The sequence below is a fragment of the Burkholderia sp. NFPP32 genome (genome assembly GCF_900119325.1).
GTDB classification, from domain to species: Bacteria; Pseudomonadota; Gammaproteobacteria; order Burkholderiales; family Burkholderiaceae; genus Burkholderia; species Burkholderia pyrrocinia_C.
The window spans coordinates 168347-225353 of record NZ_FPJP01000010.1; the positions used below are offsets into that span (position 1 = coordinate 168347).

General features: G+C 67.4%; 54 protein-coding genes (2 of these 54 cut by a window edge). 17 read left to right on the forward strand and 37 right to left on the reverse strand.

What is annotated here, in order from left to right:
- A protein-coding gene (gene hpnH, locus BT264_RS20175; RefSeq protein WP_034181593.1) for an adenosyl-hopene transferase HpnH crosses the window boundary here: on the forward strand, positions 1-157 show its 3' end. It extends 1004 nt beyond the left edge of the window; only the last 157 of its 1161 coding nucleotides appear in the window; its start codon lies beyond the left edge, outside the window; its stop codon occupies positions 155-157.
- 225 nt (positions 158-382) lie between these two features.
- On the opposite strand, the gene BT264_RS20180 is transcribed toward hpnH, so the two are convergent.
- Positions 383-871: a hypothetical protein gene (locus tag BT264_RS20180; protein WP_072440021.1), complete on the reverse strand. Its 489-nt coding sequence runs from the start codon at positions 869-871 to the stop codon at positions 383-385.
- A gap of 223 nt (positions 872-1094) precedes the next feature.
- Positions 1095-1472: a hypothetical protein gene (locus BT264_RS20190; RefSeq protein WP_072440285.1), complete on the reverse strand. Its 378-nt coding sequence runs from the start codon at positions 1470-1472 to the stop codon at positions 1095-1097.
- Positions 1473-1961: 489 nt separating this feature from the next.
- Between BT264_RS20190 and BT264_RS20195 the strand changes: the two genes are divergently transcribed.
- Positions 1962-2315, forward strand: coding sequence for a DOPA 4,5-dioxygenase family protein (locus BT264_RS20195; RefSeq protein WP_072440019.1), 354 nt, complete (start codon positions 1962-1964; stop codon positions 2313-2315).
- Positions 2316-2434: 119 nt separating this feature from the next.
- Entirely contained in the window at positions 2435-2866 is a 432-nt protein-coding gene (locus tag BT264_RS20200; protein WP_072440017.1) for a nuclear transport factor 2 family protein, read from the forward strand.
- 57 nt (positions 2867-2923) lie between these two features.
- On the opposite strand, the gene BT264_RS20205 is transcribed toward BT264_RS20200, so the two are convergent.
- The 6 genes from BT264_RS20205 to BT264_RS20230 all read right to left on the reverse strand — a co-directional run bounded on the left by BT264_RS20205 (position 2924) and on the right by BT264_RS20230 (position 8660).
- A complete protein-coding gene (locus BT264_RS20205) occupies positions 2924-3544 on the reverse strand; it encodes a PAQR family membrane homeostasis protein TrhA (protein WP_047902192.1) in 621 nt (206 codons plus the stop codon).
- A gap of 196 nt (positions 3545-3740) precedes the next feature.
- Positions 3741-3947, reverse strand: coding sequence for a YbdD/YjiX family protein (locus tag BT264_RS20210; RefSeq protein ID WP_006480280.1), 207 nt, complete (start codon positions 3945-3947; stop codon positions 3741-3743).
- A gap of 12 nt (positions 3948-3959) precedes the next feature.
- Positions 3960-6038: a carbon starvation CstA family protein gene (locus tag BT264_RS20215; RefSeq protein WP_072440015.1), complete on the reverse strand. Its 2079-nt coding sequence runs from the start codon at positions 6036-6038 to the stop codon at positions 3960-3962.
- A gap of 373 nt (positions 6039-6411) precedes the next feature.
- The gene (locus tag BT264_RS20220; protein ID WP_072440013.1) at positions 6412-6810 is read right to left on the reverse strand and encodes a PIN domain-containing protein; all 399 of its coding nucleotides are present in this window, start codon (positions 6808-6810) and stop codon (positions 6412-6414) included.
- A complete protein-coding gene (locus BT264_RS20225; protein ID WP_072440283.1) occupies positions 6807-7052 on the reverse strand; it encodes an AbrB/MazE/SpoVT family DNA-binding domain-containing protein in 246 nt (81 codons plus the stop codon). The genes BT264_RS20220 and BT264_RS20225 overlap by 4 nt, the downstream gene beginning before the upstream one ends.
- 117 nt (positions 7053-7169) lie before the next feature.
- Positions 7170-8660 (reverse strand): alanine/glycine:cation symporter family protein, encoded by a 1491-nt coding sequence (locus BT264_RS20230; RefSeq protein ID WP_072440011.1) that lies wholly within the window; start codon positions 8658-8660, stop codon positions 7170-7172.
- 237 nt (positions 8661-8897) lie between these two features.
- Here BT264_RS20230 and dapF point away from each other — a divergent pair, with 237 nt between their 5' ends.
- Positions 8898-9728, forward strand: a complete 831-nt coding sequence (dapF, locus tag BT264_RS20235; RefSeq protein ID WP_072440009.1) for a diaminopimelate epimerase — start codon at positions 8898-8900, stop codon at positions 9726-9728.
- Positions 9729-9945: 217 nt separating this feature from the next.
- Here the strand turns inward: dapF and BT264_RS20240 are convergent, their stop codons facing one another.
- From BT264_RS20240 to BT264_RS20250, 3 genes are all read right to left on the reverse strand, one after another.
- A complete protein-coding gene (locus BT264_RS20240; protein ID WP_072440007.1) occupies positions 9946-10374 on the reverse strand; it encodes a PRC-barrel domain-containing protein in 429 nt (142 codons plus the stop codon).
- A 154-nt stretch (positions 10375-10528) separates the two neighbouring features.
- Positions 10529-11659, reverse strand: coding sequence for a 3-deoxy-7-phosphoheptulonate synthase (locus tag BT264_RS20245; protein WP_072440005.1), 1131 nt, complete (start codon positions 11657-11659; stop codon positions 10529-10531).
- A gap of 190 nt (positions 11660-11849) precedes the next feature.
- Positions 11850-13166, reverse strand: coding sequence for a lipase family protein (locus BT264_RS20250; protein ID WP_072440003.1), 1317 nt, complete (start codon positions 13164-13166; stop codon positions 11850-11852).
- A 410-nt stretch (positions 13167-13576) separates the two neighbouring features.
- On the opposite strand from BT264_RS20250, the gene BT264_RS20255 reads away from it, so the two are divergent.
- Together BT264_RS20255 and BT264_RS20260 are read left to right on the forward strand one after the other, a co-directional pair.
- Positions 13577-14131: a hypothetical protein gene (locus BT264_RS20255; protein WP_072440001.1), complete on the forward strand. Its 555-nt coding sequence runs from the start codon at positions 13577-13579 to the stop codon at positions 14129-14131.
- 16 nt (positions 14132-14147) lie between these two features.
- Positions 14148-14585: a hypothetical protein gene (locus BT264_RS20260; RefSeq protein ID WP_256260685.1), complete on the forward strand. Its 438-nt coding sequence runs from the start codon at positions 14148-14150 to the stop codon at positions 14583-14585.
- A gap of 77 nt (positions 14586-14662) precedes the next feature.
- Here the strand turns inward: BT264_RS20260 and BT264_RS20265 are convergent, their stop codons facing one another.
- Positions 14663-15370 (reverse strand): YceH family protein, encoded by a 708-nt coding sequence (locus tag BT264_RS20265; RefSeq protein ID WP_072439997.1) that lies wholly within the window; start codon positions 15368-15370, stop codon positions 14663-14665.
- Between the two features lie 431 nt (positions 15371-15801).
- Between BT264_RS20265 and BT264_RS20270 the strand changes: the two genes are divergently transcribed.
- A complete protein-coding gene (locus BT264_RS20270; protein WP_072439995.1) occupies positions 15802-16557 on the forward strand; it encodes an SDR family oxidoreductase in 756 nt (251 codons plus the stop codon).
- A 122-nt stretch (positions 16558-16679) separates the two neighbouring features.
- On the opposite strand, the gene BT264_RS20275 is transcribed toward BT264_RS20270, so the two are convergent.
- Positions 16680-17126: a hypothetical protein gene (locus BT264_RS20275; protein WP_072439993.1), complete on the reverse strand. Its 447-nt coding sequence runs from the start codon at positions 17124-17126 to the stop codon at positions 16680-16682.
- A gap of 145 nt (positions 17127-17271) precedes the next feature.
- On the opposite strand from BT264_RS20275, the gene hutC reads away from it, so the two are divergent.
- Positions 17272-18009, forward strand: a complete 738-nt coding sequence (hutC, locus tag BT264_RS20280) for a histidine utilization repressor (RefSeq protein ID WP_072439991.1) — start codon at positions 17272-17274, stop codon at positions 18007-18009.
- 92 nt (positions 18010-18101) lie between these two features.
- Here the strand turns inward: hutC and BT264_RS20285 are convergent, their stop codons facing one another.
- Together BT264_RS20285 and BT264_RS20290 are read right to left on the reverse strand one after the other, a co-directional pair.
- On the reverse strand, positions 18102-18950 hold the full coding sequence (locus BT264_RS20285; protein ID WP_072439990.1) for a phytanoyl-CoA dioxygenase family protein: 849 nt from the start codon (positions 18948-18950) through the stop codon (positions 18102-18104).
- A 45-nt stretch (positions 18951-18995) separates the two neighbouring features.
- Positions 18996-19781, reverse strand: coding sequence for an ABC transporter substrate-binding protein (locus BT264_RS20290; RefSeq protein ID WP_072439988.1), 786 nt, complete (start codon positions 19779-19781; stop codon positions 18996-18998).
- A gap of 482 nt (positions 19782-20263) precedes the next feature.
- On the opposite strand from BT264_RS20290, the gene BT264_RS20295 reads away from it, so the two are divergent.
- A complete protein-coding gene (locus BT264_RS20295) occupies positions 20264-20743 on the forward strand; it encodes a helix-turn-helix domain-containing protein (RefSeq protein WP_072440281.1) in 480 nt (159 codons plus the stop codon).
- A gap of 228 nt (positions 20744-20971) precedes the next feature.
- Positions 20972-21832 carry a LysR family transcriptional regulator gene (locus BT264_RS20300; RefSeq protein WP_072439986.1) on the forward strand — a complete coding sequence of 287 codons (861 nt, stop codon included), beginning with the start codon at positions 20972-20974 and terminating at the stop codon, positions 21830-21832.
- A gap of 55 nt (positions 21833-21887) precedes the next feature.
- Here BT264_RS20300 and BT264_RS20305 read toward each other — a convergent pair whose 3' ends face one another.
- From BT264_RS20305 to BT264_RS20315, 3 genes are all read right to left on the reverse strand, one after another.
- Positions 21888-22361 (reverse strand): nuclear transport factor 2 family protein, encoded by a 474-nt coding sequence (locus BT264_RS20305; RefSeq protein ID WP_072439983.1) that lies wholly within the window; start codon positions 22359-22361, stop codon positions 21888-21890.
- A 56-nt stretch (positions 22362-22417) separates the two neighbouring features.
- A complete protein-coding gene (locus BT264_RS20310) occupies positions 22418-23602 on the reverse strand; it encodes an amidohydrolase family protein (RefSeq protein ID WP_072439982.1) in 1185 nt (394 codons plus the stop codon).
- Between the two features lie 80 nt (positions 23603-23682).
- The gene (locus BT264_RS20315; RefSeq protein WP_072439980.1) at positions 23683-24882 is read right to left on the reverse strand and encodes an amidohydrolase family protein; all 1200 of its coding nucleotides are present in this window, start codon (positions 24880-24882) and stop codon (positions 23683-23685) included.
- A 540-nt stretch (positions 24883-25422) separates the two neighbouring features.
- On the opposite strand from BT264_RS20315, the gene BT264_RS20325 reads away from it, so the two are divergent.
- Entirely contained in the window at positions 25423-26037 is a 615-nt protein-coding gene (locus BT264_RS20325) for an outer membrane lipoprotein (RefSeq protein ID WP_072439977.1), read from the forward strand.
- A 424-nt stretch (positions 26038-26461) separates the two neighbouring features.
- Positions 26462-26971: a GNAT family N-acetyltransferase gene (locus tag BT264_RS20330; RefSeq protein WP_072439975.1), complete on the forward strand. Its 510-nt coding sequence runs from the start codon at positions 26462-26464 to the stop codon at positions 26969-26971.
- 69 nt (positions 26972-27040) lie between these two features.
- Here BT264_RS20330 and BT264_RS20335 read toward each other — a convergent pair whose 3' ends face one another.
- Together BT264_RS20335 and BT264_RS20340 are read right to left on the reverse strand one after the other, a co-directional pair.
- Positions 27041-29041: a glycoside hydrolase family 28 protein gene (locus BT264_RS20335; RefSeq protein ID WP_072439973.1), complete on the reverse strand. Its 2001-nt coding sequence runs from the start codon at positions 29039-29041 to the stop codon at positions 27041-27043.
- Between the two features lie 262 nt (positions 29042-29303).
- Positions 29304-29867, reverse strand: coding sequence for a CS1 type fimbrial major subunit (locus BT264_RS20340; protein ID WP_072439971.1), 564 nt, complete (start codon positions 29865-29867; stop codon positions 29304-29306).
- A 512-nt stretch (positions 29868-30379) separates the two neighbouring features.
- On the opposite strand from BT264_RS20340, the gene BT264_RS20345 reads away from it, so the two are divergent.
- On the forward strand, positions 30380-31738 hold the full coding sequence (locus BT264_RS20345) for an aspartate aminotransferase family protein (protein WP_072439969.1): 1359 nt from the start codon (positions 30380-30382) through the stop codon (positions 31736-31738).
- Positions 31739-31796: 58 nt separating this feature from the next.
- Here the strand turns inward: BT264_RS20345 and BT264_RS20350 are convergent, their stop codons facing one another.
- Together BT264_RS20350 and BT264_RS20355 are read right to left on the reverse strand one after the other, a co-directional pair.
- Positions 31797-32981, reverse strand: a complete 1185-nt coding sequence (locus tag BT264_RS20350) for a M20 aminoacylase family protein (RefSeq protein WP_072439967.1) — start codon at positions 32979-32981, stop codon at positions 31797-31799.
- 37 nt (positions 32982-33018) lie between these two features.
- The gene (locus BT264_RS20355; protein WP_072439965.1) at positions 33019-34251 is read right to left on the reverse strand and encodes a diaminopropionate ammonia-lyase; all 1233 of its coding nucleotides are present in this window, start codon (positions 34249-34251) and stop codon (positions 33019-33021) included.
- 180 nt (positions 34252-34431) lie between these two features.
- Here BT264_RS20355 and BT264_RS20360 point away from each other — a divergent pair, with 180 nt between their 5' ends.
- Complete coding sequence (locus tag BT264_RS20360) at positions 34432-34908, forward strand: Lrp/AsnC family transcriptional regulator (protein ID WP_072439963.1); 477 nt, start codon at positions 34432-34434, stop codon at positions 34906-34908.
- Positions 34909-34984: 76 nt separating this feature from the next.
- Here BT264_RS20360 and BT264_RS20365 read toward each other — a convergent pair whose 3' ends face one another.
- The 7 genes from BT264_RS20365 to BT264_RS20395 form a co-directional block, all read right to left on the reverse strand.
- On the reverse strand, positions 34985-36706 hold the full coding sequence (locus BT264_RS20365) for a tannase/feruloyl esterase family alpha/beta hydrolase (RefSeq protein WP_072439961.1): 1722 nt from the start codon (positions 36704-36706) through the stop codon (positions 34985-34987).
- 28 nt (positions 36707-36734) lie between these two features.
- A complete protein-coding gene (locus BT264_RS20370) occupies positions 36735-37874 on the reverse strand; it encodes a porin (RefSeq protein WP_072439959.1) in 1140 nt (379 codons plus the stop codon).
- Between the two features lie 67 nt (positions 37875-37941).
- The gene (gene mhpT, locus BT264_RS20375; RefSeq protein ID WP_072439957.1) at positions 37942-39147 is read right to left on the reverse strand and encodes a 3-(3-hydroxy-phenyl)propionate transporter MhpT; all 1206 of its coding nucleotides are present in this window, start codon (positions 39145-39147) and stop codon (positions 37942-37944) included.
- 286 nt (positions 39148-39433) lie between these two features.
- The gene (locus BT264_RS20380; RefSeq protein ID WP_072439955.1) at positions 39434-39928 is read right to left on the reverse strand and encodes a MarR family winged helix-turn-helix transcriptional regulator; all 495 of its coding nucleotides are present in this window, start codon (positions 39926-39928) and stop codon (positions 39434-39436) included.
- A 221-nt stretch (positions 39929-40149) separates the two neighbouring features.
- Positions 40150-42048, reverse strand: coding sequence for a feruloyl-CoA synthase (locus BT264_RS20385; protein ID WP_072439953.1), 1899 nt, complete (start codon positions 42046-42048; stop codon positions 40150-40152).
- Between the two features lie 91 nt (positions 42049-42139).
- On the reverse strand, positions 42140-43591 hold the full coding sequence (locus BT264_RS20390; RefSeq protein WP_072439951.1) for an aldehyde dehydrogenase: 1452 nt from the start codon (positions 43589-43591) through the stop codon (positions 42140-42142).
- Positions 43592-43633: 42 nt separating this feature from the next.
- Complete coding sequence (locus BT264_RS20395; protein ID WP_072439949.1) at positions 43634-44461, reverse strand: p-hydroxycinnamoyl CoA hydratase/lyase; 828 nt, start codon at positions 44459-44461, stop codon at positions 43634-43636.
- Positions 44462-44631: 170 nt separating this feature from the next.
- Between BT264_RS20395 and BT264_RS20400 the strand changes: the two genes are divergently transcribed.
- Entirely contained in the window at positions 44632-45531 is a 900-nt protein-coding gene (locus BT264_RS20400; protein ID WP_072439947.1) for an amidohydrolase family protein, read from the forward strand.
- 87 nt (positions 45532-45618) lie between these two features.
- Here the strand turns inward: BT264_RS20400 and BT264_RS20405 are convergent, their stop codons facing one another.
- The 8 genes from BT264_RS20405 to BT264_RS20440 all read right to left on the reverse strand — a co-directional run bounded on the left by BT264_RS20405 (position 45619) and on the right by BT264_RS20440 (position 55407).
- Positions 45619-46521, reverse strand: a complete 903-nt coding sequence (locus tag BT264_RS20405) for an SMP-30/gluconolactonase/LRE family protein (RefSeq protein WP_072439945.1) — start codon at positions 46519-46521, stop codon at positions 45619-45621.
- A gap of 58 nt (positions 46522-46579) precedes the next feature.
- Entirely contained in the window at positions 46580-47593 is a 1014-nt protein-coding gene (araH, locus tag BT264_RS20410; RefSeq protein ID WP_072439943.1) for an L-arabinose ABC transporter permease AraH, read from the reverse strand.
- Positions 47594-47624: 31 nt separating this feature from the next.
- Positions 47625-49172 carry an L-arabinose ABC transporter ATP-binding protein AraG gene (gene araG / locus BT264_RS20415; RefSeq protein ID WP_072439942.1) on the reverse strand — a complete coding sequence of 516 codons (1548 nt, stop codon included), beginning with the start codon at positions 49170-49172 and terminating at the stop codon, positions 47625-47627.
- 20 nt (positions 49173-49192) lie between these two features.
- Entirely contained in the window at positions 49193-50206 is a 1014-nt protein-coding gene (locus BT264_RS20420; RefSeq protein WP_072439941.1) for an arabinose ABC transporter substrate-binding protein, read from the reverse strand.
- A gap of 73 nt (positions 50207-50279) precedes the next feature.
- A complete protein-coding gene (locus tag BT264_RS20425) occupies positions 50280-51209 on the reverse strand; it encodes a Gfo/Idh/MocA family protein (protein ID WP_072439940.1) in 930 nt (309 codons plus the stop codon).
- 25 nt (positions 51210-51234) lie between these two features.
- On the reverse strand, positions 51235-52164 hold the full coding sequence (locus BT264_RS20430) for a dihydrodipicolinate synthase family protein (RefSeq protein ID WP_072439938.1): 930 nt from the start codon (positions 52162-52164) through the stop codon (positions 51235-51237).
- Positions 52165-52214: 50 nt separating this feature from the next.
- Positions 52215-53576 carry an MFS transporter gene (locus BT264_RS20435; protein WP_072440279.1) on the reverse strand — a complete coding sequence of 454 codons (1362 nt, stop codon included), beginning with the start codon at positions 53574-53576 and terminating at the stop codon, positions 52215-52217.
- A 79-nt stretch (positions 53577-53655) separates the two neighbouring features.
- Positions 53656-55407, reverse strand: coding sequence for an IlvD/Edd family dehydratase (locus BT264_RS20440; protein WP_072439936.1), 1752 nt, complete (start codon positions 55405-55407; stop codon positions 53656-53658).
- 114 nt (positions 55408-55521) lie between these two features.
- Between BT264_RS20440 and BT264_RS20445 the strand changes: the two genes are divergently transcribed.
- The gene (locus BT264_RS20445; RefSeq protein WP_072439934.1) at positions 55522-56472 is read left to right on the forward strand and encodes a LysR substrate-binding domain-containing protein; all 951 of its coding nucleotides are present in this window, start codon (positions 55522-55524) and stop codon (positions 56470-56472) included.
- A gap of 276 nt (positions 56473-56748) precedes the next feature.
- Positions 56749-57007: the start of an ABC-three component system protein gene (locus BT264_RS38445; protein WP_072467048.1), read on the forward strand. Its footprint extends 992 nt past the window's final position; only the first 259 of its 1251 coding nucleotides appear in the window; its start codon is at positions 56749-56751; the stop codon falls past the right edge of the window.

Sequence of the window (57007 nt, forward strand, 5' to 3'; positions counted from 1 at the left end):
CAAGACCGACGGCCCGTTCGCACCGGACATCTCGATCGCGAAGCAGCGCCCGGCCGAGTACGTGTTCTCGCGCCACGTCGAGATCAAGCTCGAGGAAATCCAGCGCGCCGGCAAGGGCAAGCTGCAGAAGCCGGCGAAGCCGGCAACGGCGGCTTAAGCTTAAGCGCATTTCGCCGCGCGGCGGCCGTGCCTCCGCGCCGGCGGGCATGAATGAAGCGCCACGGAGTTCGCTCCGTGGCGCTTTTGTTTTGGGCCGCTGGATTGTGCCCGCACCACGTTGTCGCGGCGACCGCGCAATCGCCGACGTCGCGCGATTGCATCGGCCGCGCCGGTGCGGCCGGCCCTGTCTCCTCCATCCTCCCTGCAAAACCGGCGCGCGGCACTACGCAACCAGCGATGCGGCCGCGTTCATACGCATCTTCTCCGCCGCGCTCGCGACGAGCGCCGGCTGGCCGCTCGTCGCGAACACGCAGACATGACGCCACAGCTCGGCAAGCCGATGCCGCGTAAGCGTCGCAACGCAGGTATCGTGCGCCGCAAGCACGCGCTCGAGCACTGCGCATTCGTCGTCGCGCAGCGCCCATGCGCCGCTTTGCGCCGCGCGCGCCACGCCCGCATCGAGCGCACGCTCCGCGTCGACGCACAGGTCGATGTCCGCGCCCCCGCACACCGCATCGTCGATCGCCAGGAACACCAGATAGACGCTCGTGCGCAACCGCATCAGCAGCGCCTCGTTGCCATGCTCGCCGCGCAGCGCGACGAGCGCCATGTGGCATTTCAGCGAGATGTCGCGTGCATGCGCGGGCGGCAGCGGCAGCAGCCATTCGCGGGTCAGCGGCACGCGGCGACGGTTCTTCCGGCCGGCCTTCATGATTCGCGCTCGCCCTCGGCAGCATCGCTCGACGCGAAATCCGGCCACGCGGCGCGACACGCGGTCGTGCCGCGCCCCGCAGTGCGGTTGTCCTTCGCACGGCGCCGCGCGCCGTGCCCGTCGTTGCGTCGCGGCGTCGCTCGCGCATCCGGCAACCGGCTCGGTGCCGACGCGCGCGCGACGTTGGCGGATCGAAGCTGGCAAGCCATGCTCGTCTGCCGCATCAGAACGTGTTCTCGCCTTTCAGGTAGTACGCGGTCTTCACGAAGAACGCCTTGACCGGATGGCCGCCCTGCACGTCGCGCGCGGCGCGCGCTTCCATCGCGGCCCGCTCTTCGCGCGACCGGTCGGGCACCGGATTGCGGACACGTTCGAGCGCACGCTGCATCGCGAGCGGATAGTTCTGGTTGCCGGCCGTCGTCGCGCGATAGCCGGCACGGGTCATCTGCATCAGTTGCGCGTCGGTTTCGGCGCGCGCCGCCGACCAGCTCAGCCGCGCGGCATTCGACTGCCAGTCGGAGCCGGCCGACTGCGCAAAACTGACGGCGGGCAGCGCAACGAGTGCGCAGGAAAGAACAGCAACGGGAACGAGGGATCGCATGGTGGCCTCCAGATGGTTGTCCCCGCATCGATCGCGATCGTCGATGCGTTGAAACCATCGTATGTCGCGCCGCATTCCGCTTGAATAGCCGATTTCGCAATTGATATTTTCAGCCTTGCATTCGGCGTGCGATCTGCGTCATTCCCCCATCCCGCCGAAACGGAATTTCTTTATTTCATTCAACTGCCTGATTGCATTTTTCCGGTTGCCTCAAAGCACGCTCGCACCGCTTTTTCAATTTCCGAAATGACGTGTTGCCGGTGCCACCCCGGCCAGCGCACGTGCCGGCGCGGCTTCCGGCGTGATATCGCGCATGCCGATACCACAAGCCCGGTTTCGTCGGATCAAACGGTTCTTCTGATACAGGACAAATCATCGGCTTCGGATTGCCGGACCGTGACACGACGCATACGGCAAGGACGCGCGATAATCACGCATCGGCCGTTTCGCACGGCGCTTCATGCATTCCCATTTTTATCGAGTCCTTCCATGGCTGCCCTCGACACCACCGCCATCGACAGTTGGCACGCGCACGTCTATTTCGATGCGGCCAGCCGCGACGCGGCCTGGGCGTTTCGCCAGGTCGTCGACGAACGGTTCGGCGCGGTCATCGAACTCGGCCGCTTTCACGAACGCCTCGTCGGCCCGCATCCGGCATGGTCGTACCAGATCGCGTTCGACGCCGCGCGATTCGACGACATCGTGCCGTGGCTCGTGCTGAACCACGGCGCGCTCGATATCTTCCTGCATCCGAATACCGGCGACGACCTGCGCGACCATCGCGATTGCGCGGTGTGGATCGGCAAATCCTATGTGCTGAATCTCGACGCGCTGGCCGGATAAGGTCTGACGCGCGGCCGCCTTCAACCAGGGCCGCATCCACGTTTCGGGCCGACGTGAAACGTCTCGCGGCGTCGCGCCCATACAGTGGGTTCCGTTATCGACACTTCAGGGAACCCGCCATGACACACGCCGACGCCGATGCCCGGCGCATCCATGCAGGCTGGCACGCCGCCGTCGTCGCTCGCGATCTCGATGCGCTGATGTCGCTGTACGCGGACGACGCGGTGCTCGAAACACCGCTCGCCGTCGTCACGCTGCCCGACCACGGCTCGGGCGTGCTGCACGGCAAGGCCGCGATCGGCGAGTTCTTCGCGGCCGGCCTGCGCAATCCGGGCAACAGGCTCGGACGCTGGTACCGGACCGGGTCGTTCTTCTCGAACGGCCGCCAGCTCACATGGGAATATCCGCGCGAAACGCCGGAAGGCGACCAGGTCGATCTCGTCGAGGTGATGGATCTGCGCGACGGGCTGATCGCGCATCATCGCGTGTACTGGGGATGGGTCGGCTTTCTCGCGCTGCAAGCCGCGATGCTGGCGCCCGACCGCGCCTGACGGCCACCGGCGAGCGGGCCGCGGCCATGACCGCCGCGCGCCGACAGCGCATTCCGCTCACGCCACATACATCGCGACACTGACGAACTGGCACAGGCTGCCGGCCAGCACGAACAGGTGCCAGATACCGTGCCCGTGACGGATGCGTTCGTCGTTGATGAAGAAGTAAATCCCGGCGCTGTAGATCACGCCGCCGGCCACGAGCCACGCGGTGCCCACCGGCGGCAGCGCATGGATCAGCGGGCGCACCGCGACGAGCGCGAGCCAGCCCATCAGCACGTACAGGATCATCGACAGCATGCGCGTGCGCCGCCCGAGCGTCAGTTCCTGCACGATGCCCAGCACGGCGAGCCCCCAGCTCACACCGAACAGCGACCAGCCCCACGGGCCGCGCAACGTGACCAGCGTAAACGGCGTGTAGCTGCCGGCGATCAGCAGGTAGATCGCCGAATGGTCGCATTTCTGCAGGATCGCTTTCAGGCGCGGGTTGCGCACGCTGTGGTACAGCGTCGAGATCGCATAGAGCAGGATCAGCATCGCGCCGTACACGCTGAAGCTCACCACCTTGTACGGGTCGCCTTCGAGCGCGCCCATCGTCACGAGCGCCACGAGGCCCGCCACCGACAGCACCGCGCCGACGAGATGGGAAATGCTGTTGAAACGCTCACCGACATGCACGACGTGTTCTCCTGCGGGTTCACCGGGGAAAAATGAGTTCTATGATACCGGCCGCCGGACGTTGCCGTGCTGCGCGCCGGCAAACGACGCGGCGATATCCGCGACAGGCGCGCCGTCTGCCCCGCCAAAGAAAAAGCGCCGCGAAATCCATCGCGGCGCTTCCTTGTAAATCACAGAACCCTTTCACCGGCCCGGTTCAGCAGCACTTCCCTGCTCCCGACCCGTACCGCGCATTCTGACGCTCGCGGAAAAATTCCTCGTACGTCATCGGCTCGCGGTCCGGATGGGTTTCGCGCATGTGCGCGACATAGGTGTCGTAGTCGGGCAGGCCGACCATCAGCCGCAACGCCTGCCCGAGGTAACGCCCCGCGCTGCGCAGGTCGCTGCCAAGATCGCTGAACATCGCGGCCTCCCCTTAACGTCCGCTGCCGAGCGCCTGCGCGGCCGGCATCGCTTCGTACGGCGTCTCGCGCACGGTCGGCTTCGACTCGCGGCGCGCGCGCAGCACGGCGATCACGCCGTACACCGCGATGCAGATGACGACGAAGATGAACAGCCCGGCCAGCGCCGCATCGATATAGTCGTTGAAGATGATCCGCTTCATCTGCGCGATCGACTTGGCCGGCGCGAGCACCTTGCCTTCGTCCACCGCGGCCTGCAGCTTCGCGGCGTGCGCGAGGAAGCTGACCTTCGGGTTCGCGTCGAAAATCTTCTGCCAGCCGGCCGTCAGCGTGCAGATCAGCAGCCATGCCGTCGGCACGATCGTCACCCATGCATAGCGCTCGCGCTTCATCTTGAACAGCACGACGGTGCCGAGCACCAGCGCGATCGCGGCGAGCATCTGGTTCGAGATGCCGAACAGCGGCCACAGCGTGTTGATGCCGCCGAGCGGATCGACCACGCCCTGGTACAGGAAGTAGCCCCATGCGGCCACGCACAGCCCGGTGGCGACCAGGTTCGCGGGCAGCGACTCGGTGCGCTTGAGCGCCGGGTGGAACGTGCCGAGCAGATCCTGCAGCATGAAACGGCCCGCGCGCGTGCCGGCGTCGACGGCCGTCAGGATGAACAGCGCCTCGAACAGGATCGCGAAGTGATACCAGAACGCCATCATCGCTTCGCCGCCGATCACCTGGTGCAGGATGTGCGCCATGCCGACAGCCAGCGTCGGCGCACCGCCCGCGCGCGCGATGATCGTCGTTTCGCCGACGGCCTTCGCGGTCTGCGTGAGCATGTCGGGCGTCAGCACGAAGCCCCACTGCGTGACGGTGTTCGCGACGGCTTCCGGCGTCGAGCCGAGCACGGCGGCCGGCGCGTTCATCGCGAAATAGATGCCCGGCTCGATCACGCACGCGGCGACCAGCGCCATGATCGCGACGAACGATTCCATCAGCATCGCGCCGTAACCGATGAAGCGCGCGTTGGTTTCGTTGTCGATCAGCTTCGGCGTCGTGCCTGACGAGATCAGCGCGTGGAAGCCCGACACCGCGCCGCACGCGATCGTGATGAACAGGAACGGGAACAGGTTGCCCGACCACACCGGGCCCGTGCCGTCGACGAACTTCGTCAGCGCGGGCATCTTCAGTTCCGGCGCGACGACCAGGATGCCGATCGCGAGGCCCAGGATCGTGCCGATCTTCAGGAACGTCGACAGGTAGTCGCGCGGCGCGAGCAGCAGCCACACCGGCAGCACCGATGCGACGAAGCCATAGCCGATCAGGATCCACGTGAGCTGCGTGCCGCTGAACGTGAACCACGCAGCGAGCGCGGGCGAATCGTGCACGGTCTGGCCGAACGCGATCGACGCCATCAGCAGCACGAAGCCGATGATCGACACTTCGCCGATGCGGCCCGGACGGATGTAGCGCGTATAGACGCCCATGAACAGCGCGATCGGAATCGTCGCGGCGACGGTGAACGTGCCCCACGGCGAATTGGTCAGCGCCTTCACAACGATCAGCGCGAGCACCGCGAGGATGATCACCATGATCAGGAACGCGCCGAACAGCGCGATCACGCCGGGCACGGTGCCGAGCTCCATCTTGACGAGATCGCCGAGCGAGCGGCCGTCGCGGCGCGTCGAGATGAACAGCACGATGAAGTCCTGCACCGCGCCGGCGAACACGACGCCGGCCAGGATCCACAGCATGCCGGGTGTGTAGCCCATCTGCGCGGCGAGCACGGGCCCGACGAGCGGCCCCGCGCCGGCGATCGCGGCGAAGTGATGGCCGAACAGCACGTACTTGTTGGTCGGCACGTAGTCGAGGCCGTCGTTGTACTTGACCGCCGGCGTCATCCGCAGCCCGTCGAGCTGCATGACCTTGCTGGCGATGAAACGGCTGTAGAAGCGATACGCGATCAGATACACGCAGACAGCGGCGATCACGATCCAGAGGGCACTCACGCGCTCGCCGTGCGCGAGTGCGATCGTTCCGAACGAGAACGCGCCGAGCAGCGCGACCGCGATCCAGAGCAGGGTACTGGAAGCCCGATTCATGGCGTCTCCTGGTCTCCAATGTGGTTTTGATGGCATGCGGCCAAGTGGCCGCACACGCGTGACGTCGATGCGTCGTGCCGCAGTCTTGCAAAGGCCGCGACAATGGGCCGTAGTATTCCGTGCGACAGGGGCGGCTTACAAGCGGATAACTACGTATGCGGGGCTACGTAGAATTACGTAGATGCGCTTTTGCCATTCGAAGGGAAGGAAAAAGGGAAATCCGTATTTTGCGGTGGATGAATGGTGCAGTACCACATCCGCCCTCCGCTCTGTGTTTTCCTATGGCTACTCAGCGGTTTTGCGCGCCTGCGCTCGCTTTGTCCGAAATCCTCTAGCAACCCAGTTGCCACACTGATATCGGCTCGCGCCGCGATTATTTGATCAACTGCATACCAGCGACCTTCGAAGCCGTCACGTCGAAAGTAGCTGTGTACTCGCACTCGGCCACGTGCCCCGACCGCTCGATCAGGCAATCCGCGAAATCCGCCTTCGCAGACGCCACGAAAACGCGAAGTGCCTTTCGCACCGTGTCAGCACCTTCAACGACCAGCTCTTTGGTGCCGATCATGGAGTCGATGATGTCGTTCATCTGTTCGCGCTCGACGCCATAGCAGCGCGCGAGCACCCATACGACCTCGACCAGGGCAACCTGCGAAACGTACCCCGGCCGTTCGGCCGACAGGGACTCCATCAGCGCCGTCGCCTTCTTCGACTGTACGGCGTCGTCCTGTGCGAAGTAACGGACCAGCACGTTCGTATCCAGTCCGATCATTGCGCGGATGCCCCCTGCTCCGCGATAGCCCGGTTCATGTCCTCGATCGACACGGGTTTCGCGGGCTTCTTCACGATGCCCTTGAGGGACGCCAGCGGGCGCGTGGCCGGGTAAACCTCATACCGGCCGGTTGTCTCGTTGAGGCTGAATTCGATCCGGTCGCCAGCCTGAAGACCAAGCTGATTGCGCACGTCCACGGGGATCGTGACCTGGCCCTTTGAAGTGATGGTTGCTGCTGTCATGATGGCACCTCCAATATTCCTTACTTTATGGTAAGGGATATTGCCGTTGAAGGCAATTTCGGCGCGCACAGCTGACTCGACGCGCACAGCCGGCCCCGCGTCCGCGCCGTGCAGGCGCTACGATTGCCGTTCCGCAGTCACGACCGACGCGGTTCGACCGTCCGGTTCGCCATTTGCCGCCTCCCGCTTTTCCCAGAACGTCGCGTTCGCGATCCCGAGCGCGGCCGGATCGAACGACGGCTCGCGCCCCGCGCGCTTCTGCGCCTCGTAGTCGCGCAGCGCCTTGAGCGCCGGCTTCTGCAGCAGCAGGATCGCGACGAGGTTCAGCCACGCCATCAGCCCGACGCCGATGTCGCCGAGCGCCCACGCGACGCTCGCGCTCTTCACGGCGCCGTACAGCGTCGCGAGCAGGATCACCGCGCGCAGCACGAACGTGCCGGCGGCGCTGCTGCGCGTGCGGCTCAGGTACGCGACGTTGGTTTCCGCGATGTAGTAGTACGCGAGGATGGTCGTGAACGCGAAGAAGAACAGCGCCATCGCGACAAATGCCGCGCCGAAGCCGGGCAGCACCGATTCGACGGCCATCTGCGTATAGCCGGGGCCAGCCTCGATGCCGGCCGCGCCCGAGAACAGCGCGCGGCCGCTCGGCGCGACCACGTTGTAGGCGCCGGTGATGAGGATCATGAAGCCTGTCGCCGAACACACGAATAGCGTATCGACATAGACGGAGAACGCCTGCACGAGCCCCTGCTGCGCCGGGTGCTTTACTTCGGCGGCGGCCGACGCGTGCGGGCCCGTGCCCTGCCCCGCTTCGTTCGAATAGACGCCGCGCTTCACGCCCCACTGGATCGCCATGCCGAGCATCGCGCCGAAGCCGGCCTGGAAGCCGAACGCGCTCTCGAACACCAGCGCGACGACGCCCGGCAGGCGTTCGATGTCGAGCGCGATCACCACGCACGCGATCAGGATGTAGCCGAGCGCCATGAACGGCACGACGATTTCCGCGACGCGCGCGATCCGCTTCACGCCGCCGAAGATGATGAGGCCGAGCAGCAGCACGAGCACCGAGCCGGTGACGGGCTTCGCGATGCCGAACGAATTCTCGACCGCGGACGAGATCCCGTTCGCCTGCACGCCCGGCAGCAGCAGCCCGCACGCGAGCACGGTCGCGATCGCGAACGCCACCGCGTACCAGCGGATGCCGAGCCCCGTCTCGATGTAATACGCGGGGCCGCCGCGATACTGCCCTTCGCGCCGCACCTTGTAGATCTGCGACAGCGTCGATTCGACGAACGCGGTGCTCGCGCCGAGGAACGCGACGAGCCACATCCAGAACATCGCGCCGGGGCCGCCGAACGTGATGGCCGTGGCGACGCCCGCGATGTTGCCCGTGCCGACGCGCCCCGACAGCGACAGCGCCAGCGCCTGGAACGACGACACGCCTTCCGCCGACGCCTTGCTGCCGCGCATCAGGCGCAGCATCTCGATGAAGTGGCGGACCTGCGCGAAACGCGTGCGCAGCGAGAAGTACAGCCCCGCGGCGAGGCAGAGGAAGATGAGCGCGGGGCTCCAGATAACACCGTTGATCGAATCGACGAGTTGTTCCATAGGGCGTTTCTGTTGAGAACCGGGTGACACGTGGCGGTGGGTCGGATCCGCTGCGCGAATGCACGCGATAACGGACTAGGACAGATCCGAATAAGATCTTTCATTTATATTACATACCTTACGATTAACTTCGGAATCCGGGTGAGCCCCAAGTGGTGCGTCGCACCCCGACCGCGTCGATTGATCCGCTCCGGCAAGCCACGTACAGTGTTCGCGTGCCTCGATTCCGGAACCGCCATGCCGATCCGATTTCAGAAGATGAACGCGAATGGCGACGACTTCGTCGTCGTCGACCTGCGCGGCCAGGATCAGGCTCAAGCACACGCGATCGACCGCGACCTCGTCCGGCGCATGGGCGACCGGCATCGCGGCATCGGCTTCAACCAGCTCGCGGTGATGTCGGACTGCGACGACGCGGCCGCCCGCGTCGCGTTCTGGAACCCCGACGGCTCGGTGCTCGATACCTGCGGCAGCGCGACGCGCGGCGTTGCGTGGAAGGTGATGCGGGAAACGGGAGCGGCGTCGGTCGTGCTGCGCACCAACCGCGGGCGCCTGCTCTGTTCGCACGATGCGCACGGGCTGATCACGGTGGAGATGGGCACACCGCGCATCGGCTGGCAGGACGTGCCCGTCGCCGAAGCCGTCGACACGCTCGCTCTTCCGCTGCCCGGCGCACCGGCCGCGTGCAGCATGGGCAATCCGCACTGCACGTTCTTCGTCGACGATCTCGGTACGGTCGATGTCGAAGCGCTCGGCCCGGCAATCGAAACGCACCCGCTGTTTCCGCTGAAGACCAACGTGCACTTCGTTCAGGTCGTCAGCCGCTCGCATATCCGCCTGCGCATCTGGGAGCGCGGCGGCGGCGTGCCGCTTGGTTCAGGCTCGTGTTCGTGCGGCGCGGCGGTCAACGGCATCCGGCGCGGGCTGCTCGACCACACGGTGCGGGTGGAATGCGACGGCGGCGACGTCGCCGTTCAATGGGACGGTACCGGCAGCGTGTTCCTGAGCGGGCCGGTCGCGTTCGGTTTCGACGGGGTGTGGGTGGGCGGGAAGATGCCGGCAAGCTGAGCACCGGCATTGGCGATATTCGCGGCGTGGTGCGAATCACGATACCGATTCGCGCCGGATGCACGGCGGCAACGCAGCCGCATCGTCATCGATCGTTGACGCGATCCGTTCGCCGCCATGATGTGGTGCCCGGCCTCCGACGATCGCGCCGACGCGCGGATCCATTCACGGCCCGCGGTCGGCCGGGCCCGGCGCAGCGCGCGCCGGGCCGCATCGATCAGTGCTTGTCGTCGAGCTTCTTCGGCTTCGGCGGCGACGGCACCTTCGCGTACTGGAACGCCGGCGTCGCCTTCAGCGCATCCTTCGTTGCGCCCGGCAGGTAGATGTTGCCGTTGCGCACGTCGAGCGACGCGATCGGCACCGCGACGTCGTGCGCGGCCACGCCGAGGAAGCCGCCGGCCGACACGATCGCCGCCGACACCGAACCGTCCGGCGCGACGATCAGGTCGCGCACGGTGCCGACCTTCTGGTTCGCGTCGTTGTAAACGGTCTTGCCGAGTACGCTCTTCTTCACGCTCCAGCCTTCGAGCAGTGCCTGCGATTGCTCGACGGTCACGCTGAGCGGCTGCGCGCCGGCGATCTGCGCGTGTGCGCTGACGCTCGATGCGAGGACGGTTGCTGCGATGAGGGTTTTGTAGAACGCCATGTTTTTATGCACTCCGGTGAATTGTTGTCGATATCGGCGGCCGGCCTCGCCGCCTCCGTGCGCGCGACACATCGCACCGGCGCCATGTTAGCGCCACTCGCGAGATGCTGCATCGAACGCGATGACGCAGCACGCATATCGGCGCCGCCCCCCGTCACGCATTCCGCGAATACACCCTGCGATGCCGCACCGCCTCCGCCAGCACATCGAGCACCGGCTCCGTCTGCGTCCAGCTCAAGCACGCATCGGTAATCGACACGCCGTACTGCAACGGCACACCCGGCTTCAGATCCTGCCGCCCGGCCTCGAGATGGCTCTCGACCATCACGCCGACGATCCGGTGCTCGCCCTGCGACAGTTGCCGCGCGAGATCCTGCGCGACGTCGATCTGCCGCTCGTGCGACTTGTTCGAGTTCGCATGCGAGCAGTCGACCATCACCTGCTCGCGCAGCCCGGCCTTGCGCAGCACCGCGCAGCACGCCTCGACATGCGCGGCGTCGTAGTTCGGGCCGCTCTTGCCGCCGCGCAGGATCACGTGCGCATCGTCGTTGCCGCGCGTCTCGAAGATCGCGGCCATCCCCATCTTCGTCATCCCCATGAACGCATGGCTCGCGGCCGCGGCGACGATCGCGTCCGACGCGACCTGCACGCCGCCGTCGGTGCCGTTCTTGAAGCCGATCGGGCAGCTCAGCCCCGACGCGAGCTGGCGGTGGCTCTGGCTCTCGGTCGTGCGCGCGCCGATCGCGCCCCACGCGATCAGGTCGGCGATGTACTGCGGGCTCAGCAGGTCGAGGAATTCGGTCGCGGCCGGCAGGCCGAGCGCATTGACGTCGAGCAGCAGTTGCCGCGCGGCGCGCAGCCCTTCGTTGATGCGGAAGCTGCCGTCCAGGCGCGGATCGTTGATGTAGCCCTTCCAGCCGACCGTCGTGCGCGGCTTCTCGAAGTAGACGCGCATCGTGATCAGCAGGTCGTCCTTCAGCGCATCGGCCGCAACTTTCAGGCGGCGCGCGTAGTCGAGCGCCTGGTCGTGATCGTGGATCGAGCACGGGCCGACGACGAGCAGCAGCCGGTCGTCGCGGCCGTGCAGGATGTCGCCGATCGCGCGGCGCGTATCCTCGACGAGCGTCTGCGTGGCGGCCGGCACCGGCAATTCGTCGAGCAGCAGCGCCGGCGAAATCAGCGGGCGCACGGCGCCGATGCGGACATCGTCGATGCGCGTGGTGTCCTGCGTCGCGTCGGCGCTGCCTACCTCGCGATCGTGGGAAGGATTGTCGAGGTTCTGCATGGTGATTCTCCGGGGGACGTCTGGAATGATGTGCAGGCTCGATTATGGCACCCGGGAGAGGCGGCAGCCGGTCGCGGCGGGGCAATGCGGGTGACTGCGGTCAGGCAAATGCGACAGACGGCCAAACGCGGGACAAAAAAGGGCGATCCGCGGCGGATCGCCCTGCCCTTCACCGCGTCGCCCGGCGCGTCTAGTGCGGCGTCTCGGGCGCCAGCGAATTGCTCGGCAGCAGCGCCGTCAGCCAGCAATTGCTCGGCGCGGCTTTCCCGTTGAAGCGGTCGTAGAGCCACGGCAGCATGCCGGCCACCCAGGGCACGATCGCGCCCACATGTTCGAGCGGATACTCGGTGTACGTGACCGGCGTGCCGCTGGCGCAGAACTTCTGCGCCAGCGCGCGCACGTCGTACGCAAGCATCACGCCGTCGCCCACCTGGCTGCCGAACGTGCCGTCGAGCGCGCCCGCCGTGCCCTGGCCGATAAACATTGGAATGGTCGGCGACGCGGCCAGCCCCGCATTCACCTTGTTCGCGTACGTCACATACACCGGAATGCTGTTGATGTCGTTCGCGTATTGCGGCTTGAACAGCGTCGCCCAATGCAGGCCCGTGTACTTCGGCAGGATGTATCCGAGCGACTGGCTCTGGATGTCCTTGAACACGGCAACGCCGGTGTCGCTGAGATAGGGCGTCAGGTCGAAGCCGTAGCCGCGCGACAGCCCGGCGAGCGCGGCCGCGGCGACGCCGCCCCAGACGATGCTGCCGTCCACGTAGCGCAGATTGTGCGCGGGGTCGACCAGCACGCCGCCTTCCGCCGCGCCGACGAGCTGCCTGTTGATGTCGGGCGCATAGCTCGGCGCGAGTTGCGCGGCCCAGTTCGTCGCGATCGCGCCGCCGGAATAACCGATCATCGCGACCTTGCTCGAAGGATTCAGGCCGGTCGACGGCGTGTTGAGCGCCGCGCGGATCGAATCGAGCGTCGTCATCCCGTATTCGGGGCCGGCGGCGAAGTCCGCCGTCTGGCCTTCCGTATCGGGCACGATGATGTTGTAGCCCAGCAGCAGCAGTGTCGACAGCGGAACCGATTCCGCGCTGTAGAACAACGTGCCCACGTTGATGACCTTGGTAACGTCGCGGTCGCCGGCGATCACCTGCGACGGTTCATCGTACGGGTTCAGCGAATCGTAGGCCGACTGGTACGAGATGGCCTGGCCGTTGCTGACCTGACTCCGGATCACGGACGTCACGTTGACGACCGGCTGGTTCCGCGCGTTGCTGGTGCGATACAGCAGCTGCTGCGCGGTCAGCGCGGTCGGAATGCCGGCCACGTGATAGGTGACGTTGCGCGTCTTCAGCACCGTGCCCGGTTGAATCGATGCCAATGGCGTGGTGCCGGCGTACGTATAGAACGGATCGGACACGGTCGGCGCACCGGCGCTGGCCGGCGGTGCGGCGAAGGCCAGTGCAGTGGACACGGCGGCCGCGGCAATCATCAAACGTCTGGAGGACATGGGTGGAGGCCCCTTGGATAACCTGCTTTCATCGAAGGAAGTTCGGCGGTGTTGCAGACCATCGCGATTGCCGATTCACAACCGTTTCCGTGCCATCGACTGTCTCCTGTTCCTGTAGATGAATGATCCGGTTTGTTCGGAATCTGCAATTTTAGTAGGAGTACAAACCGGATGAATTGAAGCACAACGAGAACGCGTTCGATGTGCGTTTTCCATTGTTTGAAGGTAAACGTCTAAATCCGCCGCAATGCGATGCGGGCACCCCGGCCGTTCGGCCGACTGTCCGCACCCGGACGAAGTGCCGTACGATCACGGCTGTCCGTTACCGAAGCGGCCCGTCGTGCGATGCGGGCCGCGCGGCGCACCGCCTGCCTGTGACCGATCGTTTCCTGCCCAACCGACACGCCACGATGACCGTATCCGAACTGCTCCGTGCCATCCGCCAACCCTATATCGACCTGCTCGCGAAAGCGGCAGCGCAACCGGCGGTGATCGTCGAACCGGCCTACCGGCAGGCCGACGGCGCGCTGGCCACCGAAGGGCCGCTCGCGCTGCCGTGCCGGGCCGACACGATCCCGGCCGAAGGCGACGCGGCCGGCCAGCCGTCGATGATCGATTCGACCTCGCAACTGGATTTCGAACCATTCGCGTTCGATCTCGAAACGGCGGCCGTATCGATCCGCCCGTTCGTGTGGGACTGGGCCGCGATCGAGGCCGACGGTCTCGACGAAAGCGCGGCGGTCGACGCGTTCAAGACATGGTTCTTCGCGTGGTTCGATGTGGACGACGAGAACGCACCGGCCGAAGACGGGCTGCATGGCATCGTTCACTACCTGTCGGAACCGGTTCGCACGGAACAGGGGTGGCGCGTCAATGCGGATCTCGGTTCCGCGCCCGAGACGGCCGTCGAGGATCTGCTGTTCCGGCTCGTCGATGCGGGGGCTACGCGGATCAGTGTCGGTTGAAAGGCCGCTTAATCTCTTGCACACCACCATCATGAAAAAAGCTCTTGCCGCGGTACTGCTCTGTATTTCGTTGCCGGCGCTCGCCAAGGTTTCCACCGAAGTGTTCTGCTTCACATCGGATGGCGACAAACCCGTGCGCTTCGAGATGCGCACCTACTACGACGATGCGGTCAATTGGACGGGCGGCATGGTCCGGTACGCGAAATCGAAAACGGCCCTCCCGCTGGTGATCGAATACGAAGAGGACGAAGTGCTCGCCGAGGACCGTCCGCACCAGTTCACGACGACCTGGGTCGAAATGGTCGACGGCAAGATCAACGGGAGATACGAAATGATGTCCCAGGGCGCCAACATCTATTCGATGACCTACACCAATGCGCGCACCGGCAGGAAAACCGCGTTCGGCAGGGCGCTGGATGTCGACGTTTCGCCGCAATCGGGGTGCCGCTGGTAGCGATGGCGTCGCGGCGACTGATGCCCGCTGCACGGCGCGGATGCACGCGCCGGCACCGCGTCGCATCGCGCCGTGGATCAGCCCGCGCCGCCCTGCACGTCGACGTCGATCCCCAGTTCGCCGGCCATCCGCTGAACCAGTGCACTCAGTCGCGCCACTTCATCCGAGAGGCGCTTCTGTTCGGCCTTCAGCGCCTCGAATTCGGAAGGCGGCACGGAATCCGCGCCGCCGGCATCCGCACTCGCGAAGTCGGCCACGTTCACCTCGCCGCACATCAGGTGCATCCAGCGGTTCTCGCGCGCGCCCGGCGCACGCGGTAGCCGGACGACGAGCGCCTGCGCACGCGCCGCGAGTTCGTCGAGAAACGCCTCGACCGACGAGATATCCGCGAAGCCGTGCAGGCGCGCGCTGTTCAGGCGCAGCTCGGCCGCCGTCTGCGGACCGCGCAGCAGCAGAATGGTCAGCAGCGCGATCGCCTGGCTCGGGATGCCGAGCACGCGGTTCATGTTGTGCTCGAAACGCGGCACGCGGCTGCTGCTGCCTTCCATCACGAGGCTCAGGTGCTTCAGCCCGTCGAGCGCGGTCGTGACTTCGTCCTCGCTGACGTTCATCACCGGCGAGCGCGCGGTTTTCTGGTTGCAGCCCGCGGTCAGCGCATTCAGCGACAGCGGGTAGGTGTCCGGCACCGTGTGCTGTTTCTCGACGAGCACACCGAGAATGCGGGCCTCGAGAGGCGTGAGTTCGCGAAGGGCGCGTGGCGTGGGCGTATCCGGCGTGGTGTTCATGGTGGCTTCGCAGCGTGCAGCAGGTGAGGGGAAACGATCGCGGCCCGTCCGGCATCGCGCACGGGCGAGCCATATGATAGCTCGCGACGCATGGCCCGGCGCCGCTCGCCGCGCCGGCGCGCGCACTTGCCGCAGCCGCTTTCGTCCAACGTATCGGCCTCGCGATGCCGCGCGACGATGCATGCGCGCGGCACTTGTGAACTCGCGCTTCACACACGCCGCAGCGTGCGGTGTATGCCCGCGTTTGCGCGACACGCATGCCGACGCTACGATATGCGTTCATGCGGACATCCGCGGCGCCGCGCGCAACCGCCTCTGCACACCTCTGCATATCAATACCACGCATCACCGGCCCAACACGCACTGCCGCCGCGCATGCGCGCCGCTCGTCGACACCGTTCACCTTTTCACCCAATCACCCGTTCGCCACCATGACTGCATCCTCAACCTCGCCGCACGTGCGCGCCATCGTCACCGGACACACGCGCGGTCTCGGCGCATCGCTCGCCGAACAACTGCTGCAGGAAGGCATCGCCGTGCTCGGCGTGTCGCGCAGCCGCCATCCATCGCTCGCGTCGCAAGCCGGCGACCGCTTCGCCGAAGTCGAACTCGACCTGTCGGACACGTCGGCCGTCGCGACCTGGCTGGCCGGCGACACGCTGCACAGCTTCGTCGACGGCGCGTCGATCGTGCTGCTGTTCAACAACGCGGGGATCGTCGATCCGATCGGCCCGCTCGCCGCGCAGGACCCGGCGATCGTCGCGCGCGCGGTCGGCCTGAACGTCGCGGCGCCGCTGATGCTGTCGGCCGCGCTCGCGCAGGCGGCATCCTCCACAACCGAATGCCGGATCCTGCACCTGTCGAGCGGCGCGGCGCGCAATGCGTACGCGGGCTGGAGCATCTATTGCGCGACCAAGGCCGCACTCGATCACCATGCGCGCGCGGTCGCGCTCGATGCGAACCGAGCGCTGCGGATCTGCAGCGTCGCGCCGGGTGTCGTCGATACGGGCATGCAGGCGACGATCCGCTCGACCAGCGATGACAACTTCCCGATGCGCGAGAAGTTCGACCGGTTGAAGTCGAGCGGCGCGCTCGCGACCCCCGAGGCGGCCGCACGTCAACTGATCGGCTATGCGCTGAGCGATGCGTTCGGCTCCACGCCGACGGCCGACGTGCGGGAATTGTGATCCGCATCACCGCGATCCGGCCGGCCACGCATGCCGCACGCGACGCCGCGCCCCGGAACGGGCTGGCGTTGCGTACGGCGTGCCCGGGCAGGGCGCGGCTCAGGCCCCCCGCTCGGGCGCGCTCAGTTTGCCGGTGCCCGATTCGCGGACAGCTTCTGTTCCAGCCGCGCAATCTGGCGATCGAGGGCGTCGAGCGTCCGCTCGAATTTCGCAAGCCGGTTAATCTTGCCGAGCCGCCAGATCGCGATCATATAGACGGCAAATCCGCCCACCGTATCCACCAGCGCGATATGAGTCGCGCTATCGGGACTCGGCATCCCGTGGAACATCATGGATACGCCGATGATCGACATCGCGATGAGCACGCCTTTGACGAGATAAATTGCAACGTCGTTCGGCGACGCATTCAGACGGACAAAGAATGCCCTTTCTTCGCGCAGCTTGTTGAGCTTTCGCGAACTATTCGAAGTCAGCGCACCGACGAAGTAACCCTTGAATACGGGAATGGCGCCAACTGCCCCGATCAGCCCCAGCAGAAGGCCAAGGTTTTCTTTGGTGAAAATGTCCATGCGAACGACGAAATAGTTGCCCGAACTGCTATATCGACATGCTGCCCGGCATCTTTAGACCGACGCGGCAAATATGGGCTTGGCCATGTTTGCCGGTGGAAAGGCGATAAAATCGCTCCCGTATTTCACCCTCAAGGATCCCCCGATGGTCACCCGGACCACCGCACCGTTCCAGCAGATCAAGACGCTCGTTCGCCAGAACGTCGAGTCGGGCGACTGGCGCCCCGGGGACCGCATTCCGTCCGAGCTCGATCTCGCCGCGCAGTTCGGCGTCGCGCGCATGACGGTCAACCGCGCGCTGCGCGAACTGACCGAGGAAGGCGTGCTGAAGCGCATCGCGGGCGTCGGCACCTTCGTCGCCGAGGCGAAGCCGCAGTCGAACCTGTTGATGATTGCGCATATCCGCGACGAAATCCGCGCGCGCGGGCACGAATACCGCTGCCGCGTGCTGAGCCGGTCGAGCGAGCCCGCGTCGTTCGACGTCGCGGCCGCGTTCGGCCTGCCGGTCAACACGCCGGTCTTTCATGTGGTGTGCGTGCACGAGGAAAACGGCCGCCCGATCCAGCTCGAGGATCGCTACGTGAACCCGGCCGCCGCGCCCGGTTTCATCGACCAGGATTTCCAGACCGAGCCGCCGTCCGAGTACCTGTACAACAACGTGTCGCACTACGAACTGGAAATCGAGCACGTCGTCGACGCATCGTTGCCGACCGGCGAACAAGCACGACTGCTCGACATGCGCGCCGACGAGCCGTGCCTCACGCTCACGCGCCGCACCTGGACGGACGGGCTGCCCGTCACGTTCGTGCACTTCCTGCACCCGGGCAACCGCTACCGGCTCGGCTCGCGCTTCAAGCCGGGCGCCGGGCGCCACCCGACCTGAACCTTCGTCACACGCAGACACGCCGATACGCACAAAAACGCGCGGCGGCCGTTTCGTCAGGAAACGGCCGCCGCGCTCGTTACATGCGCCGGTCAGATCGCGCCGACCTGCCCCGCGTCGCGCGACCACACGACCGGAAACAGCGGGTGTTCGAGCGGCGCGCCGTCGGGCAGTTGCGCCGCGAGCCCGGGGAAATCGGGCGACGTTTTCCAGCGGCGCGGCGCGTGACGGATGTCGTCGCCGACGAAGCGGATCGAGAACGCGCGCCGGCGGTTCTGCGTGCCGCCCGACGCATGCAGCGTGAGCATCCGGAAGCACACCATGTCGCCGGGCTCGAGCGCCCAGTGGCGGATCGGGAACGCCGCGCGATCGGCTTCGATGTCGGGCAGGTCCGCGAGGCTGCCTTCCGGAAACCACTTCGCCTCCTTGTCCATGAACGTGCGCGGCATCAGCCATGGCCCGCGATGCGAGCCCGCGACGAATTCCAGCGTCGATTCGAGCGGCACCGGATCGACCGGAATCCACATGCTGACGTTGTCGTCGCCTTCGATGTTGTAGTACGGCTGGTCCTGGTGCCACGGCGTGCGCTGCCGCGTGCCGGGTTCCTTCACGAGCAGGTGGTCGTGATGCAGCCGCACGTGCTCCGTGCCCATCAGCGCGGCGGCCACCGACGGCGCCGGCGAGCGCACGATGAAGTCGCGGTACGCGTCGTTGTGCTGCCAGTTGCAGAAATCCTCGAAGAACCAGCCCGGATCGTCGGGCCGGCTCGCGACTTTCGCGCGCTCGCTCGGCTGCGCGAGATTCGCGTCGATGCCGGCCCGGAGCGCTGCCACTTCGTCGGGCGAAAAGATGCCCTTGATGCAGACCGCGCCTTCCTCGCGAAACGCGGCGATCAGTTCGGGCGTCACGGCTTGCGCGACGCGGTCCTGGATACTCGTCATGGTTTGCCTGTCGATTGAATGGATCACGAAGTCACGGTGCGACGCTCACGGCTTCGCGCCGTAGATGTCGAAGTCGAAGTATTTCGCGGCGATCTTCTGGTACGTACCGTTCGCGCGGATCGCGGCGATCGCGTCGTTCAGCCGCTTCTTCATGTCGGCGTCGCCCTTGCGCAGCCCCATCGCGACGCCGTAGCCGGTGATCCGCGCGTCGGTCACGTCGGGGCCCGCGAACGCGTAGCCCTCGCCGCGCGGCGTCTTCAGGAACGAGTAGCCGGCCTGCGTCTTGTCCTGGAAGGTCGCGTCGAGGCGGCCGTTGACGAGATCCTGGTACACCTGGTCCTGGTTCTGGTACGAGACGATCGTCACGCCCTTGGTCGCCCATTCGGCCTTCGCGTACGCCTCCTGCGTCGTGCCCTGGTCGATCCCGATGCGCTTGCCCGCGAGCGACGCCGCGGTCGGCAGCAGTTTCGAGCCGACCGGCGCGACGAGCGCGCCCGGCGACGCATACAGCTTGTTCGAGAAGTCGATCTGCTTGAGCCGCTCGTCGGTGGCCGTCATCGCGGACATGATCACGTCGAACTTGCGCGCGCGCAGCGCCGGAATCATCCCGTCGAAGCCCTGCTCGACCCACACGCACTTCGCGCGCAGTTCCTCGCAGATCGCATTGCGCAGGTCGATGTCGAAGCCGGCGAGCGAGCCGTCGGGCTGCTTCGCCTCGTACGGCGGATACGTGGGATCGATGCCCCAGCGGATCGTCGACGTGTCCTGCGCGAACGACACGAGCGGCGCGAACGCCAGCGCGGTAACGAGGAGCTTTGCAGTGCGGTTCATGGCGTGTCCTTGAAGGTCTCGACGCGGCGGGCGAGCGCCGGCGTCCGGTGGATGGCACCGCGCCGGGAGGCCGACGCGGTGCGGTGCGCGAAAGACGGGACTTCGTTGAAGCTGCGATGCAGTCTAGACTGCTCAATTTTCGAGCGCAAGCGGGAACACGCGGGGACGAGGTGGGGTGAGGCCAGGCGGGGGCAAAAAGGAAGGGATGGCGCTTGAAATACGGATTTTTGGCGGGATTTTCGCGGTTTTTTTGGTGTTTACCCTGCGCGACGCACGCCTGCCACAGAGCGCGTTTTTCCGGATATCTGCGGTGTGACGATGTCTATACAGGCGATCGATACAGAGCCTCGTCCGATGCGGCTTCGGCGGCATTGGTAATGCGACCTATACCGCATCAGAAATTGCTCGGAGCCAATAGCTCATCCGAGCATGTAAGATATATTTTACATTTGAGGGCGCTGAACGTGCGCCGGGAGGTCGACATGCAACTCTATGAAATCGGTCAGGCCGTTGCAAAACGAAGGGCGGAACTCGACCTCACACAGGCCCAGCTTGCCAAGCTCGCCGGGCTGTCTCGGTTCACCGTCAACCAGCTCGAAGCCGGCAAGGTCAAGGATCTCGGCATCAACAAGCTGATCCCGTTGCTCAGCGTGCTCGGCATCGAACTCCTGGCGCTGCCGCGACAGGCTCACAACGGCCTCTACAAAGCCGTTGTGAGCGCGAACGTCAGCTACAAGGGCGAATTGACCGAGCGCTTGCTGGCCGACGCGTTGACCACAGGACACATTCCGGAAGGATACGAATCGCAGTTCTCCGTCATCCTCGACGAAGTGCCGCTGCCTGTCGTGGTGAAGGCGGCAGAGGAAGCCGCCGAACGCTCGGGCACCCCGCTCCGGACCATCTGGAAAAACCTCGCAGCTTGGTCGAAGGATCTTCACCTGTATCGGGAGGTATGGGTTTGACCGCAGCACCTTCCCGTCCCGGCTGAAACCTACCGCCCCCCGCCAGCACCCGCCCGATCTCCCCATACCCGCGCCGCCGCGCATGCTGCAACGGCGTCTTGCCGTTCGAATCCACGAGATTGACGTCCGCGTGCCCGGCGAAACCGCGATTGCCCGCGGCGTCCGGCCATGTTAAAAGTCGTCGCACGCATTAGGAAACGAAATGCTCAGATCCGAAAAAGTACATAAATGAATAGACCTCTGTTCGACCTCGACCTGCTGCGCGCGCTCGTGATGGTCGCCGACTGCGGCAGCTTCACGACCGCCTCCGCGCGCCTGCACTCGACGCAGTCGACGGTCAGCCAGAAGGTGCGCCGGCTCGAGGAAATCGCCGGGCACCGCCTGCTCGACCGCGGCACGCGCGACGTGCGGCCGACCGACGCGGGCGTGACGGTGCTCAGCTACGCGCGGCGCATGCTCGCGCTGAACGACGAGATGCTGGAAGCGCTGTCGGGTGCGACGGTCGCGCTGACGATCCGGCTCGGCGTGCCCGACGATTTCGCGGCGGGCCGCACGACCCATGCGCTCGCCGCGTTCAATCGCACGCATCCGCAGGTCAAGCTCGAAGTGACCTGCGGGCTGAGCCGCGACATCAGCGCCGCATACGACCGCGGCGAGCTCGACCTCGTACTGATCAAGCAGCGGCGCGACAGCCGCGAGGCCGTCGTGCGCTGGCCCGAGAAGCTGCGCTGGATCGATAGCGCGAAGCATCCGTCGATCGATCTCGACCCGGTGCCGATCGTCGTGTTTCCGCCGCGCGGGCTCTATCGCGAGGACATGATCAAGGCGATCGAGGAGCGCGGCCGCCGCTGGCGGATCAGCTTCACGACGTCGAGCCTGAGCGGCATCCAGGCCGCCGTCGCGGACGGGCTCGGCATCAGCGTGCTGCCGGCGCGCGTGGTGACGGACGAGCACACCGTGCTGACCGCGAAGCAGGGTTTCGCGCCGATCGAGCACATGGACATCGCCATCCTGCATCGGCCGACGGCCGACCCGATGGTCAGCGTGCTGACGAAGACGCTCGCGGCGATGCTGGAGCACGAGGAATAGTCGCGCGGCGAGGTTCGTTCAGGAACGAGGAAGGGGGCTGCACGCTCCGGACAACTCAGAACATCGTGTTCCCGTTCGCGGCCTGTTCGGGCACCGGCTGGTTGACGTCCCAGTGCTCGACGATCTTGCCGTTCTCGAGCCGGAAGATGTCCATGATCGCGCTGCCGCGCGTGCCGGGTTCGCGCACCGCGTGCACGTGCAGGATCACGTAGTCGCCGTCGACGAACGAGCGTTTGATCTCGCTGTGCGACTGCGGATACTTGTCGCGCAGGAACGCGACGAACTTGCGGAAACCGTCGCGGCCGTCGGCCGCGTTCGGGTTGTGCTGCACGTAGCGCTCGCCGACATACGCAAGCGCGGCGTCCGCGTCTTTCTCGTTCAAGCCTTTTTCGTAGAACGCGAGCACCGTCCGTCGATTGGCTTCCTGCTGCGCGTCGTTCGGGCCGGCCGCCACCGCATGCTCGGCAGTCACGGCGAACAGGGCCGCCGCCATCCATCGTGCGGCCCGTGCCGCTGTCGTGCGTTGCATCGTCGTCTCCCGGGAAATCCGGCTGAAAACCGGATCATACCGGCGCGACGCTACGCTCAGACCAGCGCGCCGTTGCGCGCGACGATCTTCCCCGACGACACGACGAGACGCCGCACCGGCCGCGCGACGACCGCCTCGGCGAACGTCAGCGCATCGACGAGCACGACGTCCGCACGGCTGCCCGGCTGCAGCCCGTAGTCGGCGAAACCGCAACCGCGCGCGGCACTGTGCGTCACGCAGTCGAGCGCGACTTCGAGCGCGTCGTCGCGGCGGAAATCGTTGCGCATGCCGATCAGCATCGCGCGTTCGAGCATGTCGGGCGAGCCGTACGGCGTCCACGTGTCGCGCACGCCGTCGTTGCCGCCGATGACGGTCACGCCCGCGGCGCGGCACGCGGCCACCGGCGGCACCGGCACATCCGCGGGCGCGGTCGTGACGATCGCGACGCCAAGTTCGGCCATCCGCGCGAGCAGCGCATCGCGCTCGCGTTCGGCGATATCGCCAAGACAGAACCCGTGGCTGATCGCGACCTTCCCGTGCATGCCGTGCGCGGCCGTGCGCTGCAGGATCAGGTCGAGCGAGTACGCGCCCATCGACGCACGCTCGTGCAGGTGGATGTCGAGCCCGCGGCCGTGGCGCCCGGCGATCGCGAACAGCACGTCCACCGCCTCGACCGGATCGCCTTCGATCGCGCACGGGTCGAGCCCGCCGAGCAGATCGGCGCCCGCGCCGAGCGCGTCGGACAGCAGCGCGTCGGTGCCCGGCCGCTTGAGCACGCCCGATTGCGGAAACGCGACGATCTGGATGTCGACCTGCCCGCGCAGCGTCTCGCGCGTCGCGAGCACGCCGTGCAGGTGCCGCAGCCCGGCCTCGGTATCGACGTCGACGTGCGTGCGGATGCGCGTCGTGCCCGCCGCGAGGAACGCGCGCGCCAGCGCGAGCGATGCGGCGCCCGCGTCATGGCCGCTCGTCGCGCGATAGTGCCGTTCGTTCTCGATGCGGTCGACGAGGCGCGGCCCGACCTGGTTGCGATACCACGGCATCCCCCAGTGCGTCTTGTCGAGGTGCGTGTGGCCTTCGACGAGGCCAGGCAGCGCGAGCGCGCCCGCGCCGTCCTCGATCGCGCAGCCGGCGGGCGCGTCGAGCGACGGGCCGACGCGCGCGATGCGATCGCCTTCGATCAGGATGTCGAGCGCAGCGTCGGCGCTCGTGCGGACATTGCGGATCAGCAGGTTCGTCATGTCGGTTCCGGTGTGGTCGGTCAGCGCGAGGCGGGCGGGAAGCGGGCACGGCGCGTGCGCGCTGCCCGCGGTCGGGTCGGTCAGCGCGTGAAGCGCAGCGCGGGGGCGAACGGTGCGCCCGTATCGCTTTCGCCGCGGCGGAACACCCAGCGTTCGGCCGGCACGCCCGCGACGGCCGCCGCCGCATTCGGCGCGCGCACCGCGACGAACGTCGCGTCGCAGCCGACCGCGATTCCGTAGTTCTCCTTGCCGATCACGCGCGCGCCGGCGTGCGTCGCCATGTCGAGCGCGACGCCGAGCGCTTCGTCGGTGTAGAAGCCCGACCGATAGCCGACCATCATCGCGCGCTGCAGCATGTCGCCGTTGCCGTACGGCCACCACGCGTCGCGGATGTTGTCGTTGCCCGCGAACACGTGCACGCCCGCGTCGCGCAACTGCCGCACCGGCGGAAACGCGCAGTCGCCCGGCGCGTTCGTCAGGATCGACACGCCGGCTTCGGCGAGGGCCGCCGCCGTGCGTTGAACATCGTCGTAGCCTACTTCGCCGAGCGCGTATGCATGACTCACGTTTACGCGCCCGCCGAGCCCCGCCGCGCGCGTGCGCGCCGCGATCCGCAGCAGTTGCGCGATGCCCGTCTCACCCGGCTCGTGCAGGTGGATGTCGATCTTCGCGCCGCGCTTCTCGGAGATGCCGAACACGATGTCGAGCTGGCCGTCCGCATCGCCGTCGAGCGTCGTCGGGTCGATCCCGCCGACCACGTCCGCGCCTTCGCGCATGGCCGCGTCGAGGATGTCGGCGGTGCCCGGGCACGTCACGACGCCGGCCTGCGGAAACGCGACGAGTTCGATGTCGACGATCCCGCGCCATCGCTCGCGCGCGGCCATCACGGCCTGCAGGTTCGACAGGCCGGTCGTCGCGTCGACGTCGACGTGGCTGCGCATCGCGACCGTGCCGAATGCGGCGGCCTGCGCGATCAGTGCGTTCGCGCGCTCGACGATCGGCGGCGCAGCCGCGAGCTGGCGCTTCTCGACCGCGAGCCGCTCGCGCAGCGAGCCGACCGATTCGTGCGGCACCCAGCGATCGCCGACGAAACTCTTGTCGAGGTGGATGTGGCCATCGACGAAGCCGGGCAGCACGACGCGGCCGTCGAGGTCGATCGTCTGTGCGCCGGGCGCGGCCGCGCAATCTGCACCGATTGCGGTGAAGCGGCCGTCGCGGACGACGAGGTTGATGGGCTGTCCGCCGGCGTCGACGGCGTTGACGAAAATGCGATCGGTCATGGCTCGGAGTCTGTGGGGCGGTCGCTGCGCGACACCGGCGCGGACAGGGGAAGGCACCGCAGCCGGCGCGGCGCGACCGTTGGCAGGGAATCCGGCCACGATATCGGACGCCACCGCCCGAGGCCAATTAAATGTCGCGATGCCGCGCATTCGATTTCGCGATGGGCGGCGCAAACGCCACGCGAGCACGATGCCGCAGCGGGGTCCGATCTCGTCGGAGACGGCCTGTATGCCAACGGCCCGTCGGGGGCGTCGCGGAAGCCGAGATTTCGGGCGCCGGAATCGAGGGGCCAACCGCCTCAAAAACACTCCGCAGGACCGCTGTCGATACGCGTAATCGAAGCTGCCGAACGGGCGCCGCCGCCCTTGCCGGCCGTTGCGCGACCGCCCCGCGCAAGCCGGCGATTTGCGCGGCAACAGACTTTACACGTTGTTACCCGGCCGCACCGGACACGCATTCGGCCATTCCTTATACTCACGCCGAGTTCGCCACCCGTCCCGGTATCCGTCGGCGAACACGTTGCCGATGCAGGAACCATCATGATGCGCATTCCTTCCACGAAGACCGTTCTGTTCGCCTCGCTCGTCGCCGTGGCGGCGCTTCCGCTGACCGCCTGCGTCGCACCCGGTTATTACGGCGCGCAGCCGGGTTATCCGCAGCAGCAATATGCGACGCCCGCGTATTCGCAGCCCGGCTACGTGCAGCAGCAGCCGTACGACCAGTACGGCAACCAGCCGCAATACGGGTCGCAGCCGTATGATCAATACGGCAATCAGCAGCAATATGGCAATCAGTACGGCAACGGCTACGGCACGCAGTACGGCACGGTCGCGAACATCCGGCCGGTCAGCGGTTCGGTTGGCCCGGCGGGCGTCGCCGGCACCGTCGTCGGTGCGCTGGTCGGCGGCCTGGTGGGCAACCAGTTCGGCCGCGGTCACGGCCGCGATGCGGCCACCGTGATCGGCGCGCTCGGCGGCGCGGTCGCGGGCAACCAGATCGGCCAGCAGATGGGCGCCGCGCAACCGCCGAGCAGCTACCGGATCGACGTGCAGGTCAGCGACGGCTCGACGCGTTCGTTCGACGTGCAGTCGCCGGGCAACCTGCGGCCGGGCGATCGCGTGCAGATCAACGGCAATCAGTTGTCGCGGTATTGATGCCGATTCAGTGCGCCTGACCTGAGCTGGCGCATCCCGCGCGTTAGATGTCGTGTGCCGGTGCGGCGCGACGGCGCGCCTGTTTTACATCATCCTCATCCTTCTCGTGTCGACGCGGCGCGCATGACGCGCCGCCGGTACTGTCGCAGTCCGTCCACATTCGCGTCCGCCTCCGGCGGCACGTCGCACGGCAGTTTCACCGCTCGCCTGCACGGTTCAATCACGTCGCAATCACATGTACTCAGCACCGAACGCGATGCGCGTTAACCGCGCGACGCGATCTGGGGACCAAGGCGCGGCCTGGTCGCACGACGCATCGAACGCCGTCACACGTCATCCGTATTCCGATTAGCATAGCCACGATGCATCGCGCGGCCGCAGCAGCCCGCGCCGGCACGTACAGCCCTCTACCGGAATCCCCTCGATGACGATCACGACCCGCCTGCTCGACGCGGCCGACGCCGCCCGTTTCCAGACCCTCCGCCTGCGTGCGGTCGACACCGCGCCCACGTCTTTCCTGCCCACGCTCGACGAAGAATCGCAGGTGCCGGTCAACGAATTCGCGACGCGCATCACGCCGAGCCACGAGCGCGCCGTGTTCGGCGCGTTCGACGGCGACACGCTCGTCGGCATCACGGGCGTGCGTCGCGATGCGCGCGCGAAGATCGCGCACAAGGCAACGATCTGGGGCGTGTTCGTCGATCCCGCGTATCGCGGGCAGGGCATCGCGCAGGCGCTGCTCGAGAGCGCGACCGCTCATGCGGCGCAAGCGTGGCGGTGCAAGCAACTGATGCTGTGCGTGAACGAAGTCAACGGCACCGCCGAGCGGCTGTATGCGTCGCAGGGGTTCGTCCGGTTCGGCACGGAACCGCGCTCGCTGTTCGTCGACGGCCGTTTCTACGACGAACATCACATGGTCAAGACGCTGGCTTGACGCATTCAGTCATGCTTGCGTTCGCGTGCATCGACCACCGCACGCGAACGCCCTTCACTTCACCTCACGTCACCGCTTGTCGGTAATCGTCGTGTTGACGGCCTGCCCGGAAATCGTCACGTCCGTCAGCGTCAGCGCGCTCACGTTGAACGCATAGATCGGCCCCGGCGACGTGACCGTCGGCGTGCCCGACGCGACGGGCGTACCGAAGTCGCAGTTGCTGATCGTCACACCGGAGATCGGCTGCACGGCCGGCGCGGGCGGCGTGCCGTTGTAGTCGAACGCAACGGGCCCCTGCGCGACGATCGCCTGGAAACACGACGCGGTCACACCGTTCAGCGTCACGTTGCTCGCCTTCACGTCCGAGATCGTCACGTTCTGCACGACCGGCGCGCGCGTGCGCACCGCATCGTTCGCGGGCTGGTAATCGCAGTCGAACGTGACGATGCCGCCCTGCGCGGCCGACGGGTTGCCGGCCGACGGCGTGACGACGCCGAGCGGCACGCTCGCGTTGATCGGGCTGCCCGCGAGCAGTGCGCTGCCGTAGCCGCCGCCCTTCAGCGTCACGCCGTTCGGCAGCGTGACGCCCTTCACGTGGAAGTCCTTCACGTAGCCGCCGCGATTCATGTTGGTCTTCACGCGAATCGCGATGTTCAGCGGGTTGGTCTGCCAGTTCGCGTTCAGCATCGACAGGTTGGCCGCATAGATCTGCTCGACGCCGCCGCCCATCTCGCTGCCGAGCGTGATGCCGCCGTGCCCGCTGTTCATCGTGCAGTTGCGGATCAGGTGCCGCTTCGCCGGCCCGTATTCGGTGTCGCGATCCTTGCCGGACTTGATCGCAATGCAGTCGTCGCCGGTGTTGAACGTGCAGTCCTCGCACAGCACGTCGGTGCACGCGTCCGGATCGAAACCGTCGTTGTTCGGGCCGATGCTGTTGGTCGTCACGCCGCGAATCACGACATTGCGGCTCGCGGTCGGGTGGTGCTGCCAGAACGGCGTGTTCTGGGTCTGGTAGTTCGCCATCAGCACGTTCGTGCAGCCGATGAATTCGACCATGCACGGCCGCAGGTAGTGACCGAGGCCGAAGATGCGCTTCTCGACCGGCACGCCGGCCTCGGACAGCGCCGGCAGGTAGTTCTGGTCCTGCCGCCACGGCGTGACCGGCGACGTGAGCAGCGCGTAGAGCGCGTCGGGGATCGCGGGCGCGACGATCCGCAGATCGACGTTGTTCGGATTCGCATAGGCCTGGCTCGGCACCGACGCGCCTGCACCGTACGCGCCCGACGAGCCCTTGTAGGTCCACCAGCAGACGCTGCCGGCCCCGCTGCCGGAGAACGGCGTCATCGCCTGCCCGTTGAGCACCGACGTCGGGCCTTCGCCCGTCAGCGCGATGTTCGTCGCGTTGCGCGCGTAGACGGGCGCGCCGTAGTTCAGGCAATCGTTCGCCTGCCAGCGGCTGTAGTACAGCCGGCCGTTCGCGCCGCAATCGACCGGGCCGTCCTTCGCGTAGTCGGCCGGGTTCGGGCTGAAGTAGATCGTGCAGTTCGCGCTCAGGTGGAACGTGACGTTGCTCTGCAGCACGATCGGCCCCGCGCAGTACCAGTTGCCGGACGGCACGACCACGCGCCCGCCGCCTTCGCGACGGCACGCGTCGATCGCCGCGAGAAACGCCGGGCGCGAATCGAACGCGCCGGGCGCGGTCGTCAGTTCGGAACCCGGGCTCACCGGCGATTTCGCGACGTTCGTGTACGGCGACGTTTGCGCGACCGTCGCACACGGGCGCGCGCCGTAGTGCGTCACGTCGAAGTCGCGCCCGCGCAGCGCGAGCCGCGACACGTGCGCGAGCGACGCGGCGATGCGCGCCGCCGCGCCATGCTCGCCCCAGACGAGGTCGACCGCCGACACAGTGGGCATGTGGCCTCCCGCAAACGCCCGGGTCGCCGCGAGCGGTCCGCCGAGCACGGCGCCGCCGGCGAGCGCGCCGCTCCAGCCGATGAATGCGCGGCGCGATACCGGCTTCGACGACGGCGATCGGGCAGACGAAGACGAACGGCGGCTGTTTACGGCCATGGGCACTCCTTCAGTGTATGGGGTATCGACGCGCCGGACGGCGGATCGCTATTTATACGTCGTCGTACTACAACGCGCAGTCTAAATGCGATCGAAGCCGCACACGAATCTGTCGTTTACCCTGTTTTTACTGAGCCAATGCCCTTGATGTGTGCGCCCACTCACATCAGAGAATGTGTCTCCATAGATCTGTCGTCGTATGTTTATGCGCAAAAACTTCAACTGAAACGCCCCGGCCGACGACGTCCGCCGGGGCAACGACCTACTCGCCAGTCGCCGCTACCACACGCCCGGCCGAAGCGGCCGGTTCAAACATCAGCACCAGATCGCCGTGGTAACTCCCGTTGGTCGAAGCTGCCCCACTGACGGCCGGCATATGGGCGCTGACTTTCAGGTTGCGCGTTTCGTCGTAGCCGTCAAAGCCGTCGTGACCGGGCTTGACCAGCGTGAGCGTGCGAACCGCGCCGGACGCGATTTCCGCGTCGCCTGCCTTGCCCGTCAGCACGACCTTCGCGTTGGCCATCTCGTCGCGACCGTTCGACAGCCGCAGCGGCTGCAGCAGCGTGACGTTGATATCGGGGTTCGTCGTGCGCACACGGATCGGCAGCGTCGTGGCGAAGTTCTGCCGCGCACGGTCCGTCGCGTTCAGTTCGACCACGTCGTACCACGCGGAATTGTCCGGCTTCGACACGAACAGGCTGTCGCCGATATGCGCAGTCAGCGTGATCTTCTTGACGACCGCTTGCGGCGACGCCGGGCCTGCGTGAGCAATGCCGGTCAATGCGCCGCACGCAGCGAGTGCGGCAAGATGTTTTCCGATCTTCATTGTGTTGCTCCGCATTCTGGATGGATGGTTGAAATCCGATCGCCGAAAAACCGGCTCGCTTCGAGCTCACGATCCCGCCATTGCAGGAAAATCCGATATTCGCTTATCTCGAAATTAACAAGCAAATCCCCGCGGAATTCGAAATGCCCAGCCGCATGCGCGACCGATCGAGTCGACCGGATGCATTCTCAACCGCGTATCAGATTCCCCCGTCAGCCAGCAACGACCGACTCTGACGAACACCTCGCGCCACGGCGTGCAATAACGATAGGCCACGAAAGTCCGGATAAATATCCATGGAAACCTTCACGGTTCTTTTCGACTTCCATTCACCAGTACCATCTCCAAATCAAATAACACTCGTGCGCAAAACGCCTGCTTTCAGGCGCGGCAATGTCATCGTCAGTCGCAACGGATAGTCGCGCTTCCGTTCGCCTCGGTAATTCCGCCCCTGTTCAGCCCCCCGCCGCCCGCGCTATCGTTTCCTCATCTTCACTGCCCCTGAGCCCCACTTGCCTTCCCGCCACGGAGTCGACCTCATCCGCGCCCGCGCGCTGTTCGATCGCGAGCGCCGTGCGTTCACCGAAGCCATGCCGGCGTCCCGCGCACTGTCCGCGGAAGCGTCCGAGCACCTGCTGTTCGGTGTGCCGTTGCACTGGATGCAGGACTGGTCGACGCCGTTCTCGCTGTACGTGAAGGAAGCGCGCGGCGCGACCTTCACCGACGTCGACGGCCATCGCTATGTGGATTTCTGCCTCGGCGATACAGGCGCGATGTTCGGCCATGCGCCCGAGCCCGTTGCACGCGCGCTCGTCGAGCAGGCCACGCGCGGCTACACGACGATGCTGCCGAGCGAGGACGCCGCGTGGGTCGCGCGCGAGCTCGCGCGCCGCTTCCGGCTGCCGGTCTGGCAGTTCGCGCTGAGCGCGAGCGACGCGAACCGCTTCGTGCTGCGCTGGGCGCGCGCGGCCACCGGCCGCAACACGATCGTCGTGTTCAATGGCTGTTATCACGGCACGGTCGACGATGTGTTCGTCGATCTCGTCGACGGCCGCCCCGTGCAGCGCGACAGCCTGCTCGGGCAGTCGTACGACCTGCTCGCGAACACGCGCGTCGTCGAATTCAACGATCTGGACGCGCTCGAAGCCGCGCTGATGCATGGCGACGTCGCATGCGTGCTCGCCGAGCCCGCGATGACGAACATCGGCATGGTGCTGCCCGATCCGGGCTTCTGGGATGCGGCGCGCGAACTGACGCGCCGCTACGGCACGCTGCTCGTGATCGACGAGACGCACACGATCAGCAGCGGCCCGGGCGGCTACGCGGTCGCGCACGATCTCGAACCGGACATGCTGGTGGTCGGCAAGCCGATCGCGGGCGGCGTGCCGTGCGCGGTGTACGGTTTCAGCGCCGAATTCGCGGAACGCGCGAAGCAGGCGAAGCTGAACGCGCCGCCCGGCCATTCGGGCATCGGCACGACGCTCAGCGCGAACATGCTCGCGATGCATGCGATGCGCGCGACGCTGGCCGAAGTCGCGACCGACGCCGCGTATGCGCACATGTTCGAACTCGCCGCGCGGCTGGCCGGCGGGCTCGAACAGGCGATCGCGAAACACGGGCTGCCGTGGTGCGTGACGCGCATCGGCGCACGTACCGAATTCCAGTTCGCGCCCGTGCCGCCGCGCAACGGCACGCTTGCCGGCGCGCAACTCGACAGCGAGCTCGAACACATCGTGCACCTGTACCTGCTGAATCGCGGCGTGCTGATCACGCCGTTCCACAACATGATGCTCGTGTGCCCGCAGACGACGCGCGACGATGTCGACACACTCGTCGCGCAGTTCGACGCGTGCCTGGGCGAGCTGGTGTGATGGGCTGACGCGCGGTGCGGCGCAGCGGCCGCGGCCGGCGCACCCACCGCGCCGTGCGCTACGCAGCCCGCAACGCGCGCCGCGCCACCTCCGCGAAATAACGCGCGCCGACCGGCAGGATCTCGTCGTTGAAATCGTACGTCGCGTTATGCAGCGGCACGCCGCCTCGATCGGCCGCGTCGCCGTTGCCGATGAACACGAAGTTGCCGGGCACGGCCTGCAGGAACGCGCCGAAATCCTCGGAGATCATCATCGGCTGCACGTCGGCATTCACCGCGCCGGCGCCTGCGATATGCGCGGCGGCCTGCACGGCCGTGTCGACCCACTCCGGGGAATTCACCGTCGGCGCGAACTCGTGCGTGTAGTCGAACGTGCAGGTCGCGCCATGCGTGCGGCAGATCCCTTCGCTGATCTCGCGCATCCGCGTTTCGAGCAGCGCCTGCACGTCGCGCGAATAGCTGCGCGTGTCGCCCTTGATCGTCACGGTCGACGGCAGCACGTTGCGCAGCCCGTCGGTGATGAACTCCGTGCACGAGATCACGGCCTGCTGGCCCGGATCGAGATTGCGCGACACGATCGTCTGCAGCGCGAGCACGATCTGCGCGCCGATCACGATCGGATCGATGCCCATGTGCGGGCGCGCCGCATGCGTGCCGCGCCCGTCGATCCGGATCACGAAATTATCCTCGCTCGCCATGATGCCGCCCGAGCGCGTCGAGAACGTGCCCGCGCGCATGCCCGGCATGTTGTGCGCGCCGAAGATCGCGTCGACCGGAAAGCGCTCGAACAGTCCGTCGGCCATCATCGCCTTCGCGCCGCGGCCATGCTCCTCGGCCGGCTGGAAGATGAAGCGCACCGTGCCGTCGAAGTCCTTCCGCTCGGCCAGCAGCTGCGCGGCGCCGAGCACCATCGACATGTGGCCGTCGTGCCCGCACGCATGCATCTTGCCGGGCGTGCGCGACGCATGTTCGCGGCCCGGCGCGTGCTCGGCGATGTTCAGCGCGTCCATGTCCGCGCGGATGCCGATCGCGCGGGTGCCGGTGCCGACCGTCAGGTTCGCGACGAGCCCCGTGCCGCCGATGCCGCGATGCACGTCGAGCCCGAGCGTCGTCAGGATGCGCGCGACGTAGTCGGACGTGTTCACCTCTTCGAAACCCGTCTCCGGATGCTGGTGCAGATGCCGGCGCCAGGTCTTCAGTTGCCCCTGCAGCGTGCTTTCTTCGATTGCGTCGATTGCATCCATTGCGCTTGCCTCGTCGGTCGTTTGGTCGTTTGGTCGTTCAGGCCGCTACCGCCGCGCGGTTCAGCCAGTCGCGCTGCCGCGCGAGCACGGCGTCGGCCGTGTCGCCGACGCAGCGCCGGTACACGGACGGCGCCGTCGCGCCTTCCGTATTGATCGCCAGCACGCGCGAGCTCGCGTCGAGCCCCGCCTGCCGCGCGAGCGCAGGGTCGCGCATCAGCGCTTCCAGCCCCGCAATGCCGGCCGCGCCCGATTCGCCGGCGACGAGCGGCACGTCGCGTTCGCTGCCGGCCGCGAGGCCGCGCATCGCGCGCACGGCATCTTCATCGTCGATCAGCATGAAATGGTCGATGCACAGCTCGAGGAAATCCCATGCGAGCGGCGACGCCTCGCCGCACGCGAGCCCGGCCATCACCGAATCGACGCTGCCGGTCGCCTTCGCCGCGCGCCCCGCGAGCGCGCTCTGGTACAGGCAGTCGGCCTGGCGCGGCTCGACGACGATGAAATGCGGCCGCCGCGCGCCATCGCGCTCCCACAGGTAGCTCGCCACGCCCGCGGCAAGGCCGCCCACACCGCCCTGCAGCAACACGTGCGTGAACGGCCGCCCGTCGTGTTGCGCCGCCTGCGCGGCGGCCTCGGCGGCGATCACGCCGTAACCCTGCATCACGTCGCGGGGAATCGCTTCGTAGCCGTCGTACGACGTATCCGACACGACATACCAGCCGTTCGCCTGCGCAAGCTGCGCCGCGCATACGACCGACTCGTCGTAGTTCCCCGCGATGCGCACGATCCGCGCGCCGTATGCCGAGATCGCGCGTTCGCGCTCGGCGTCGACATTCGCGTGCAGCACGATCACGCAGCCGCAGCCGATCGCGCGCGCAGCGGCGGCCAGCGCACGGCCGTGATTGCCGTCGGTCGCGCTGATCACCGTCAGGTCGGCCAGCTGCGCTGCGTAGCGGCCGGTGATCAGCCCTTGCGGATCGAGATCTCGGGTGCGCCGCAGGCGCCTCACGAGCCGCACCAGCGCGATCGGCGCGCCGAGCGCCTTGAAGCTGCCGAGCGGCGAGCGGCACGACTCGTCCTTCACGCTGACGCTCGCGACGCCGAGCCGCGCGGCGAGGTCCGGCAGCGCGCGCAGCGGCGTACGCGCATTGCCGACGAGCGGCCAGTGCGACAGCCACGCGCCGCTTTCGTCGGCCGACGCGATGTTCATCACGCGGCGCAGCGCGTCGGGATAGGCGGCGCGCGATGCGCGGGGGTTGGCGATCAGCATGGCGAAAGGCTCCGGAGCAGGACCGTGCCGGCGGTCCGTCGGGTGGGTCGGATCGGGCAAGCGCGGGTTGCGTTCGCCGTCGGTTCGAAAAATAATATTGCGCACGCTGGTCAATAAAATCGCCGAATTGGCCGCCTGAACGCAAAAATTTCTCATTCTTTCGAGGTTTCGCGCACCATCATGACGACCCCACTCGATGCGTTCGATCGCAAGCTGCTGATGGAAATCCAGCGCGACGCGCAGACGCCGCAAAGCGAACTCGGCGCACGCGTGAATCTGTCGACGGCGGCGGTGAACCGGCGTTTGAAGCGTCTCGCGGAAGACGGCGTGATCGAGCGCTATACGGCCGTCGTCGCGCCGGAGAAGGTCGATCATCCGTTGACGATCGTCGTGAACGTCGAGGTCGAGAGCGAGCAGATCGACCTGCTCGACGCGATGAAGCGGACCTTCGAGCGCTGCCCGCAGATCCAGCAGTGCTACTACGTGACGGGGGAATGGGATTTCGTGCTGATCCTCGCCGTGCGCAACATGGATCAGTACAACGCGCTCACGCGCGAGCTGTTCTTCGCGAACAACAACGTGAAGCGGTTCAAGACACTGGTGAGCATGAGCCGCGTGAAGGTGGGGCTCGAGGTGCCAGTCGATTCCGGCGAGTGAGTGCGGCGGAGGCGTACGGCCATGAAACGGCCGGCGCGCGACTGCAGGCGCCGGCCGCATCCCATCCACGGCTACGTCAGCGGCAACTGAAGCTCGCCTCCGAATTCACGTCGCCCGAACCGTTGTAGCGCGCCACCTGCGGATACGGGCACAGCGGGCGCGTACGCCCCGTGCCCCACGATGCGGGCACGTCCGCGTTCGGCACCGCGTTCGTCGCATCGCGCGCGGCAGCCACGATCGCGGCGGGCGCCTGCCCCTGCTCGACCCACGCGACGAGCGGCGTCAGCATGTCGAACTGGTCGGCCGCCGGCCCGCCTGCACAGTGGTTCATCCCGGGCACCGGATAGTAGCGCGCGAAGCTCGACGCATCGCCGCCGTTCGCCTGCGCGACCCGCTGGTACCAGTCGCTCGTATCGCTGGACGAGAACACCGGGTCGCCGGTGCCGTGATAGACGAGCAGCTTCGCGCCGCGCGACTTCAGCGCGGACAGGTTCGTCTCGTCGGGCGGCGTCATGAACGACCACGCGGATTGCGTGTACACGCCGCTGGTCGCGAAAATCGCCGGCGCGTCGTTGTCCATGTCGAAGCCGAGCGCGAAACCGGGCAGGTTCGCGAGCGTGGCGGCGGTTTTCGGCGGCGACATGAACGTGAACGCCATCGCGACCGGATCGAGCGTGATGGAATTCGACTGCTTCCACGAGGCCCAGCCGCCGCCGGCCACGCCCGGATCGTACGGAAAGCTCGCATAGAGCGCCGTGCCTGCGCTGTTGCGCGCACCCGCGAATACGTTCTCGAGCGCGGTTTTCTGCGCGGTCGTCAAGCATGCGCCGGTGCGCGTGCCGTTCGCGCAGGTCGGGACGTCCGTCTCGACGCTGAAGTGCGCCTGGCACGCGGCGACGTCCTGCACCATCCCGTCGGCCGCGCCGTCGAGCGCATCGCATTTGTCGAGGATCTTCGCGCCGACGAACCGGCGCTCCGTGTCGGTGAAGCCGCTGCGGATATCCGGCAGCCCGTTCGATCCGGTCGCCGACGCGATCTTCGCGAACTGCTGCGCACCGTACATCTCGCCGATCGCCGCCTTCGGCAAATGGAAGCCCGGATCGCCCGCGATGATGCCGTCGTAGTCGCCCGGGTTGCGCACCGCCGTGACCATCGCGTGACGGCCGCCGTTCGAACAGCCGCCGAAGTAGCTGCGGTCGGGCGCCTTCCCGTAGGCGAGACGGATCACCTGCTTGGCCATCGGCGTCAGCGCATCGACGGCGCCATAGCCGTAGTCGATCCGCGCCTGCGGATCGAGGCCGAACAGCGGATTCTGCGCGCCGCTGTGCCCGGAATCCGAGCTGATCACCGCGAAGCCCTGGTTCAGCGCATCGGTCAGCGGCCCGCCGCCGCCGATCTCGCCGGTCGCGGTCACGACGTTGCCGTCGAGGCCGCCATTCGCCTGGTAGAAGAAGCGGCCGTTCCACGCCTTCGGCAAGCGCATCTCGAAGCCGATCGCATAGGTGTTGCCGTCGACCGCGCTCACGCGCTCGTTCATCTTGCCTTCGATCACGCAGTGCTCGGCGATCGGCTTGCCGGCCACCGTCAGCGCGCCGGCGGCCGCGGTCGCAACCGACGTGAACGACGTGTTCGCATACGCGAGCTTCGCGGCGAGCGCGTCGCAGGTCTGCGCCAGCGCGGCCGGCGTCGCGGCGCTCAGGTGCGTGGGCGCGGCGTTGACCGAATCGTCGCCGCCGCAACCGGCGAGCATCGCCGCTGACAGCGGCGCAATGCAGAGGAATACAGATTTTCTGTTCAAGATATCTCCCCTTCGTCAGGCTGCCTGATCAGAACATGTGCTTGACGCCGACCATCGCGCCGAGCTGCCCCATCCCCGCGCCGGGCGTCGTGCCGGGGCCGCCGCCGCTGACCGCGTAGCGCGCGTGCGCGCTGTTCCACAGATACGAGGATTGCGCGTAGACCGACGTGCGCTTCGTCAGCAGATAGGTCGCGCGCAGCGTCGCCATCGTCGCGCGCGTGTCGCGCGCGCTGTTGACGATCCGGTAGCCTTCGCCGTCGACGATGAAGTCCGGCTTGACCGCATACGACGCACCGACGAAGAACAGATCCGAATGCGCGCCGGGCGCGGCCGGCGAACCGGTCGACACGCGCCGCCCGATCCAGCCCGCGCCGATCCGCGCACCCGCCGCCTGTGCATACGCGCTCACGTGCACGCGCGCGTCCTTGCCCGCGCTGCTCGTGAAGGCGACCGGCGCGACGCCGTCGAAGAAGTTCGCGGCCGCGCCCGTGCCGCCGCGCTGCTCCTCGTACGACGCCGCCGCGCCGAAATACGCGCTGTCGTACTTGAGCATCGCCGACCAGTTGCGGCACTCGACCGCGTGGCCCGGCACCTGCCCCGCGCACGTGCCCTGCCCCGGCGAGTTGCCGGTGCCGGCGCCGTCGCGGCCGAACGAATAGGCGGCGCCGAGCGTCACGCCGCGATACGTGCCGATGTAGGTCACCGCGTTGTCGGCGCGGCCGTTCGGCACGTACGCGTCGAACGAGCCGAGCCCGTAGATGTCGGGCCCGATGATGTCCGCGCCCTGCAGCGCGAGGTAGGTCATCGTGTACTGGCGGCCGAACGCGAGCGTGCCGAAACCGCCCTTCAGCCCGACGAATGCCTGCCGCCCGAACAGCCGCCCGCCTTGGCCGAGATCGCCGCCGCGCACGTTGAAGCCGCTTTCGAGCACGAACACGGCCTGGTAGCCGCCGCCGAGATCCTCGTTGCCGCGCAGGCCCCAGCGCGACGGCATCTCGCCGGTCACGCCCGGCATCCGCACCACGTGATCGCCGGCCGCGTTCGCGTGCGACACGTATTCGACGCCGGTGTCGATGATCCCGTACAGCGTCACGCTCGATTGCGCGTGCGCGCTCGTCGCGGCCAGCGCGCATGCGCCGGCTGCCAGCAAGGCTTTGGTGTGCTTCATGGTTAGTGTCTCCAGACCTGCGTCGATATCGCGCTCTGCCGGCGCTCGTGGGTGAAAGTAAACAAACTCAGTCGTGGGCCTGCGGCCTGCGGATCAGCACCAGCGCCGCGACGGCGGCGACCAGCGTGACGGGGATGCTCGCGCCGATCACGACCGACGCGCTGCGGCCCATCGCGAGCAGCTCGGCCGCCGCAAGCGGGCCGACCACGGAGCCGAGCCGGCCCACCGCGACCGCGGAGCCGACGCCGGTGCCGCGCATCGCGGTCGGGTAGTACATCGCGGCCAGCGCATACAGCACCGACTGGCCGCCGACGACGAACATCCCGGCCGCGAACGCCGCGGCGGACAGCCATACGAGCCCGGGCGCGATCGCGAGCGCGGCGAGCGACAGCACGATCCCCGCATACATGCCGCCGACGACCCGCGACGGCTGCATCCGGTCCATCGACATGCCGATGCCGAGCACGCCGAGGCCGCTGCCGATGTTGAAGAAGATCTGCACGATCCCGGCCTGGCTGCGCGCGAGCCCCTTCGCCGCCATCAGCGACGGCAGCCAGTTCAGCAGGAAATACAGCACGATCAGCGTGCAGAAATAGCTGAGCCAGAGCGCGAGCGTGGTGCCCGTGCGCGCGCCGCCGAACAGCGTGTGCGCGACGCTCGGGCGCGCGGCGCCCGATGCGCTGACGTCGAGGAACGCGCGCGATTCCGGCAGCAGCGCGAGCAGCAGCGGAGCGAGCAGCAGCGGCCCGATGCCGCCGACGTAGAAGATGTGCCGCCACTCGGTGTCGCCGGCCAGCAGCACGCCGATCAACGACGCGATCACGCCGCCGAACGGAATGCCGCAGTACATCACGGCGACCGCGCTGCTGCGCGAGCGCGCGTCGGCCGCTTCGGACGACAGCGCGATCAGGTTCGGCATCGCGCCGCCGAGGCCGAGGCCGGTCAGCGCGCGCACGACGACCAGCATCGCGAAGCTCGACACGTGCGCGGTCGCGATCGACAGCAGCCCGAACAGGCAGACCGACGCGATCAGCACGTGCTTGCGGCCGATCCGGTCGGCGAGCCACCCGCCGAGCATCGCGCCCGGCAGCAGGCCGAACGTGCCGGCGCTGAACGCGAGCCCCATCTGCGAAACCGTGAGCCCGAACTCGTGAGCCATGCGCGGCGCGGCGACGCCGACCGACTGCAGGTCGAGCCCCTCGAGCAGCGCGATCGCGAAACACAGACCGAGCGTCGTCGCGACGGCCGGCCTCTCGGCAACGGAAGTGTCCATGTCGTCTCCAAACCTTGTACTGCGCGTCATGCCAGGACGCATGCGCGGTGTCTTTGTCGTGATCGGACCATGCACCATAAATTATCAGGTAACCTGATTCATTGTCCGAAATAAAATCCGCGCGACCAACCGGTCGTGCGGACCGTCATCCCATCGAAGGACGGAATGATTTAATAACAGGTAACCTGATATTTCAAGTGTGTTGCGCGCCGGTGTTAACCCGCAACGCGCGCGGAAGCCGGCCGGGCAAGGCCGTGCGGAACGACGAATGAAACGAAAGTGTGGTTCAGTCGCGCAGGTTGCGCACGAACAGTTCGAGCGTGCGCTGGACCTGCGCGGCGTCGGCGGCGGTGAGGTCGTCGCCGAGCATTCGGCGTTCGAGCGGCCGCAGCACCCGTTCGCATTCGCGCAGGATCGCCGAACCTTCGTCGGTCAGGCGCAGCAGGATCACGCGGCCATGATTCGGATCGGCCTCGCGCGTGACGAAGCCGCGGGCCGCCATCGCGACCATCACCTCGTTCGCGGATTGCGGCGTGATGAACGAGCGCACCGCGAGCTGCGCGTTGGACAGCGCGCCGCGCGCCTCGAGCACCGACAGCGCCGTGTATTGCGCGAGCGTCACGCCGAGCGGTGCGAGCGCATCGCTCATCAGGCGGCGCAGCAGCCGATCGAGATTGCCGATCAGGTAGGTCAGCCGCTGCTGGGCACGCACGGGCGGCCTGGCCTCGGTGGCACGGGCAGCGCGTTTCGCGCCGGCCGGTTTGACGGGTGTCGAACTCATGAAGGTGTCGGGAGGAAGATCGCGGGCCATCTTACCTCACGCGGCCCGCATGGCGGGCACGCTCGCATCGCCCGCATCGCGGCGTCCGGAGCACCGTATACAACACGGACCCGATTCGGCGGTTTCGATCGGGGTTTACCCGCCAATCGACCGGGAACGCGCTGCCGTGCTGACCGCGTGCCGCACCGCCGCCGCATGGCGGTGCGGCACGACGCTCGACATCAGCGCGCCGCGCCGGCGACGATCACGCCCGCATCGGCCGCGTCGCGCGCATACATCGCCTCGATCAGCGCCGCGCGCTGCGTCAGCACCGCACGCTGGTTGATCGAACCCTTGTCGGTGATTTCGCCGAGATCGAGCGACGGCGGCGTATCGAGCAGACACAGCCGCGTGATGAACGTCGCGCTGCCGGTCGCGTCGCGGTTCAACCGCTGCAGCAGGTCCGCGAAAAACGCGCGCACGGCCGGCGCCTGCAGCACGGCGCGCACGTCGGCGTCCGGCCCCGCGCCCGCGAGGCGGCGGCAATCGTCGATGCGCGGAAAGATCATCGCGCCGACGTCGTCGCGGTTCATTCCGGTCACGACCGCGTCCTGCACATACGGCGCGCCGTTCGACACGATCCGCGCGCGCATCGGCCCGACGCTCACGAAGGTCCCCGTCGACAGCTTGAAATCCTCGGCGATGCGGCCGTCGAACATCAGCCCGATCTCCGGACGCTGCGGGTCGACGAAGCGCACCGCATCGCCGCTGCGGTAATAGCCTTCTTCGTCGAACACCTCGCGCGCGTCGTCGCGGCCCGCGCGCCAGTAGCCGGCCATCACGTTCGGCCCGCGAAAGCGCGCCTCGAGCTTGCCGTCGACCGGCACCAGCTTCGCGTCGCAGCCGGGCGCGGGCAGGCCGATGTACCCGGCGCCCGACATCGGCCCGGTGGTGAACATGCACGACGGCGCGGCCTCGGTCATCCCGAGGCCCGCCATGATCCGGATCCGCTCGCCGCAGTGAGCGAGCGTCACGCGCTCGAGCCGGTCCCATGCCGCCTGCGACAGCCCCGCGCCCGCGAAGAAATACATCTTCACGCGCGAGAAGAAGGTCTCGCGCAGCGCCGCGTCCGTTTCAAGCGCGGCGGTCAGTTCCTCCCAGCCTTTCGGCACGTTGAAGTACACCGTCGGCGCGATCTCGCGCAGGTTGCGCAGCGTCTCGTCGAACTTGCCGGCGACCGGCTTGCCGTCGTCGATATACAGCGTGCCGCCGTTGTACAGCGCAATCCCCACGTTGTGGCTGCCGCCGAACGTGTGGTTCCACGGCAGCCAGTCGACCAACACCGGCGGCTCGATGCCGAATTGCGGAAACGTTTCGAGCAGCATCTGCTGGTTGCTGCACAGCATCCGGTGCGTGGTCGGCACCGCCTTTGGCAGCCGCGTCGAACCGGACGTGAACAGGAACTTGGCGATCGTATCGGCCGCGATCGCATCGTGCGCGGCGTCGACGCTGCCCGGCACGGTGTCGAGCAGCGACGCGAGGCGCGTGACGCCGCGCATCCCGTCCGCAGCCGACACGACCACGCGCTCGACGTCGGGCGGCACCGTCGCATCGAGCGCGGCACGGAACGCGTCGCCGTCCGCGGCAAACACGAGCCCCGGCGTCAGCAGCGCCAGCGCATGGCGAAGCTTGCCGTAGTCGCTCGACACGAGCGAATACGCGGGCGACAGCGGCGCATACGGAATGCCGGCCCACAGCGCGCCGAACGCGACCTGCAGGTGTTCGAGATCGTTGCCGGACAGGATCGCGACCGGCCGCTCGGCCGACAGCCCGCGATCGAGCAGTGCCTGGCCGATCGCGCGTGCGCGTTCGAGCATCTGCGCATAGCTGATGCCGATCCACGCGCCGTCGGGGCCGCGCCGCGCGACGAGCCAGCGGTCCGGGTGCGCTTGCGCGCCGCTGACGAGCCGGTCGGTCAGCCGGCGCGGATATGCGCCGAGCGCGGTCGATGCACGCAGGGTCCAGCAGCCGTCGCGTTGCGCGATGTCGGGCGGCGCCGCGCCGATCGCGACGGGGCGGTAGCCGGCGGGGGCCGGCTGCGCGGCGGCGATGCCGCGCAGTTGGGTCGGATCCGCATCCAAGGTCTGTCTCCAGTCGGTTCCGCCGGCGCGCTTGCAGCGCGCGGCGGGAACTTCATTGTGTCGTTGTCGTAGCCGCTGCGCGGCGGCCCGCTCAGATCGGGTAGTGGCGCGGCGCGGTCTGCACGGTGATCCAGCGCAGGTCGGTGAATTCGGCAATCGACGCCTTGCTGCCGAACCGGCCGTAGCCGCTCGCCTTCACGCCGCCGAACGGCATCTGCGCCTCGTCGTGCACGGTCGGGCCGTTGATGTGGCAGATGCCCGACTCGATCCGTTTCGCGACCTGCATCGCGCGCGCGATGTCGCGGCTGAACACCGCGGCCGACAGCCCGTATTCGCTGTCGTTCGCGGCCGCCAGCGCCGCTTCGTCGCCATCGACGCGCTGCACGGTCACGACCGGCCCGAACGATTCGTCCGCATAGAGCTTCATGTCGCGCGTGACGCCGTCGACGATCATCGGCTGCATCACCGCGCCGTCGACTTCGCAGCCGAGCGGCAACGCCGCGCCGTGCGCGCGCGCGTCGGCGACCAGCGCCGCAATGCGCTGCGCGGCCGACGCGCTTTCCAGCGTGCCGAGCACGACGTTCGGTGCGGCCGGGTTGCCGGCCTTCAGCGTACGCGCCTTCGCGACGAGCCGCTCGACGAACGCATCGGCGACTTTCCGGTCGACGATCACGCGCTCGGTCGACATGCAGATCTGGCCCTGGTTGAAGAATGCGCCGAACGCGACCGCGTCGACCGCCGCATCGAGATCCGCGTCGTCGAGCACGAGCACCGGCGCCTTGCCGCCGAGTTCGAGCAGCGCCGGCTTCAGGTGCTGCGCGGCGAGCGTCGCGACGATCCGGCCGACGCGCGTCGACCCGGTGAAGTTGACGCGCCGCACCGCCGGGTTAGCGATCAGCCGTTCGACGATCGCCGGTGCGTCCTGCGGCGCATGCGTGATCACGTTGACGACGCCATCACCGAGCCCCGCGTCGTGCAGCACGCTGCCGATCAGCCGGTGCACGCCCGGGCAGCCTTCGGACGCCTTCAGCACGACCGTGTTGCCGCACGCGAGCGGCATCGCGAGCGCGCGGGTCGCGAGGATCACCGGCGCGTTCCACGGCGCGATGCCGAGCACGACGCCGCACGGCTGGCGCACGGCCATCGCGAGGTTGCCCGGCACGTCGGACGGAATGACCGCGCCGTCGATCTGCGTCGTCATCGCGGCGGCCTCGCGCAGCATGTTCGCCGCGAGCATCACGTTGAAGCCGTACCAGTTCGCCATCGCGCCGGTTTCCGCGCGGCCGGTCTCGATGAATTCGCCGGCGCGCGCGTCCATCCGGTCGGCCGCCGCGAGCAGCCGCCGGCGGCGCTCGGTCGGCGCGAGCGCCGCCCACGCGGGAAACGCGCGCGCGGCCGCCGCGACCGCGGCATCCGCATCGGCGAGCGTCGCCGCGGCGGCGCGCGACGCCACCTGTCCCGTCGCCGGATCGATCCGGTCGAACGTGCCGCCATCCGACGCGCCGCGCGACACGCCGTCGATCAACAAACTCACTTCGTGCATTTCGCTGTCTCCGCTCAGTCCGGTTGCGTGCCGCGTCGCGCGTCAGCGCTTGTACGCCTGCAGGCCCGGCTTGATGCTCTTGTCGTCGAGGAACTGCTTGAGGCCCTGCTCGCGGCCGCCTTCCGGATCGCGGTAGTTCGCCTGGTCGAGCTTCGCGTACAGGTAGTCCTCGTTCTGCTCCCACGTCAGTTCGCGGCAGCGCTTGAAGCCGTGCTTCGCATTGCGGATCACGACCGGATTCTTGTCCAGCAGCTTCGCGGCGAGTGCAAGCACTTCGTCGCGCAGTTGCGCACGCGGCACGCTCTTGTTGACGAGCCCCATCTTCGCGGCCTGCGGCCCGGTGAAGGTATCGCCGGTCATGATGTAGTACAGCGCCTCGCGATGCCCGACCGTATCCGCCATCGCCTTGCTGACGAGGTTGCCCGGCGGGATGCCCCAGTTGATCTCCGACAGCCCGAACACGGCTTCGTCGGCCGCGATCGCGAGATCGCACGCGACGAGCGGCGAGAAACCGCCGCCGAAGCACCAGCCGTTGACCATCGCGATCGTCGGCTTCGAATACATGCGCAGCAGTTGCCACTGCCAGCGGCTCGCGTCGCGGCGGATCTTTTCCTGCAGGATCTCCGGGCCCGCGTCCACTTCGCGGAAATACTCCTTCAGGTCCATCCCGGCCGTCCATGCGTCGCCCTCGCCGGTCAGCACGAGCACCTGCGCTTCGGCGTCGAGCTCGACCGCTTCCAGCACGTCGATCATCTCCATGTTCAGCGTCGGGCTCATCGCGTTGCGCTTGTCCGGACGGTTCAGCGTGACCCACGCGATCCCGCCCTCGACCGCGACCTTCACCGTTTTCCAGCGACCTTCGTAACTCATCTTCGTTCTCCAATGACAGTGCCGCCCTGCGCGACTCGACGCCAATTTACTATCAGGTAGCCTGATATGTAAAGTAGAATGGAAGCGGCTCGGGACAAACCCCTAAACGGGCGCGAACGCGCGGTTTCGCGCCGCGCGGCGCCTGCGCTTCACGACATGAGGAGACACGCTTGGACATCCGCAACCTGATCGCCATCGACACGCACGTGCATGCCGAAGTGTCGTGCTGCCAGCCGCCCGACCTGTTCGCGAAGGCATTCGACGACGCGGCCGACAAGTACTTCGGCACGGTGCTGAAACAAGGCCGCCGGCCGACGATTCCGGAGACGATCGCGTATTACCGCGAGCGCCGCATCGGCTTCGTGATGTTCACCGTCGACTGCGAGACGAACATCGGCCGGCGCCGCATTCCGAACGAGGAGATCGCGCAGTTCGCGCAGGACAACGCCGACGTCATGATCGCGTTCGCGAGCATCGACCCGCACAAGGGCCGCTTCGGCGCACGCGAGGCGCGCCGCCTGATCGAAGAACACGGCGTGAAGGGCTTCAAGTTCCACCCGACGATGCAGGGGTGCTTTCCGAACGACCGGCTCGCATATCCGATCTACGAGGTGATCGCCGAACACGGGCTGCCGGCCGTGTTCCACAGCGGTCATTCTGGAATGGGATCGGGCATGCGCGGCGGCGGCGGGCTGCGTCTGAAGTACTCCGAACCGATCCATCTCGACGACGTCGCCGCCGATTTTCCGGACATGAAGATCGTGATCGCGCACCCGTCGTGGCCGTGGCAGGAGCAGGCGCTGTCGATCGCGCTGCACAAGCCGAACGTCTACATCGATCTGTCGGGATGGTCGCCGAAGTATTTCTCGCCGGAGCTGGTCAAGTATGCGAACACGCTGCTCAGGCACAAGGTGCTGTTCGCGTCGGATTTTCCGCTGATACGGCCGGATAGATGGCTGGAGGATTTCCACGGCGCCGGATTCCGGCCCGACGTGCACCCGCTGATTTTGAAGGACAACGCGGTGGCGTTGCTGGGGCTGGGGCTGGGGCTCGACGCGCCGCGCGAGTGACGCGCCGAGTGGTGAATGCACCGATCGCGGCGCGGCGGCCGGCGCGGTCACGCGCCGATGCCGCGTCCGCCGGCCGCACCGTGGCGCTCAGGTTGCGCGCGTCGGCATGAACCGCGCGGTCGGCAGCCCCGCGTGCCGCGTCTGCGCGACGAACACGCCGCCCGCATGCGCGTCGCTGGCCAGCGCGTCGTCGCTCAACCCGACGCGCGCACTCGTCACGTACAGGCGGCCTTCGCCGTCGAGCGCCGCGCAGCTCGGCTGCGCGGTCGGCACGTCGACGCGCTCCGTCTCGACGCCATCCGGCCCATAGCGCACGACGCGCCTGCCGCCCCACTGCGCGTTCCACAGGCCGCCGTCGCGATCGATCGTCGAACCGTCCGGGTCGCCGTTCGCATCGGTCAGGCGCGCGAACGGCCGCACGTTCGCGACGTCGCCGCCCGCGCGGTAATCGCAGACGAAAATCTCGCGCACCAGCGAATCGCAGAAATACATCTTCGAACCGTCCGGCGAGAACGCGATGCTGTTCGCGATCGCCGCCGCCGGCAACGCGAGCCGTTCGAGCGTAAGGTCGACATTGAGCCTATAGAAGCCACCAACCGCACGCGGCGGCTCGCCGCCTTCGTCCTTCATCCCGAACACGAACGCGCCGAACGGATCGCAGCGGCCGTCGTTCAGCCGCGTCGGCAGATCGGATTCGACGTCGACGATGCGCGTGAACGCACCGCTGCGCAGGTCGAAGAACGCGAGATGCGTCGCGAGCCCGACGAGCAGCACGTCCGGATCGCCGGTCAGCGCGAAACACGCGAGCCGCTCGGGCATCGGCCAGTGCGCGAGGTCCGAACCGTCCGCGCGGCATCGCCACAACCGCGCGCCTTCGATGTCCGTCCAGTACAGCGCGTGCGTCGCATCGCACCACGTCGCGCCTTCGCCGAGCGCGTTGCGGCTGTCGGCCAGCAGCGTCGCCGACGCGGCCGGATGAGTCTGTTGCATGCCGTCTCCCGATATCTGTCGCATGGATCCATCGCTTTCGCGGGCGACGCGCTACCGGTCAGATCTTCATCGCGCGCCGCTGGTTGCGACGATACTGGTCGAACAGCACCGCGAGCAACAGAATTCCGCCGCGTATCAGATATTGGTAAAACGTCGGCACGTTCAGCAGGCTCATCGCATCCTGCACGGAGCCCATGATCAGCACGCCGACCAGCACGCCGGAAATCGTCGCGACGCCGCCCGTCAGCGACACGCCGCCGAGCACGCATGCGGAGATCACGCCGAGTTCGAGGCCGACCGACGTCTTCGGATCGCCGAGGCTCATCCGCGACGCGAGCATCACGCCGGCGAATCCCGTCACGAGCCCCTGCAGCACGAACACGGTGATCTTGATGCGCATCACCGGCAGCCCCGCGAGCAGCGCGGCCTCGCCGTTGCCGCCGACGGCGAGCACGTTCTTGCCGAACACCGTCTTGCGCAGCAGGAAGCCGAACACGACGAAGCCGATGATGTTGCTCCAGATCGGATACGAAATGCCGAGGAACGAGCCGGCCCCGAGGTCGAAGAAACGCTCCTCGGAGATCATCACCGCGTCGCCGTTCGACGTGATGAACGCCAGCCCGCGCACGACTTCCATCATCGCGAGCGTGACGATCAGCGAATTGATCCGGTAGCGCGCGATCAGCACGCCGTTCACGAGCCCGACCGCGCCGCCCGCGAGCACGCCGGCCACGATGCCGAACAGCACGCTGTGCGTCGCGGTGATCAGCGTCGACGCGACGACGCCCGAGAACGCGACGATCGACGCGACCGACAGGTCGACCTCGCCGAGCGCGAGCACGAACATCATCGTCACCGCGATCGAGCCGATCAGCGTGACCGACAGCAGCAGGCCCTGGATGTTGCGCGGCGTGAGGAAGTCCGGCACCGTCAGCGACAGCGTCGCGAACAGCACGAGAAACACCATCACGATGCCGGAGCGGTTGATCAGCTGCCACACGCCTCCGCGCGCCCTCATGGGAGCGGCATCGGGGGACGGGGAAGTACGTTGGGGTTGCATTGCCTGGCTCATATCTTTTGCATTCCGGTTGAACAGCAAGCCGCTAGCGCGGCAGCGCGAGCTTGATCAGCGCGTCGGGCGTCGCCTGCGCCTTCTCCACTTCGCCCGCGACCCGGCCTTCCTTCATCACGATGATCCGGTCCGACACGCCGATCACTTCGGCCAGATCGCTCGACACGAGGATCACCGTGCGGCCCGCTTCCGCGAGTTCGTAGAACAGGTTGTAGATTTCCGCGCGCGCGCCGACGTCGATGCCGCGCGTCGGCTCGTCCATCAGGAACACGTCGATGCGCTCGGCCAGCCAGCGCGCCAGCACGACCTTCTGCTGGTTGCCGCCGGACAGCGCGCCGATCGGCGTGTCGCCGTCGCGGGTCTTGATCGCGAGCCGCTCGATGTAGCGTTGCGCGAGCTCGCGCTCGCGCCGCTCGTCGAGCAGCATGCGCGCCGGGCTGAAATGCCGGCGCGCGCTGATGTTCAGGTTGTCGGCCACCGACGCGATCGCGACGATGCCTTCCTGCTTGCGGTCTTCCGGGCACAGCGCGATGCCGGCGCGCACCGCGTCGCGCGGGCTGGCAAACGCGACGCGCCGCCCGCCCAGCTCGACGTGCCCGGCGCTCGGGCGCGCCGCGCCGTACAGCAGCTTCATCAGCTCCGAACGGCCCGCGCCGACGAGCCCGAAAAAGCCGACGATCTCGCCGCGTCGCGCGGTGAACGACACGGGCTCGGACAGCCCGGGGCCCGCCAGCCCCTTTGCCTCGATCAGCACGTCGCCGGCCGCGCGCGGCCGGTAGCCGTACACGTCCTCGATCGAGCGGCCGACCATGCAGCCGATCAGCCGGTCGCGATCGAGATCGGCGACCGAATCGAACGTGTCGATCCGGCGGCCGTCGCGAAACACGGTCACGCGGTCGCACAGTTCGTAGACTTCCTCCATCCGGTGCGTGACGTAGATGATCGCGCGGCCTTCCGCGCGCAGCGCGCGGATGATCCGGAACAGCTGCGTGGTCTCGCGAGCGGACAGCGAGCTCGTCGGTTCGTCGAACGCGATCACGCGCGCGTCGCGCATCAGTGCCTTGCCGATCTCGATCATCTGGCGCTGGCCGATCGACAGATACTTCACCGGAATGCCCGGATCGATATGCTCGCCGAGCCGCTCCAGCGCATCGAGCGCACGCGCGGCGAGCGCGCGCTCGTCGACCACGCCGAGCCGGCTCGGCAACTGCCCGAGCATCAGGTTCTCGGCGACCGTCAGCTCGGGCACCAGATGCAGCTCCTGGTAGATGATCGCGATGCCGGCTTCGAGCGCGGCGCGCGTCGACGCGAAGCGCTGCACCGTGCCGTTCAGCGTCAGCGTGCCGGCCTGCGGCTGGTTCACGCCGGACAGCACTTTCAGCAGCGTCGATTTCCCCGCGCCGTTCTCGCCCATCAGCCCGTGCACTTCGCCCGCGCGCACCGACAGCGACACGGCGTCGAGCGCACGCACGCCCGGGAACGTCACCGTGATGCCGTCGAGCGCGAGCAGCGGGCCGGCGGCCGCGCCGGCTTCAGCGTCGTCGTGGCGGGACACGGCCGTCATCGTCTGCATCGTCATTGCGTTTTCGCCCCGCGTGCTCAGATGCCCAGCTCGGCGCGCACGGCCTGCCAGTTCGCGCGCGTCATCAGCTTGCCGCTCGTCTGCGTGTCGGCCGCCGGCGTCTTGCCGTTGCGGATCCAGTCGACGAGGTTCTGCGTGCTGTCCTTGCCGTGGTTCGTCGAGCTGACCGCGATCGTCCCGTAGAAGCCGGTCGGCTCCTTCTTCTGGAACTCGGCGAACGCTTCGCCCGCGCCGTTGATGCCGACGCCGATCACGTCGGCCGCCGGGATGTGCAGCTGCTCGGTCGCGCGCACCGCGCCGAGCACGGTTTCCTCGTTCAACGCGTAGATCACCCATTTCTTCACGTTCGGATGCCGCGCGAGCACCGGCGCGGCCGCGCTGAAGCCGCCTTCGTCGTCGGTCGTCTTCTGCGGCGCGTCGAAGATGTTCTCCTTGCGGAAGCCGTTCGCGAGCAGCGCCTGCGTCGCGCCGTCGGTGCGCAGCTTCGCGGTCGGCAGCTCGTAGTTCGTGACCCGCAGCGCGCCGACTTCCTCGGGCTTCCAGCCGCGCCGCTTCATCTCGTCGGCGATCGCCTGGCCGACCTGGTTGCCGATCTTGGTCGCCGACATCCCGAGGTGCGGCACGTTCGCGAGCGGCTTGCCGCTCGAATCGACGAGCTGGTCGTCGACGGTCACGAACTTCATGTTGTAGCGCTTCGCGCGCAAGGCGATCGCCGGGCCGAGGCGCACGTCGGGTGCACAGATCACGAAGCCCTGCGCGCCCTGCGAGCCGAGGTTGTCGATCGCGGCCAACACCTTCTCGCCGTCGGGCGTGCCGATCTTCACGACCGAGAAATTCTCCTTCTGGCCGAGCGCGGACGCCGCGTTCTGCTCGTTGATGAACCATGCCTGCTCGGGCATCTTCACCAGGAAGCCGATCTTCAGCGGCGCGTCGGCGCGCGCGGCGCCCTGCATGCCGAGCGGCGCGATGCAAAGCGCGGCCAGCAGCGCGCGCAGGGTGTGTCGGCGAATCGTGTGAGTCGTGCGGGTCATGTGGTGTCTCCTGGTATCGATTTGGGTCTTCATCATTTGTCGTGCGCGGTCGCGGCGAAGCGCGCCGGCACGTTCAGCGGCCGAACGCGTCGGTCTGGACGCGCCGGCCGAACAGAAACGCGTCGGCGACGAGCCGCAGCGGCCGCACGTCGACGTCGCTTTCGCCACGCGCGATCAGCGCGCGGAACTGCGCGTAGAGCGCAGGATACTCGCGCTCGGGGCCGATCTCGACCGGCTCGCCGTTAATCGACAATTGCGCGCCGCCGCGGCTGATCGCGAGCACGCCGTCGGCCGTATCGACCGCGATCTCCCATTGCTCGACCGGGCCGTGCCGCCAGTCGAATTCCGCGCGCACGGGCACGCCGTCGGTATCCGCGCAATCGAGTTCGGCCGCGATCGGCGTCTGCACGTCGCTCGGCACGAACAGCGTCGCCTCGCGCAGCACGAGCTCGCGCGGCAGGATCCGTGTGACGATCGACAGTGCGTTGATACCCGGATCGAACACACCGAGGCCGCCGGGCTCCCAGATCCACTGCTGCCCCGGATGCCAGCGCCGCACGTCCTCCTTCCAGCGCACCTGCACCGCGCGGATCGTGCGCGTCGCGAGCCACGCGCGTGCGGGCTCCACCGCGCTCGCGCAGCGCGAATGCCAGGTCGCGAACAGCGTGAGGCCGCGCTCGTGCGCGAGCGCCTCCAGCACGGCCACTTCGCCGAGCGTCGCGCCCGGCGGCTTCTCGAGCATCACGTGCTTGCCGGCTTCGAGCGCGGCGCGCGCCTGAGCGTAGCGCACCTGCGGCGGCGCGCACAGCGACACGGCGTCGAGCTCCGGCTCGGCGGCCAGCAACGCGCGCAGGTCCTGATAGTTGCGCACGCCGGTGACTTCCGCGTGGCGGCTCGCGCACGCGGTCAGCGCGAAGCCCGGTTCGGCGGCGATCGCCGGAAGATGCTGGTCGCGCGCGATCTTGCCGATCCCGACGACGCCCAGCGTAACCTGCTTGCTCATCGTGCATTCCTCCTTCGCATATCGCTCAGTGGGCCCAGCGCAGCACGAGCGGATCGAGCCGGCGCGCGATCGCGAGCAGTTCCGCGCGCGTGTCCGGATGCAGTTCCGGCATCGGATGCCGCGGCCGTTCGCACACGATCACGCCGCCTTCGCGCATCAGCGCCTTCGCGGTGAGGATCCCGGACTGGCGGTTCTCATGATTGATCAGCGGCAGCCACGCCTGGTAGCGCGCGTACGCGTCGTCGTGGCGCCCTTCGCGCCATGCTTCGAGGATCGGCCGGATGCCGTCCGGATACGCGCCGCCCGTCATCGCGCCGGTCGCGCCCGCATGGAGATCGGCGAGCAGCGTGATCGCCTCCTCGCCGTCCCACGGCCCTTCGATCGCATCGCCGCCGAGCCGGATCAGCTCGCGCAGCTTGTTCGCCGCACCGGGCGTCTCGATCTTGAAGTACGCGACCTGCTCGATCTCCCGCGCCATCCGCGCGAGGAACGGCGCCGACAGCGCCGTGCCGCTCGCGGGCGCGTCCTGGATCATGATCGGGATCTCGATCGCGTCGGACACGCGTGCATAGAAATCGAAGATCTGCGCCTCGGGCACGCGGAACGTCGCGCCGTGATACGGCGGCATCGCCATCACCATCGCCGCGCCGAGCTGCTGCGCGCGCAGGCTGCGCGCCGCGCACACCTGCGTGCTGTAGTGCGACGTCGTGACGATCACCGGCACGCGGCCCGCCACGTGTTCGAGGATCGTGCGCGTGAGCACGTCGCGCTCGTCGTCGGTGATCGCGAACTGCTCGGAGAAGTTCGCGAGGATGCACAGCCCGTCCGAGCCCGCGTCGATCATGAAATCGACCGCGCGCTTCTGGCTCGCGAGGTCGAGCTCGCCGGTGTCGGAAAACGTCGTCGGGACGACGGGGAAGATGCCGCGATAGCGCGGCGTGCTGCTCGATGTCATGTTCTGGTCCTGCGTCGGTCGAATCGGCGTTCAGCCGGAAAACAAAGCGTTCAGGATTCGCGGGCAAGCGCGCCCGCGGCCGGCTGCGGCGCGCGCAGCGTCGCGCGGACCACGAACGTGATCAGCACCGCGAACAGCAGCGTCGCCGCGAGGAAATACAGGCCGGCCGCGAGGCTGCCGGTCGCCTGCTTGATCAGGCCGATGCCGTACGGCCCGACGTAACCGCCGAGATTCGCGAGCGAATTGATCGCGGCGATGCCGACCGCCGCGCTCGTCCCGGTCAGGAATTCGCCGGGCAGCGCCCATACGACGGCCTGGATCGAGTAAAGCGAGAACGCCGTGAGGCAGATGAACAGGAACTGCAGCGCAGGCTGCCGCACCCATGCGCTCGCGGCCATCGTCAGCGCCGCGGCGGCCGACACGACGACGATGTGCCAGTAGCGTTCGCGCGTGCGATCCGAATGACGCGGCACGACCAGCAGCCCGATCACCGCGAACAGGTACGGCACGGCGGACAGCAGGCCGGTGGCCGCGTCGCCCGCGCCGAACGCGTGAATGATCGTCGGCAGCCACAGCGACAGCCCGTAGATGCACAGCGGGAACGGCAGGAACAGCGCCGCGAGCAGCAGCACGCGCCGGTCGGCCAGCGTGGCGAGCGGATTGCGGTGCGCGTCGGGGCGGTACGTGTCGCGATCGGCGGCGAGCTGGCGCGCGATCCAGCGCCGCTCGTCATCGTTCAGCCAGCGCGCGCGGTCCGGCGATTCGGGCAGCAGCCGCAGCGTCGGCCACACGAGCAGCACGGCCGGCAGGCCGCTGACGACGAACAGCGTCTGCCAGTTCGACAGCCCGAACAGCCCATGCGTCGACAGCAGCCAACCCGCGAGCGGCCCCGTCACGATGCCGGCGACCGGCTGCGCGAGCACGAGCAGCCCGATCACGCGCGCGCGGCCGCGCATCGGAAACCACTGCGTGAGGAAATACAGGATGCCCGGATACAGGCCGGCTTCGGCCGCGCCGAGCAGGAAGCGCAACGCATAGAAACTGGCCGGCCCCTGCACGAGCGCCATCGCCATCGTGATCACGCCCCACGTCGCGAGAATGCGCGCGAACCACACGCGTGCGCCGAAGCGGCCGAGCGCGAGATTGCTCGGCACCTCGCACAGGAAATAGCCGATGAAGAACAGGCCCGCGCCGAGCCCGTACGCCGCGTCGCTCAGGCCGACGGCCGCGTTCATGTGCAGCTTCGCGAAGCCGACGACCGTGCGGTCGACATAGGCCACCACGTAGATCAATGCAAGAAACGGCACCAGCCTGCGCGTGAGCGTGCGCATCAACTGCCGTTCGTCGACGGCAGCCGACGGTCCGGCTTGAGCCGCGGCCGGTGTCGCGGACGGGTGCTGCGTCGTCGTCATCATGTCTCCATGGATGGGCTGCGCCGGTGTCGTCGCCGGTCTGTCCTGCTTCACCTGTGCCTCGTTTCGCGCCTGCCGCTCAATGCGAATGGCTCGGCACGTCCGCGCCGCGCGTGCCGACCAGGAAATCGAGATCGCACCCCTCGTCGGCCTGCAGCACATGATCGATGTACAGCCGCGCGTAGCCGCCCTTGCCGAGCTGGCCGGCCACGCCCGGCGCCGCGGTCGGATCGACGTCCGACAGGCGGCGCTGCAGTTCGTCATCCGTGATGTCGAGATGCAGCGTGCCGGCCTCGCAGTCGAGCTCGATCCAGTCGCCGTTGCGCACCGCCGCGAGCGGCCCGCCGGCGGCGGCCTCCGGCGCGACGTGCAGCACGACCGTGCCGTACGCGGTGCCGCTCATCCGCGCGTCGGAAATCCGCACCATGTCCTTCACGCCCTGGCGCAGCAGCTTCGGCGGCAGCCCCATGTTGCCGACCTCGGCCATGCCCGGATAACCGCGCGGCCCGCAGTTCTTCAGCACGAGCACGGAGCTCGCGTCGACGTCGAGCGCTTCGTCGTTGATCGTGGCCTTGTAGTGTTCGAGGTTCTCGAACACGACCGCGCGGCCGCGATGCTTGAGCAGCTCGGGGCTCGCCGCCGACGGCTTCAGCACCGCGCCGCGCGGCGCGAGATTGCCGCGCAGGATGCGGATGCTGCCGTCCGCGATCAGCGGCCGGGCGAGCGGGCGGATCACTTCGTCGTCGTAGTTCGGCGCTTCGCGCACGTTGTCCCACAGCGATTTGCCGTTCACCGTCAACGCGTCCGGGTTCGGCAGCAGCCCGCCTTCGCCGAGCCGGCGCAGCACGGCCGGCAGCCCGCCCGCGTAATAGAACTCCTCCATCAGGAAGCGGCCCGACGGCATCAGGTCGACGATCGTCGGCGTGTCGCGGCCGATGCGCATCCAGTCCTCGAGTTCGAGCGGCACGCCGATGCGGCCCGCGATCGCCTTCAGGTGAATCACCGCATTGGTCGAGCCGCCGATCGCCGCGTTCGCGCGGATCGCGTTCTCGAACGCGGCGCGCGTCAGCACCTTCGACAGCACGAGCCCTTCGAGCGCCATCTCGACGATGCGGATGCCCGACATGTGCGCGAGCACGTAGCGGCGCGAATCGACGGCCGGAATCGCCGCGTTGTGCGGCAGCGTGACGCCGAGCGCCTCGGCCATGCACGCCATCGTCGACGCGGTGCCCATCGTGTTGCAGGTGCCGGCCGAGCGCGACATGCCGGCTTCGGCCGACAGGAAGTGATGCAGGTCGATCTCGCCGGCCTTCAGCGCCTCGTGCAACTGCCACACGGCCGTGCCCGAACCGATGTTCTTGCCTTCCAGCTTGCCGTTCAGCATCGGCCCGCCCGACACGACGATCGCCGGCACGTCGCAGCTCGCCGCGCCCATCAGCAGCGCGGGCGTCGTCTTGTCGCAACCGGCGAGCAGCACGACCGCGTCGATCGGGTTGCCGCGAATCGCCTCCTCGACGTCCATCGACGCGAGGTTGCGCGTGAGCATCGCCGACGGCCGCAGGTTCGATTCGCCGTTCGAGAACACCGGGAACTCGACCGGGAAGCCGCCCGCCTCGGAGATCCCGCGCTTCACGTGCTCGGCGAGCTTGCGGAAGTGCGCGTTGCACGGCGTCAGTTCGGACCACGTGTTGCAGATGCCGATGACCGGCCGGCCGTCGAACTCATGATCGGGGATGCCCTGGTTCTTCATCCAGCTCCGGTACATGAAGCCGTTCTTGTCATTCGTGCCGAACCATTGGGTGGAGCGCAGCCTGGGTTTTGTTGCCGACATCGTCAGTCCTGTGGTGACGGGATACCGGCGCAGTCTAGGCAGAATTTTGATAACTCGCTAATGACGTTTTAGGCGATTACGATATCGATTCCGATATCGATATAAACCCGTACGATGACTGACGCCAGCCCGTGGGGAAACCGCAGCCGCCTGAAAACCCGCCAGCTCCTGCTGGTCGTCGCGCTCGCCGACGAAGGCAGCATTCATCGCGCGGCGGCCGCGCTGAACATGACGCAGCCGGCCGCGTCGAAGCTGCTGCGCGAACTCGAGGAATCGATCGGCGCGGTGCTGTTCGAGCGCCTGCCGCGCGGGATGCGGCCGACGCTGTACGGCGACGCGCTGATCCGCCACGCGCGCGCGGCGCTCGGCAGCCTCGACCAGGCGCGCGAGGAACTGGCCGCGCTGAAGGCCGGCCATCTCGGGCATGTGGCGGTGGGCGCGATCACGTCGCCGGGCCTGCGGCTCGTGCCGCCGGCCGTCGCCGCCGTGAAGGGCACGCATGCGGGCCTGCACGTGTCGGTCGAGATCGACACCAGCAACGTGCTGCTCGAACATCTCGCGCAGGACAAGATCGACATCGTGCTCGGCCGGCTCTCCGCCGAACACGACAAGCTGCGGCTGCGCTACGAGCCGCTGATCGGCGAAACGGTGGCGGCGGTCGTGCGGCCCGGCCATCCGCTGCTCGCGCAGGCGCCGCTGTCGCTCGCGGACGTGCAGCGCGCCGCGTGGGTCGTGCCGCCGGCCGGCAGCGTGCTGCGCCATCGCTTCGAACTCGTGTTCCAGCGCGCGAGCCTCGCGCCGCCGGCGAACCTGGTCGAGACGTCCGCGCTGCTGTTCATCACGCAGCTGCTCGAACAGAGCGACATGATCGCGGTGCTGGCCGAAGACGTCGCGCGCTACTACGCGCGACACGGGATCGTCACGGTGCTGCCGCTGGAGATGGATTGCCGGATGGACGATTTCGGGATCATCACGCGCACCGACCGGCTGCATTCGCCGGCCGCCACGGTGATGGCCGACGCGATCCGCGCGGCTGCGCGCGAGGTTTACGGCATCGCGCTGTGACGCGGCGGCTTGGCACTCTGACGTGAGGGCCCGTCAGGCTCCAAAAACCTAGCAATCTCGAATAGCTTCACCTAAGAGAAACAAAATACTCTTGGAGATCAGTCGCGTAGACATGCGTTCGCCGATCTTTCTCTATAGCCTTCAAGAAATTATTCGGATGTCCTCCGAAAAGCTGCAAATCCGAATACCAAGCCCTTCGTCTTTTACTGTAATTTTGTACAGTATTCAATGAAACGGGGTTTTAGGCGAGACTATGGGGTTCCATCGGGGAAGCATATGAACGAGGAAGACCAAAAGCTGCAAGTCGAACCGCCAATCAACACAAATGCAGCGTCCACCATCGTCGCATTCACATTCCAGTTCGATCGCGCATTAAACGAGCTGTTTTCAACGGGGGCGCATGATAGGCGCGTTGGCATTGAAACACTAGACGACGTTGCGGAACTCGTCACGAATCCAGACGGAACTGTCATGGCGCGACTTGAGCAAGATGCGCATACGGTTCAGTCGACCGGGCATCCATATCAGGATAGCA

Excerpts from the sequence above, each read along its gene's own strand:
- BT264_RS20250 (WP_072440003.1), bottom strand. The coding sequence starts at position 13,166 with ATGTCCTCCAGACGTTTGATGATTGCCGCGGCCGCCGTGTCCACTGCA.
- BT264_RS20245 (WP_072440005.1), bottom strand. The coding sequence starts at position 11,659 with ATGCAGAACCTCGACAATCCTTCCCACGATCGCGAGGTAGGCAGCGCC.
- BT264_RS20215 (WP_072440015.1), bottom strand. The coding sequence starts at position 6,038 with ATGAATCGGGCTTCCAGTACCCTGCTCTGGATCGCGGTCGCGCTGCTC.
- BT264_RS20370 (WP_072439959.1), bottom strand. The coding sequence starts at position 37,874 with ATGAAGCACACCAAAGCCTTGCTGGCAGCCGGCGCATGCGCGCTGGCC.
- BT264_RS20305 (WP_072439983.1), bottom strand. The coding sequence starts at position 22,361 with ATGCAACGCACGACAGCGGCACGGGCCGCACGATGGATGGCGGCGGCC.
- BT264_RS20270 (WP_072439995.1), top strand. The coding sequence starts at position 15,802 with ATGACTGCATCCTCAACCTCGCCGCACGTGCGCGCCATCGTCACCGGA.
- BT264_RS20310 (WP_072439982.1), bottom strand. The coding sequence starts at position 23,602 with ATGACGAACCTGCTGATCCGCAATGTCCGCACGAGCGCCGACGCTGCG.
- BT264_RS20390 (WP_072439951.1), bottom strand. The coding sequence starts at position 43,591 with ATGCACGAAGTGAGTTTGTTGATCGACGGCGTGTCGCGCGGCGCGTCG.
- BT264_RS20325 (WP_072439977.1), top strand. The coding sequence starts at position 25,423 with ATGATGCGCATTCCTTCCACGAAGACCGTTCTGTTCGCCTCGCTCGTC.
- BT264_RS20315 (WP_072439980.1), bottom strand. The coding sequence starts at position 24,882 with ATGACCGATCGCATTTTCGTCAACGCCGTCGACGCCGGCGGACAGCCC.
- BT264_RS20255 (WP_072440001.1), top strand. The coding sequence starts at position 13,577 with ATGACCGTATCCGAACTGCTCCGTGCCATCCGCCAACCCTATATCGAC.
- BT264_RS20290 (WP_072439988.1), bottom strand. The coding sequence starts at position 19,781 with ATGAACCGCACTGCAAAGCTCCTCGTTACCGCGCTGGCGTTCGCGCCG.
- BT264_RS20330 (WP_072439975.1), top strand. The coding sequence starts at position 26,462 with ATGACGATCACGACCCGCCTGCTCGACGCGGCCGACGCCGCCCGTTTC.
- BT264_RS20295 (WP_072440281.1), top strand. The coding sequence starts at position 20,264 with ATGCAACTCTATGAAATCGGTCAGGCCGTTGCAAAACGAAGGGCGGAA.
- BT264_RS20360 (WP_072439963.1), top strand. The coding sequence starts at position 34,432 with ATGACGACCCCACTCGATGCGTTCGATCGCAAGCTGCTGATGGAAATC.
- BT264_RS20425 (WP_072439940.1), bottom strand. The coding sequence starts at position 51,209 with ATGAGCAAGCAGGTTACGCTGGGCGTCGTCGGGATCGGCAAGATCGCG.
- BT264_RS20380 (WP_072439955.1), bottom strand. The coding sequence starts at position 39,928 with ATGAGTTCGACACCCGTCAAACCGGCCGGCGCGAAACGCGCTGCCCGT.
- BT264_RS20395 (WP_072439949.1), bottom strand. The coding sequence starts at position 44,461 with ATGAGTTACGAAGGTCGCTGGAAAACGGTGAAGGTCGCGGTCGAGGGC.
- BT264_RS20355 (WP_072439965.1), bottom strand. The coding sequence starts at position 34,251 with ATGCTGATCGCCAACCCCCGCGCATCGCGCGCCGCCTATCCCGACGCG.
- mhpT (WP_072439957.1), bottom strand. The coding sequence starts at position 39,147 with ATGGACACTTCCGTTGCCGAGAGGCCGGCCGTCGCGACGACGCTCGGT.
- BT264_RS20180 (WP_072440021.1), bottom strand. The coding sequence starts at position 871 with ATGAAGGCCGGCCGGAAGAACCGTCGCCGCGTGCCGCTGACCCGCGAA.
- BT264_RS20335 (WP_072439973.1), bottom strand. The coding sequence starts at position 29,041 with ATGGCCGTAAACAGCCGCCGTTCGTCTTCGTCTGCCCGATCGCCGTCG.
- BT264_RS20350 (WP_072439967.1), bottom strand. The coding sequence starts at position 32,981 with ATGGATGCAATCGACGCAATCGAAGAAAGCACGCTGCAGGGGCAACTG.
- BT264_RS20420 (WP_072439941.1), bottom strand. The coding sequence starts at position 50,206 with ATGACCCGCACGACTCACACGATTCGCCGACACACCCTGCGCGCGCTG.
- BT264_RS20225 (WP_072440283.1), bottom strand. The coding sequence starts at position 7,052 with ATGACAGCAGCAACCATCACTTCAAAGGGCCAGGTCACGATCCCCGTG.
- BT264_RS20265 (WP_072439997.1), bottom strand. The coding sequence starts at position 15,370 with ATGAACACCACGCCGGATACGCCCACGCCACGCGCCCTTCGCGAACTC.
- BT264_RS20430 (WP_072439938.1), bottom strand. The coding sequence starts at position 52,164 with ATGACATCGAGCAGCACGCCGCGCTATCGCGGCATCTTCCCCGTCGTC.
- BT264_RS20210 (WP_006480280.1), bottom strand. The coding sequence starts at position 3,947 with ATGTTCAGCGATCTTGGCAGCGACCTGCGCAGCGCGGGGCGTTACCTC.
- BT264_RS20440 (WP_072439936.1), bottom strand. The coding sequence starts at position 55,407 with ATGTCGGCAACAAAACCCAGGCTGCGCTCCACCCAATGGTTCGGCACG.
- BT264_RS20340 (WP_072439971.1), bottom strand. The coding sequence starts at position 29,867 with ATGAAGATCGGAAAACATCTTGCCGCACTCGCTGCGTGCGGCGCATTG.
- BT264_RS20275 (WP_072439993.1), bottom strand. The coding sequence starts at position 17,126 with ATGGACATTTTCACCAAAGAAAACCTTGGCCTTCTGCTGGGGCTGATC.
- BT264_RS20435 (WP_072440279.1), bottom strand. The coding sequence starts at position 53,576 with ATGACGACGACGCAGCACCCGTCCGCGACACCGGCCGCGGCTCAAGCC.
- BT264_RS20195 (WP_072440019.1), top strand. The coding sequence starts at position 1,962 with ATGGCTGCCCTCGACACCACCGCCATCGACAGTTGGCACGCGCACGTC.
- dapF (WP_072440009.1), top strand. The coding sequence starts at position 8,898 with ATGCCGATCCGATTTCAGAAGATGAACGCGAATGGCGACGACTTCGTC.
- hutC (WP_072439991.1), top strand. The coding sequence starts at position 17,272 with ATGGTCACCCGGACCACCGCACCGTTCCAGCAGATCAAGACGCTCGTT.
- araG (WP_072439942.1), bottom strand. The coding sequence starts at position 49,172 with ATGACGATGCAGACGATGACGGCCGTGTCCCGCCACGACGACGCTGAA.
- BT264_RS20405 (WP_072439945.1), bottom strand. The coding sequence starts at position 46,521 with ATGCAACAGACTCATCCGGCCGCGTCGGCGACGCTGCTGGCCGACAGC.
- BT264_RS20200 (WP_072440017.1), top strand. The coding sequence starts at position 2,435 with ATGACACACGCCGACGCCGATGCCCGGCGCATCCATGCAGGCTGGCAC.
- BT264_RS20300 (WP_072439986.1), top strand. The coding sequence starts at position 20,972 with ATGAATAGACCTCTGTTCGACCTCGACCTGCTGCGCGCGCTCGTGATG.
- BT264_RS20190 (WP_072440285.1), bottom strand. The coding sequence starts at position 1,472 with ATGCGATCCCTCGTTCCCGTTGCTGTTCTTTCCTGCGCACTCGTTGCG.
- BT264_RS20445 (WP_072439934.1), top strand. The coding sequence starts at position 55,522 with ATGACTGACGCCAGCCCGTGGGGAAACCGCAGCCGCCTGAAAACCCGC.
- BT264_RS20285 (WP_072439990.1), bottom strand. The coding sequence starts at position 18,950 with ATGACGAGTATCCAGGACCGCGTCGCGCAAGCCGTGACGCCCGAACTG.
- BT264_RS20230 (WP_072440011.1), bottom strand. The coding sequence starts at position 8,660 with ATGGAACAACTCGTCGATTCGATCAACGGTGTTATCTGGAGCCCCGCG.
- BT264_RS20220 (WP_072440013.1), bottom strand. The coding sequence starts at position 6,810 with ATGATCGGACTGGATACGAACGTGCTGGTCCGTTACTTCGCACAGGAC.
- BT264_RS20240 (WP_072440007.1), bottom strand. The coding sequence starts at position 10,374 with ATGGCGTTCTACAAAACCCTCATCGCAGCAACCGTCCTCGCATCGAGC.
- araH (WP_072439943.1), bottom strand. The coding sequence starts at position 47,593 with ATGAGCCAGGCAATGCAACCCCAACGTACTTCCCCGTCCCCCGATGCC.